The 55,595-nt window shown below is 70.6% G+C and carries 58 protein-coding genes and 1 tRNA gene (1 of these 59 running past the window's edge); 21 read left to right on the top strand and 38 right to left on the bottom strand.

Annotated elements, in window-relative coordinates:
- The 4 genes from DEI98_RS02815 to DEI98_RS02800 all read right to left on the bottom strand — a co-directional run.
- Nucleotides 1–479, bottom strand: partial view of an SDR family oxidoreductase gene (locus DEI98_RS02815; RefSeq protein ID WP_111099830.1) — the 5' portion only. 217 nt of this gene lie to the left of the window's left edge; only the first 479 of its 696 coding nucleotides appear in the window; its start codon is at nt 477–479; its stop codon lies off the left edge, out of view.
- 10 nt (nt 480–489) lie between these two features.
- The gene (locus DEI98_RS02810) at nt 490–981 is read right to left on the bottom strand and encodes a VTT domain-containing protein (RefSeq protein WP_111099829.1); all 492 of its coding nucleotides are present in this window, start codon (nt 979–981) and stop codon (nt 490–492) included.
- 61 nt (nt 982–1,042) lie between these two features.
- Nucleotides 1,043–2,074 carry a YihY/virulence factor BrkB family protein gene (locus tag DEI98_RS02805; protein WP_111099828.1) on the bottom strand — a complete coding sequence of 344 codons (1,032 nt, stop codon included), beginning with the start codon at nt 2,072–2,074 and terminating at the stop codon, nt 1,043–1,045.
- 4 nt (nt 2,075–2,078) lie between these two features.
- Nucleotides 2,079–2,594, bottom strand: a complete 516-nt coding sequence (locus DEI98_RS02800) for a hypothetical protein (protein ID WP_110864933.1) — start codon at nt 2,592–2,594, stop codon at nt 2,079–2,081.
- 63 nt (nt 2,595–2,657) lie between these two features.
- Here DEI98_RS02800 and DEI98_RS02795 point away from each other — a divergent pair, with 63 nt between their 5' ends.
- Nucleotides 2,658–3,398: an MBL fold metallo-hydrolase gene (locus DEI98_RS02795; RefSeq protein ID WP_110864934.1), complete on the top strand. Its 741-nt coding sequence runs from the start codon at nt 2,658–2,660 to the stop codon at nt 3,396–3,398.
- 170 nt (nt 3,399–3,568) lie between these two features.
- On the opposite strand, the gene DEI98_RS02790 is transcribed toward DEI98_RS02795, so the two are convergent.
- The 7 genes from DEI98_RS02790 to DEI98_RS02760 all read right to left on the bottom strand — a co-directional run bounded on the left by DEI98_RS02790 (nt 3,569) and on the right by DEI98_RS02760 (nt 9,966).
- Nucleotides 3,569–4,612, bottom strand: coding sequence for a Gfo/Idh/MocA family protein (locus DEI98_RS02790; RefSeq protein WP_027464923.1), 1,044 nt, complete (start codon nt 4,610–4,612; stop codon nt 3,569–3,571).
- 73 nt (nt 4,613–4,685) lie between these two features.
- A complete protein-coding gene (locus tag DEI98_RS02785) occupies nt 4,686–5,612 on the bottom strand; it encodes a prenyltransferase (protein WP_071404934.1) in 927 nt (308 codons plus the stop codon).
- Nucleotides 5,609–6,007 (bottom strand): lycopene cyclase domain-containing protein, encoded by a 399-nt coding sequence (locus tag DEI98_RS02780; RefSeq protein WP_181437904.1) that lies wholly within the window; start codon nt 6,005–6,007, stop codon nt 5,609–5,611. The genes DEI98_RS02785 and DEI98_RS02780 overlap by 4 nt, the downstream gene beginning before the upstream one ends.
- A complete protein-coding gene (locus tag DEI98_RS02775) occupies nt 6,004–6,336 on the bottom strand; it encodes a lycopene cyclase domain-containing protein (RefSeq protein ID WP_027464925.1) in 333 nt (110 codons plus the stop codon). The genes DEI98_RS02780 and DEI98_RS02775 overlap by 4 nt, the downstream gene beginning before the upstream one ends.
- Nucleotides 6,336–7,976 (bottom strand): phytoene desaturase family protein, encoded by a 1,641-nt coding sequence (crtI, locus tag DEI98_RS02770; protein ID WP_111099826.1) that lies wholly within the window; start codon nt 7,974–7,976, stop codon nt 6,336–6,338. Before crtI ends, DEI98_RS02775 begins: the two co-directional genes overlap by 1 nt.
- Nucleotides 7,973–8,911, bottom strand: coding sequence for a squalene/phytoene synthase family protein (locus DEI98_RS02765; RefSeq protein WP_111039393.1), 939 nt, complete (start codon nt 8,909–8,911; stop codon nt 7,973–7,975). Before DEI98_RS02765 ends, crtI begins: the two co-directional genes overlap by 4 nt.
- A complete protein-coding gene (locus DEI98_RS02760; protein WP_181437903.1) occupies nt 8,908–9,966 on the bottom strand; it encodes a polyprenyl synthetase family protein in 1,059 nt (352 codons plus the stop codon). The genes DEI98_RS02765 and DEI98_RS02760 overlap by 4 nt, the downstream gene beginning before the upstream one ends.
- A 21-nt stretch (nt 9,967–9,987) precedes the next feature.
- On the opposite strand from DEI98_RS02760, the gene idi reads away from it, so the two are divergent.
- The 6 genes from idi (at nt 9,988) to DEI98_RS02730 (ending at nt 17,939) form a co-directional block, all read left to right on the top strand.
- On the top strand, nt 9,988–10,530 hold the full coding sequence (idi, locus tag DEI98_RS02755) for an isopentenyl-diphosphate Delta-isomerase (RefSeq protein WP_111099825.1): 543 nt from the start codon (nt 9,988–9,990) through the stop codon (nt 10,528–10,530).
- Between the two features lie 247 nt (nt 10,531–10,777).
- Nucleotides 10,778–11,827: a magnesium and cobalt transport protein CorA gene (locus tag DEI98_RS02750; RefSeq protein WP_111099824.1), complete on the top strand. Its 1,050-nt coding sequence runs from the start codon at nt 10,778–10,780 to the stop codon at nt 11,825–11,827.
- 117 nt (nt 11,828–11,944) lie between these two features.
- Nucleotides 11,945–12,964: a LacI family DNA-binding transcriptional regulator gene (locus tag DEI98_RS02745; RefSeq protein ID WP_017886425.1), complete on the top strand. Its 1,020-nt coding sequence runs from the start codon at nt 11,945–11,947 to the stop codon at nt 12,962–12,964.
- 997 nt (nt 12,965–13,961) lie between these two features.
- Entirely contained in the window at nt 13,962–15,485 is a 1,524-nt protein-coding gene (gene mmsA / locus DEI98_RS02740) for a multiple monosaccharide ABC transporter ATP-binding protein (protein ID WP_111029829.1), read from the top strand.
- Nucleotides 15,482–16,774: a multiple monosaccharide ABC transporter permease gene (gene mmsB, locus DEI98_RS02735; protein WP_111099823.1), complete on the top strand. Its 1,293-nt coding sequence runs from the start codon at nt 15,482–15,484 to the stop codon at nt 16,772–16,774. The genes mmsA and mmsB overlap by 4 nt, the downstream gene beginning before the upstream one ends.
- 61 nt (nt 16,775–16,835) lie before the next feature.
- The gene (locus DEI98_RS02730) at nt 16,836–17,939 is read left to right on the top strand and encodes a sugar-binding protein (protein ID WP_110864942.1); all 1,104 of its coding nucleotides are present in this window, start codon (nt 16,836–16,838) and stop codon (nt 17,937–17,939) included.
- Nucleotides 17,940–18,116: 177 nt separating this feature from the next.
- On the opposite strand, the gene DEI98_RS02725 is transcribed toward DEI98_RS02730, so the two are convergent.
- From DEI98_RS02725 to dcd, 3 genes are read right to left on the bottom strand one after another with little or no spacing between them, the layout of a single operon-like run.
- A complete protein-coding gene (locus DEI98_RS02725; RefSeq protein WP_084740843.1) occupies nt 18,117–18,464 on the bottom strand; it encodes a DUF86 domain-containing protein in 348 nt (115 codons plus the stop codon).
- A complete protein-coding gene (locus DEI98_RS02720; RefSeq protein ID WP_110864943.1) occupies nt 18,461–18,976 on the bottom strand; it encodes a helix-turn-helix domain-containing protein in 516 nt (171 codons plus the stop codon). Before DEI98_RS02720 ends, DEI98_RS02725 begins: the two co-directional genes overlap by 4 nt.
- 54 nt (nt 18,977–19,030) lie before the next feature.
- Nucleotides 19,031–19,618, bottom strand: a complete 588-nt coding sequence (dcd, locus tag DEI98_RS02715) for a dCTP deaminase (RefSeq protein ID WP_071404926.1) — start codon at nt 19,616–19,618, stop codon at nt 19,031–19,033.
- 83 nt (nt 19,619–19,701) lie between these two features.
- Between dcd and DEI98_RS02710 the strand changes: the two genes are divergently transcribed.
- Nucleotides 19,702–20,793 (top strand): GNAT family N-acetyltransferase, encoded by a 1,092-nt coding sequence (locus DEI98_RS02710; RefSeq protein ID WP_181437902.1) that lies wholly within the window; start codon nt 19,702–19,704, stop codon nt 20,791–20,793.
- 52 nt (nt 20,794–20,845) lie between these two features.
- Nucleotides 20,846–22,891 carry a cytochrome c oxidase assembly protein gene (locus tag DEI98_RS02705; RefSeq protein WP_071404924.1) on the top strand — a complete coding sequence of 682 codons (2,046 nt, stop codon included), beginning with the start codon at nt 20,846–20,848 and terminating at the stop codon, nt 22,889–22,891.
- A 36-nt stretch (nt 22,892–22,927) separates the two neighbouring features.
- Here DEI98_RS02705 and DEI98_RS02700 read toward each other — a convergent pair whose 3' ends face one another.
- Nucleotides 22,928–23,239: a hypothetical protein gene (locus tag DEI98_RS02700; protein ID WP_146243392.1), complete on the bottom strand. Its 312-nt coding sequence runs from the start codon at nt 23,237–23,239 to the stop codon at nt 22,928–22,930.
- Nucleotides 23,240–23,264: 25 nt separating this feature from the next.
- Nucleotides 23,265–24,374 (bottom strand): DUF6177 family protein, encoded by a 1,110-nt coding sequence (locus DEI98_RS02695; RefSeq protein ID WP_071404923.1) that lies wholly within the window; start codon nt 24,372–24,374, stop codon nt 23,265–23,267.
- A 195-nt stretch (nt 24,375–24,569) separates the two neighbouring features.
- Here DEI98_RS02695 and DEI98_RS02690 point away from each other — a divergent pair.
- The 4 genes from DEI98_RS02690 (at nt 24,570) to DEI98_RS02675 (ending at nt 28,351) form a co-directional block, all read left to right on the top strand.
- Nucleotides 24,570–24,640, top strand: a tRNA-Gly gene (locus DEI98_RS02690).
- A gap of 22 nt (nt 24,641–24,662) precedes the next feature.
- Nucleotides 24,663–25,802, top strand: coding sequence for an FAD-dependent oxidoreductase (locus DEI98_RS02685; RefSeq protein WP_111099821.1), 1,140 nt, complete (start codon nt 24,663–24,665; stop codon nt 25,800–25,802).
- 175 nt (nt 25,803–25,977) lie between these two features.
- Nucleotides 25,978–27,057 (top strand): glycerate kinase, encoded by a 1,080-nt coding sequence (locus DEI98_RS02680; RefSeq protein WP_111099820.1) that lies wholly within the window; start codon nt 25,978–25,980, stop codon nt 27,055–27,057.
- Nucleotides 27,058–27,304: 247 nt separating this feature from the next.
- Nucleotides 27,305–28,351 carry an NAD(P)-dependent alcohol dehydrogenase gene (locus DEI98_RS02675; RefSeq protein WP_071246224.1) on the top strand — a complete coding sequence of 349 codons (1,047 nt, stop codon included), beginning with the start codon at nt 27,305–27,307 and terminating at the stop codon, nt 28,349–28,351.
- A 133-nt stretch (nt 28,352–28,484) separates the two neighbouring features.
- Here the strand turns inward: DEI98_RS02675 and DEI98_RS02670 are convergent, their stop codons facing one another.
- The 4 genes from DEI98_RS02670 to DEI98_RS02655 are packed head-to-tail and all read right to left on the bottom strand — an operon-like array spanning nt 28,485 to nt 32,354.
- Complete coding sequence (locus DEI98_RS02670; RefSeq protein ID WP_111099819.1) at nt 28,485–29,921, bottom strand: hypothetical protein; 1,437 nt, start codon at nt 29,919–29,921, stop codon at nt 28,485–28,487.
- Nucleotides 29,911–30,726, bottom strand: a complete 816-nt coding sequence (locus tag DEI98_RS02665; RefSeq protein WP_111099818.1) for a TIGR03943 family putative permease subunit — start codon at nt 30,724–30,726, stop codon at nt 29,911–29,913. Before DEI98_RS02665 ends, DEI98_RS02670 begins: the two co-directional genes overlap by 11 nt.
- Nucleotides 30,713–31,726, bottom strand: a complete 1,014-nt coding sequence (locus DEI98_RS02660) for a permease (protein ID WP_071246228.1) — start codon at nt 31,724–31,726, stop codon at nt 30,713–30,715. The genes DEI98_RS02665 and DEI98_RS02660 overlap by 14 nt, the downstream gene beginning before the upstream one ends.
- 49 nt (nt 31,727–31,775) lie before the next feature.
- Nucleotides 31,776–32,354, bottom strand: coding sequence for a TetR/AcrR family transcriptional regulator (locus DEI98_RS02655; RefSeq protein WP_164941264.1), 579 nt, complete (start codon nt 32,352–32,354; stop codon nt 31,776–31,778).
- 106 nt (nt 32,355–32,460) lie between these two features.
- Here DEI98_RS02655 and DEI98_RS02650 point away from each other — a divergent pair, with 106 nt between their 5' ends.
- Nucleotides 32,461–32,775 (top strand): multidrug efflux SMR transporter, encoded by a 315-nt coding sequence (locus DEI98_RS02650; RefSeq protein ID WP_027464946.1) that lies wholly within the window; start codon nt 32,461–32,463, stop codon nt 32,773–32,775.
- 1 nt (nt 32,776) lies between these two features.
- The gene (locus DEI98_RS02645; RefSeq protein WP_027464947.1) at nt 32,777–33,130 is read left to right on the top strand and encodes a multidrug efflux SMR transporter; all 354 of its coding nucleotides are present in this window, start codon (nt 32,777–32,779) and stop codon (nt 33,128–33,130) included.
- Between the two features lie 220 nt (nt 33,131–33,350).
- Here DEI98_RS02645 and DEI98_RS02640 read toward each other — a convergent pair whose 3' ends face one another.
- Nucleotides 33,351–34,490 (bottom strand): CE1758 family FMN-dependent luciferase-like monooxygenase, encoded by a 1,140-nt coding sequence (locus DEI98_RS02640; RefSeq protein ID WP_027464948.1) that lies wholly within the window; start codon nt 34,488–34,490, stop codon nt 33,351–33,353.
- 160 nt (nt 34,491–34,650) lie between these two features.
- Nucleotides 34,651–35,451, bottom strand: coding sequence for a phosphatase PAP2 family protein (locus tag DEI98_RS18475; RefSeq protein WP_181437901.1), 801 nt, complete (start codon nt 35,449–35,451; stop codon nt 34,651–34,653).
- Nucleotides 35,452–35,791: 340 nt separating this feature from the next.
- On the opposite strand from DEI98_RS18475, the gene DEI98_RS18470 reads away from it, so the two are divergent.
- Entirely contained in the window at nt 35,792–36,238 is a 447-nt protein-coding gene (locus DEI98_RS18470) for a DUF4383 domain-containing protein (protein ID WP_171907796.1), read from the top strand.
- A gap of 319 nt (nt 36,239–36,557) precedes the next feature.
- On the opposite strand, the gene DEI98_RS02625 is transcribed toward DEI98_RS18470, so the two are convergent.
- From DEI98_RS02625 to DEI98_RS02565, 13 genes are all read right to left on the bottom strand, one after another.
- On the bottom strand, nt 36,558–37,880 hold the full coding sequence (locus tag DEI98_RS02625) for an ATP-dependent RecD-like DNA helicase (RefSeq protein WP_111099816.1): 1,323 nt from the start codon (nt 37,878–37,880) through the stop codon (nt 36,558–36,560).
- Nucleotides 37,877–39,919: a cytochrome c oxidase assembly protein gene (locus DEI98_RS02620; RefSeq protein WP_111099815.1), complete on the bottom strand. Its 2,043-nt coding sequence runs from the start codon at nt 39,917–39,919 to the stop codon at nt 37,877–37,879. The genes DEI98_RS02625 and DEI98_RS02620 overlap by 4 nt, the downstream gene beginning before the upstream one ends.
- Before the next feature lie 163 nt (nt 39,920–40,082).
- Nucleotides 40,083–40,370, bottom strand: a complete 288-nt coding sequence (locus DEI98_RS02615; RefSeq protein WP_017886454.1) for an HU family DNA-binding protein — start codon at nt 40,368–40,370, stop codon at nt 40,083–40,085.
- Nucleotides 40,371–40,660: 290 nt separating this feature from the next.
- The gene (rpsN, locus tag DEI98_RS02610) at nt 40,661–40,966 is read right to left on the bottom strand and encodes a 30S ribosomal protein S14 (protein WP_017886455.1); all 306 of its coding nucleotides are present in this window, start codon (nt 40,964–40,966) and stop codon (nt 40,661–40,663) included.
- Nucleotides 40,967–40,968: 2 nt separating this feature from the next.
- On the bottom strand, nt 40,969–41,139 hold the full coding sequence (rpmG, locus tag DEI98_RS02605; protein WP_017886456.1) for a 50S ribosomal protein L33: 171 nt from the start codon (nt 41,137–41,139) through the stop codon (nt 40,969–40,971).
- Nucleotides 41,139–41,375, bottom strand: a complete 237-nt coding sequence (gene rpmB, locus DEI98_RS02600; protein WP_027464952.1) for a 50S ribosomal protein L28 — start codon at nt 41,373–41,375, stop codon at nt 41,139–41,141. The genes rpmG and rpmB overlap by 1 nt, the downstream gene beginning before the upstream one ends.
- A gap of 383 nt (nt 41,376–41,758) precedes the next feature.
- Nucleotides 41,759–43,240 carry a lipase maturation factor family protein gene (locus DEI98_RS02595; RefSeq protein WP_111099814.1) on the bottom strand — a complete coding sequence of 494 codons (1,482 nt, stop codon included), beginning with the start codon at nt 43,238–43,240 and terminating at the stop codon, nt 41,759–41,761.
- A gap of 124 nt (nt 43,241–43,364) precedes the next feature.
- A complete protein-coding gene (locus tag DEI98_RS02590) occupies nt 43,365–44,060 on the bottom strand; it encodes an alpha/beta fold hydrolase (protein WP_111099813.1) in 696 nt (231 codons plus the stop codon).
- A gap of 10 nt (nt 44,061–44,070) precedes the next feature.
- Nucleotides 44,071–44,496, bottom strand: coding sequence for a Fur family transcriptional regulator (locus tag DEI98_RS02585; RefSeq protein WP_111099812.1), 426 nt, complete (start codon nt 44,494–44,496; stop codon nt 44,071–44,073).
- Nucleotides 44,493–45,431, bottom strand: a complete 939-nt coding sequence (locus DEI98_RS02580; RefSeq protein WP_111099811.1) for a metal ABC transporter permease — start codon at nt 45,429–45,431, stop codon at nt 44,493–44,495. Before DEI98_RS02580 ends, DEI98_RS02585 begins: the two co-directional genes overlap by 4 nt.
- Nucleotides 45,431–46,276 (bottom strand): metal ABC transporter ATP-binding protein, encoded by an 846-nt coding sequence (locus DEI98_RS02575; RefSeq protein WP_111100054.1) that lies wholly within the window; start codon nt 46,274–46,276, stop codon nt 45,431–45,433. Before DEI98_RS02575 ends, DEI98_RS02580 begins: the two co-directional genes overlap by 1 nt.
- Before the next feature lie 47 nt (nt 46,277–46,323).
- Nucleotides 46,324–47,235 (bottom strand): metal ABC transporter solute-binding protein, Zn/Mn family, encoded by a 912-nt coding sequence (locus tag DEI98_RS02570; protein WP_111039737.1) that lies wholly within the window; start codon nt 47,233–47,235, stop codon nt 46,324–46,326.
- Between the two features lie 129 nt (nt 47,236–47,364).
- Nucleotides 47,365–48,633, bottom strand: a complete 1,269-nt coding sequence (locus tag DEI98_RS02565) for a PTS transporter subunit EIIC (RefSeq protein ID WP_110858671.1) — start codon at nt 48,631–48,633, stop codon at nt 47,365–47,367.
- A gap of 178 nt (nt 48,634–48,811) precedes the next feature.
- Here DEI98_RS02565 and DEI98_RS02560 point away from each other — a divergent pair, with 178 nt between their 5' ends.
- Together DEI98_RS02560 and DEI98_RS02555 are read left to right on the top strand one after the other, a co-directional pair.
- Entirely contained in the window at nt 48,812–49,048 is a 237-nt protein-coding gene (locus DEI98_RS02560) for a PTS transporter subunit EIIB (RefSeq protein ID WP_017886464.1), read from the top strand.
- Nucleotides 49,045–49,497: a glucose PTS transporter subunit IIA gene (locus DEI98_RS02555; RefSeq protein ID WP_111099810.1), complete on the top strand. Its 453-nt coding sequence runs from the start codon at nt 49,045–49,047 to the stop codon at nt 49,495–49,497. Before DEI98_RS02560 ends, DEI98_RS02555 begins: the two co-directional genes overlap by 4 nt.
- A gap of 78 nt (nt 49,498–49,575) precedes the next feature.
- Here DEI98_RS02555 and DEI98_RS02550 read toward each other — a convergent pair whose 3' ends face one another.
- Nucleotides 49,576–50,310, bottom strand: coding sequence for a GntR family transcriptional regulator (locus DEI98_RS02550; RefSeq protein WP_017886466.1), 735 nt, complete (start codon nt 50,308–50,310; stop codon nt 49,576–49,578).
- A gap of 206 nt (nt 50,311–50,516) precedes the next feature.
- Here DEI98_RS02550 and DEI98_RS02545 point away from each other — a divergent pair, with 206 nt between their 5' ends.
- The 3 genes from DEI98_RS02545 (at nt 50,517) to DEI98_RS02535 (ending at nt 53,634) form a co-directional block, all read left to right on the top strand.
- Nucleotides 50,517–50,909, top strand: coding sequence for a lactococcin 972 family bacteriocin (locus tag DEI98_RS02545; protein WP_111099809.1), 393 nt, complete (start codon nt 50,517–50,519; stop codon nt 50,907–50,909).
- A 62-nt stretch (nt 50,910–50,971) separates the two neighbouring features.
- Nucleotides 50,972–52,999, top strand: a complete 2,028-nt coding sequence (locus DEI98_RS02540) for a hypothetical protein (RefSeq protein WP_111099808.1) — start codon at nt 50,972–50,974, stop codon at nt 52,997–52,999.
- 53 nt (nt 53,000–53,052) lie between these two features.
- Nucleotides 53,053–53,634, top strand: coding sequence for an ABC transporter ATP-binding protein (locus tag DEI98_RS02535; protein ID WP_220037054.1), 582 nt, complete (start codon nt 53,053–53,055; stop codon nt 53,632–53,634).
- Between the two features lie 4 nt (nt 53,635–53,638).
- On the opposite strand, the gene DEI98_RS02530 is transcribed toward DEI98_RS02535, so the two are convergent.
- A complete protein-coding gene (locus DEI98_RS02530; RefSeq protein ID WP_181437900.1) occupies nt 53,639–54,220 on the bottom strand; it encodes a GNAT family N-acetyltransferase in 582 nt (193 codons plus the stop codon).
- Between the two features lie 140 nt (nt 54,221–54,360).
- Nucleotides 54,361–55,595, bottom strand: a 1,235-nt coding sequence (locus tag DEI98_RS02525) for a dihydrolipoamide acetyltransferase family protein (protein ID WP_258370718.1), incomplete at its 5' end; no start/stop codon positions are given.

Here is a 55,595-nt window from a genome sequence, read left to right as displayed (position 1 = left end):
TCGCGCAGGGCGTCGGCGAAGGCCCGCAGCGCGAACTTCGACGCCGCGTACACGCCACCACCGGGGCCCGAGTGGAACCCGGAGCCGCTGTTGATCGGCACGACGATGCCCCGCGCCGCCCGCAGTGCCGGGAGCGCCAGCCGGGTGAGCTCGGCGACCGCGAACACGTTCGTCGCGAAGACCTGCTCCCACACTGCGCGCGGGGTGTCGGCGACGGTGGTGCCCTGCTCGACACCAGCTGAGTGCACGAGCACGTCGAGCCGATCCGGCAGCGCCGGGACCTCGCCCGCGCCCAGGTCACCGACGAACGGCGCCCCGCTCGGCAGCTCCTGGACGAGGGCGTCCACGGCGTCGGCGGACCGGCCGCCCACGAGCACGTGGTGGGTGCGGCCGAGGTCGGCGGCGATCGCGCGGCCGATGCCGCGGGTGGCTCCGGTCACCAGGGCGACCGGACGGTTCTGGAGCTGGTCTGTCGTCACGTGGGCCAGCCTACGGAAGCCGGGCCGGGCCTCCTGTGCGGTCGCGACGACGACGCAGGACCGTCAGCGCGACGACGGCGACGACCACCAGGCCCACGAGCGCCGCGATGCCCCACGGCGAGCCGGCGAGCGCCGCGACGACCGCCCAGAACACGGCGAGCCCGACCGTCGCGTACAGGAACGCCCATGCCACGCACCCGGGCGCCATCGCGATCGTGTACCGCCACCAGGCGACCCGTGCCAGCCCGGCTGCGGCGTTCATCACCGTCTGCAGGCCGACCACGACGAAGCTCACCGTCACGACGGGCAGGCCCCAGCGGTCGAGCAGCGCCGAACCGCGACGGACCGCCGGCGAGCGCAGCCAGCCTCCCCACCGCGATCTGGACGCACCCGTCACCGCGAGCCGCGCGACCCAGTACGTGGCCTGCGCACGGCAGAACACGATCACGAAGAGCGCGAGGACGAGCCACCGGAACGGGAGCCCCTCGAGGAAGGACGGCACGCTCGCACCGTAGCGCCCCGACCCGGAGAGCGCCCGTCAGCGGTGGTCGGACGAGCCGCGGTCAGTCGTTGTCGACGCCCTGGCGGATGCGGATGCCCTCGAGCACGTCCTGCGCGCGCTGCTCGTCCTGCTTCTCGATCTGGCGGGTGTCGCGCTCGGGGAGCTGGATGTCCTCCTCCGCGCGGATGCCGGCCTGCAGCTCGCGGCCCCGCTCGATCTCGGCGTCGAACTCGGCACCGAAGAGCAGGGCGTTGTTCGTGATCCAGATCCACAGCAGGAACACGATGACCCCACCCAGGGAGCCGTACGTGGCGTTGTAGTTCGAGAAGTTCCCGACGTAGAACCCGAAGCCGACGCTCGCGATGATCCAGATGAGGAGCGCCAGGATCGAGCCGCCGCTGACCCAGGTGAACTTCGGCTGCTTGACGTTCGGCGACCAGTAGTAGAGCACCGCGACGACGATGATCGCGATGACGAGCAGGATCGGCCACTGCACGATCGACAGGACGGTGACGGCCACGTCGCCGAGGCCGATGACGTCGCCGAAGCTGCGGGCGAGCGGAGCGCTCACCAGCACCAGCAGACCGACCACGAGCAGGACGACGGTGGTGACGGTCACGCCGAGCATGGTCGGGCGGAGCTTCCAGATCGGGCGGCCCTCGCGGACGTTGTAGATCCGGTTCATGGCACGGCCGAACGCGCCGACGTAGCCGGAGGCCGACCAGAGGGCACCGAGGATACCGACGATGAACGTGATGGGGGCGGCGGGCGAGCGGACGAGCCCCTCGACCGGGTCGCGGATCAGTTCGACGACCTGCTGCGACCCGATGTTGCCGATGATCTCGAGGAGCGTGTCGATCGTCTTCTTCGGATCCGACACCAGGCCGAGGATCGACACGACCGCCAGCAGCCCGGGGAACAGCGCGAGCACGGAGTAGTACGTCAGGCTCGCCGCCAGGTCGGTGCACTGGTCGCTCGTGAACTCGCGCAGCGTCTTCTTCAGCGTGTAGACGAGCGTCGGCTTCTTGAGGTCGGTGGGGTTGTCGGGCTTCCGGGCGTCGTCCGGATCCGGCTTGTGCTCCTCGTGCGCCATGTGCCTACCCTCTCGCCTTCACGGCCTGCTTCGACCGCTTGACCGCCTGCTTGCGGTTCTTGTTCGCCCGTCGCTGCACCGCCGCGATGCCGACCTGCTGCTTCACGCGGGCGCGGTGCGCCGGGTCCTGCTCCAGGGCTTCCTCCGCCGCCTTGGCCCGCGCCTTCCGGCCCTTGCGACCTGCCTGCGCCTGCTCCTTCGCCGAGGGGGCGTCGCCACGCGCGCCGAACGGCAGCAACGCGGTGAAGGCCGAGTTCGCCGGCGGCTGGGCCAGGTGCCCGGCGGGGCGGTTCCGCAGTGCGATGCCGAGGACGATCGCCGCGACACCGGTCAGCCCGGTGATGCCCATCGCCACCAGCGGCGTGGGGTCGCGGTGCCACCGCTGCTTCGTCTTGGCGACCGCGAGCCGCGTGCGGGCGGGCAGGTCCGCGCGTCGCTTCAGCTCCGTCACGGTGTCCGTGATGCCCTCACGGGTGCGCACGTTGGCGAGTTCGAGCTCGGGCAGACTGTCCTTGGCCATTCCCCATTTCGTACACGTCCCACCCGGGATCGTGCCCAGCAGGCCGCGTCTACCGTGCCGCACATGCTCTTCCGGGACGCCGCCGAGGGGATCCACCGCCTCGAGATCGCACACACCAACACGTACCTCGTCGAGACCGGCGATCGGTTGCTCGTCGTCGACGCGGGGTTGCCCGCCGCGTGGCCGCACCTGCAGCTCGCCGTGCACGACCTGGGCTACACGCCCGACCAGGTCGAGGGGCTCCTACTCACGCACGGGCACTTCGACCACGTCGGCACCGCCGCACGGATGCACCGCGACTGGGGCACGCCCGTGTTCGTCCACCCGGGCGATCGGCACCTCGCCGCGCACCCATACTCGTACCGGCCGCAGACGAACCGCTTCGGGTTCGTGGCACTCCACCCGGGTGGTCTGCGCCCCCTGGGCCGGATGCTGCTGGCCGGTGCGGTCACGGTCGACGGCATCGCGGACACCGAACCGATGGAGAGCCGCGCCGACGTGCCGGGCAACCCGTGGATCATCGAGACCCCGGGGCACACCGACGGCCACGTGGCCCTGCACTTCGCCGACCGTGACGCCGTGATCGCCGGGGACGCGCTCGTCACCTTCGACCCGTACACGGGCGGGATCGGACCGCGGATCGTCGCACCCGCGGCGACCTCCGACGTCGACACGGCGGTCGCGTCGCTCGACCGGCTCGCGGACACCGAGGCGAAGCACGTGCTGCCCGGCCACGGGCCGGGCTGGTCGCTCGGCGTGCGGCGGGCCGTCGCGCAGGCGCGGCGGGCGGCCGGCACCGCCTGACGCGCGAGCGACAGATCAGGCGGACCGCACCGGGTCTGGTTCGCGAAAGCGACAGTATGCCGCGAACGTTCCGCAGCCCACTGTCGCTTTGACGCGGTGGGCGCGACCAGAGCCGGCCTGGAGGCTCGGTGCGGGCCCGCCCCGCGCCTCCAGGCCGTGGGTGGGTGCGGTCAGGACGGGACGACGACGTCCTCGGGCAGACCGGACGCCGCGGAGCGGCCGGCGGCCTCCATCAGCGCGAGGCTCCGCAGGTTGTCGCGACCGCTCGTCTCCGGGGCGGGGCCGCCCTGCACCGAGCGGGCGAACGCCTGCAGCCCGCCCTGGCGGTCGGTGTGCGCGAGCACGGGGAGCTCGACCGGCTCGGCGACGTCGTCCTGCGTGCGGCGGACGGTGACCCGGTCGCCGTCGACCGCGTTCGGCTCACCGTCACGGCTCGTGAACCAGAGCTCGCCGTCCTCGCCCTCGATGCTCCACTCGCCGGCCCAGGCGGTGCGCGGGCCGCGGCTCAGCCAGCTGCCGCGGTAGTTGACGACCGTGCCGCCGTCGAGCTCGATGATCATCGAGGCGACCGCTTCGTCCTGGTACTTGCTGTACGCGGGGTAGCTCGCCTTGGCGAAGACCCGGACGGCCTCTTGCCCGGTGATCATCCGGAGCAGGTCGAAGTGGTGGATCGCCATGTCGTTGATCATCGCGTGCGGGAACCGGTAGTGCGGGTACGTCTCGGCGGGCTGGTCGTTGTCCCACTGCCGGAAGTCGACGTTGATCGCGGAGACCTCGCCGACGACGTCCGCCTCGAGCATCTCCTGCACGACCCGCGGTGCCGGGTACCAGCGGTAGTTCTGGCTGACCTGCAGCACCAGGCCGAGCTCCTCGGCGCGACGGACCGCGGTGACGGCCTCGTCGGTGGTGTTGGCGAAGGGCTTCTCGACCAGGACGTGCTTGCCGGCATCGAGGGCCTCGAGCGCGAGCGGCACGTGCGTCACGGCCGGGGCGGTGATGACGACGGCGTCGGCCTCGACCGCGGCGAGCGCCTCGGTCAGGGACCCGAACGCCGCGGAGGCCGGGAGCCCGAGGTCGGTCCGCACGGCCTCGAGCGTCGGTGCCGACGGGTCGACGATCCCGACCACCTGCACTTCCGACACCTCTGGAATGGCGGTGCGGGCCCAGTTGCCGCCCCACCCTCCGAGACCGACGTGGATGATCCGGACGCTCATGCGCGCACTCCTTCGTGACTGCCGTCGTGACTGGTGACGCACCACGGACGCCGCGGTGCGTGCGTCCAGTCTGTCAGTGCGTGAAGGCGTACGCGATGAGTGCCATCGTGACGATGAAGCCCGCCAGGTAGTTGATCCAGAGGAAGCGCTTCCATCCGGCGTTCGCGGCCTCGGCGCCCTGGTCGGTGATGTTCCACCACGGCAGCACGTTGAGCGCGTACGGGATGACGACGATCGCGGCGATCGGCCCGGGGAACGCCGAGAACAGCAGCGCGACGCCGGCGACCAGGTAGGCGACGAAGGCCAGGCGGACGGTGGCCCGGGCGCCGATCACGGTCGCGACGGAGCCGATGCCGCCGGCACGGTCGGCCAGGACGTCCTGCACGGCACCGAACGCGTGCGAGGCCACACCCCACAGGAAGAACGCGATGCACACAGCGACGAGCTCACCGGTCCAGTGCGGGCCCGCCAGGGCGAGGCCGTAGATCGCCGGGGAGACGAAGTGGGTGCTCGACGTGAGCGAGTCGAGGAACGGCTTCTCCTTGAACCGCAGCCCCGGTGCCGAGTACGCGATGACCGCGAAGACGCTGATCGCCAGGACGAGCCACGACCACGGCCCGTTGCCGCTGACCGCGCCGAGCACCACGAGCGCGACGAGGAAGGGGACGTTCGTGACGACGACGGCCCACAGCGTGGTGCGGTGGACGCTCTTGTCGAGCAGTGCACCCTCGACGCCGCCCTTGCGCGGGTTGCGCAGGTCGGACTCGTAGTCGAAGACGTCGTTGATGCCGTACATCGCCAGGTTGTAGGGCACCAGGAAGTACACGACACCGACCAGGAACGCGACGAGCGAGAACCCGCCGCCGCCCTCGACGCCGACCCCGCTGCCGAGCAGGTACGCGGCGCCGAACGGGTAGGCGGTGTTCACCCAGCTGATCGGGCGCGACGACACGAACAGGGCGCGCAGGGTCGACGGCCTGGAGGCGGTGCTGGCGTTCACTTCATGTCCTCTGCTGGTGCTGTGGTCGGGCCGAGCGCGGGGCGCGCGCCGGTCCGGTCGAACAGGACCCACAGGCTGGGCAGCAGCACGATGGCGGACATCGCGTAGGCGAGGTCCTCGACCGGGATCGCACCGATCTTCGCACCGCTGATGAGCGAGGGGTCGTAGGCGACGATCCGCAGCGTGACGATGACGTTGTCGAACACCATCGTCATCACCAGCAACGCGACGCCGGCGATCACGGACGTGAGCACCGCGACCCGGCGCCCGACCGCGGGCCGTCGACCCGCCGCACGGGCCCGGCGGGCGGCGACGACGCCGGCGACCACGGCCACGACGGCCGTGACGCCGAAGAACGGCAGGGCCAGGAGCGCGTACGCCCCGGTGCCGTTCACGCGCGCCGCCGATCGGTCGCCCGCTGCACGAGGGGCCGGACGAAACCGACCAGGTCCATCGTCGAGTAGCAGAGCAGCAGCAGGAAGAAGAGTTCCTCGAGCGGGACCTCGGGCGCCAGGAGCACCCCGGTGAGCAGGTTCTGCGGCCCGATGAAGAAGATGCCGGCAGCGACACCGGCGACGTCCCACACCATGAAGAACGCGACACCGACGACCATCACGGCAGCCGCCCGCCACGGTGCCCGCCAGAAGAACAGCCGGAAGCGGGCGTCCAGCACGGTCATGCCGACCAGGGACACCACCAGGCCGGCGAGGTAGACCCCGGGCATCAGGCGGTCTCGGTCCGGTCCCACGGGGCCCCGAGGGGCGTCGGCAGCGGCTCGGTGCTCCGGTCGCCGTGGATGCGCTTGAGCAGGACCTCGGCGCTGATCAGGCACATCGGCAGACCGATGCCCGGGATCGTCGAGGCGCCGACGTAGTAGAGCCCCTCGACCTTCTTCGACGCGTTCTTCTCGCGGAAGAACGCACTCTGCTTCAGGGTGTGCGCCGGGCCGAGCATCGAGCCGTTCCAGGCGTTCAGGTCGTCGGCGAAGTCGCGCGGCCCGATCGTCCGGCGGACCCGGATGCGGTCGCGCAGGTCCGGCACCCCGGCGCGCTCGGCCAGCACGTCGATGGCACGGTCCGCGATCTGCTCGACCTGGTAGTCACCGGCACCGTCGATGCCGCCCTTGCCGATCGACAGGTCGGCGGGCAGCGGCACCAGGATGAACAGGTTGCTGGTGCCGGGCGGCGAGACGCTCGGGTCGGTCTCGGACGGGGCGCAGACGTAGATCGAGGCGGGGTCCGGCACGTGCCGGTCGTCCCCGAAGATCGCGCCGAAGTTCGCCTTCCAGTCCGCGGTGAACATCAGGGTGTGGTGCAGCAGGCCCGGCGTCGGACCGTCGATGCCGAGGTACACGAGCACAGCACTCGGGCCCGGGTCGCGCTTCTTCCAGTGGTCGGCGCCGTGGGTGCGGTGCTCACGCTCGAGCAGCTGCATCTCGGTGTGCTGCATGTCGGCAGCGCTGACCACGAGGTCGGCGGGCGCCGTGTGCTGCACACCGTCGCGGTCGCGGTGGACGACCCCGGTGGCGACACCGTCCTCGACGACGATCCGTTCGACCTTCGCGCCGGCGATGATCTTCGCGCCCTCGGCCCGGGCGACCCGCTCGACGGCGGAGATCACCTCGGTGATGCCGCCCTTCGGGTAGAGCACGCCGTCGGCCAGGTCGAGGTGGCTCATCAGGTGGTACATGCTCGGCGCCGCGTACGGGCTCGTGCCGAGGAACACCGCGGGGTAGCCGAGGATCTGCCACAGACGACGGTCGCGCACGGCGGTCTCGGCGAAGGTGGAGAGCGGCTCGAGCAGCAGGCGCGCGAGCTTGGGCAGGCGACGCAGGACGTCGGGTGCGGCGAGCTTCGTGAGGTCCTGGAAGCTCGTGTAGAGGAACCGGCGCACGGCCATCGTGTAGGTGTCCTCGGCCGACGCGAGGTACTTCCGCATCCGCTCGCCGGCACCGGGCTCGATGGACTCGAACAAGGCGATGTTGGCCTCGGCGTCGGCGCGCAGGTCGATCGGCTCGTCGTGGCCCTCGCTGTAGACGCGGTAGCCGGGGTCGAGCTTCACCAGGTCGAGTTCGGCCTCGGCCGACGTCCCGAGCAGCTGGAAGAAGTGGTCGAAGACCTCGGGCATGAGGTACCACGACGGCCCGGTGTCGAACCGGAACCCGTCCTGCTCCCACGAGCCGGCACGGCCGCCGAGCTGCGTGCGCTGCTCGAGCACCGTCACCGAGAAGCCGTCGCGTGCGAGCAGCGCGGCGGCCGCCAGGCCGCTGATGCCGCCGCCGATGACGACGGCTCGGCGTGCGGGCACCTTGCGCCGGGTGGTGGTGGCGACCGTCGTCGGTCGGGAGGCGCGGGGCGGGGTCATGAGGAGCCTCCCGGCCGGTGGGTGGTGACGCGCGACCGGAGCGGTGCGCGTCCGGCGAGGACCTGCGCCGCGAGGCGCACCTTCACCGGATTGGGGACGCGCACGCGCGTCGTGACGAGGCGGCTCGCCGGGGTGCGCGCGAGTCGGTCGTTGAGTTCCTGGAACAGCGCGTGTGCGAGTCCGACGGCGTTGCGGGCGTCGGCCGGCAGCAGCCGGATCGTGCGTGCTGCGTGGTCGAGGTCGGCCTGCACGTCGGCGACCAGGCGGTGCTTGGTGGCCTCGTCGAAGGAGCGGATGTCGACGCCCGGGAAGTACGAGCGACCGAGCACCTCGAAGTCGGCGTGCAGGTCACGCAGGAAGTTCACCTTCTGGAACGCGGCGCCGAGCGCACGTGCACCGGCGACGAGTTCGGCCTGGTCGAACGTCGGCCGACCGGCGCGGTACACGAACGCGCGCAGGCACATCAGGCCGACGACCTCGGCCGAGCCGTACACGTACGCGTCGAACGAGGCGTCGTCGTGCTCGGTGCGGTCGAGGTCCATGCGCATCGAGGCGAAGAACGGGGCGGTGAGCTCGGCGCCGAAGCCGGTGGCGCGGGCGGTGCGGGCGAACGCGTGGACGACCGGGTTCACCGAGAAGCCGAGTGCGATGGCCCGTTCGGTGTCGGCCTCGAGCTCGTCGAGCACCGTGCGGGCGAGCTCGCGGTCGAGCCCGGCCTCGGTCGCGGGGCCGTCGACGACCTCGTCCGCGACGCGGACCAACGCGTAGACGTTCCGGATGTGCTCGCGCGTGTCGCGGGCGAGCATGCGGCTCGCCAGGCCGAACGACGTCGAGTACCGGTCGATGACGACCCCCGACGCGGCTTCGGCCGTGGCGTCGTAGAGCTGGAGGCGAGCCGGACGGGATCCGGTCGCCGTGGTGGTGCTGTGGGTCACCGGGCGCGCTCCACGAGTTCGGTCACGAGGGCCTCCAGGCGGTCGGCGAGGTCGTACGGCAGCCGGGCGAGCTCGGCCCGGGCGAGTGCGGTGTGGTCGGCGACACGTGCTTCCGCGGCGCCGCGCGCACCGCAGGAGACCAGGGTCGCACGGACCTCGTCCGCGCGGGCCTCGGTCAGGTCCGGGTCGCCGAGGTACGGCTCGAGGTCGGGCCAGCAGTCGGTGGTCGCCGCGTACGCGATCAGCATGGTGCGCTTGCCCTCGCGCAGGTCGCCGAGCACGGTCTTGCCGGTCATGGTCTCGTCGCCGAAGACCCCGAGCAGGTCGTCGACGATCTGGTACGCGATGCCGATCTCGCGACCGAAGGCCCCGAGGGCGGTGACGACCTCCTCGTCGGCGCCGGCCAGCACGGCGCCGGACTGCAGCGGGGCCTCGAACGAGTACACGCTCGTCTTCGCCCGCTCCATCGCCAGGACCTCGTCCACCGTCGGCATCACGCCGAGTGCCAGATCGACGTCGGTCATCTCGCCTGCGGCACTGGCGAACACGGCTTCGTCGAGCAGTTCGAGCAGCCGCTCGCGGCGGATGCCATCGACGCCAGCCGCCTCGATGAAGCGGGGCGCGCCGGCGAGGGCCAGGTCACCGGCGATCACGGCCGCACTCATCCCCCGGTGCTCGGCGGTCGGCAGCGGGAGACCGCCCGTCGTCCCGTTGTCACGGAACGACCCGGCGACGTTCGGCTGCCCGCGGCGCGACCAGTCGCGGTCGATGACGTCGTCGTGCACCACGAGTGCGGTGTGCAGGAGTTCGTACGCTGCCGCGACGTTGGCGGCTGCGTGCATGTCGGTGCCGCCCATGCCGGCGTACGCGGTCATGACCATGCGGGGCCGGAAGCGCTTGCCGCCCATGCTCGCCTTGCGGAGCACGCGCCACAGTTCTTCGGACGGTCGGCCGTAGCGCTCGGCGCGTGCCGACGACACGGCGAAGAAGCGCTCGAGGCAGTCGTCGACGAGCGCGAGGTCGATGTGCGGCACGGTGGTCGCTTCCTCGCTCATTGGCCTAACCTATCGACACAGATGAACGCTTTCCCTGAATCCGTGGTGCTCCTGGCCGACGACCGTACCCCGATCGGCACGGCGGACAAGTTCACGGTGCACACAGCCCACACGCCCCTGCACCTGGCGTTCTCGTGCCACGTCCGGAACACCGACGGTGAAGTCCTGGTGACCCGACGAGCACTGTCGAAGAAGACCTGGCCGGGGGTGTGGACGAACACCTTCTGCGGCCACCCCGGTCCGGACGAGTCCTTCGAGGACGCCATCGGCCGTCGGGCCTCTCGCGAGCTCGGCATCACCGTGCGCGACGTCGAGGTCGTGCTGCCGGAGTTCCGGTACCGCGCGGTCGACGCCTCGGGCATCGTGGAGAACGAGGTCTGCCCCGTCTTCCGTGCCGTGACCGACGACACTCCGGCGCCCGCGGACGACGAGGTCGCCGAGTGGGCATGGGTGTCCGAGGACTCTCTCAGGCAGGCCGTCGCCGGCGCACCGTTCGCCTGGAGCCCGTGGCTCGGGTGGCAGCTCGCCGAGCTCGAGACCGCCGGGCTGCACGTCACGCGCTGACGCTCCTGCGCCTGTCGGGCCGGGTTGTCCCGCCCGCGCCGCAGGCGTACGCTCGACGGTCGGCAGCGCTCTGGGCGCCGCCACGACGAGACGAGAAGGGCAGGTGAGGCGCGATGTCGGGTGACCATCCTCGATCGGGCCGGCCGCCCGTGTCGGTCGTCGCGCCCGCTCGCTGACCCTGCCTGCGTCCCGGATCACCTCCGGGGCGCCATCGCGCCCGTCTGCTCCGCACCGAAGGAGCACGCACATGGCACTGATCGACAACGCGATCTACGTCCGGGGACGCCGCGTGGAGTCTCCGTCGACCCTGTCGCGACCGGCTCGTGGCGACCTGACGTGGATCGGGCTGCTCCGGCCCGACCCGCACGAACTCGAGGCCGTCGCCACCGAGTTCGACCTGCACGAGAACGCCGTCGAGGACGCCCGCAAGGGACACCAGCGCGCCAAGCTCGAGCGCTACGGCGACACCCTGTTCCTGGTGCTCCGGCCGGCCTGGTTCGACCAGGCCTCGGGCACCGTCGAGTTCGGCGAGGTGCACCTGTTCGTCGGCGACCACTTCGTCGTGAGTGTCCGGCACGCCGCCCGACCCGACCTGGCGGTGCTGCGCGCACAGGTCGAGGCGGACCCGGAGTTCCTGGCGAAGGGGTCCGATGCCGTGACCGCGGCCGTGCTCGACGAGGTCGTCGACGGCTACGGCCCCGTCGTCCAGGTCCTGCAGGAGCAGATCGACGCCATCGAGGACCAGCTGTTCGCCGGGCAGGTCGACCCGGGGGTCTCGAAGCGCATCTACCAGCTGCTCAGCGAGGTCCTCGCGTTCCAGCGGGCCACCACCCCGGTGCCGGCGATGGTCACGGGGCTGCTCCGCGGTGCCGACAAGTACGGCGTCGACGACGACGTGCAGCACCGACTCCGCAACGTGCACGACCACGCACTCCGCGTCACCGAGCGCGTCGACTCGTTCCGCGCCCTGCTCGAGAACGCCCTGACCCTGCACGCCACCCTGGTGTCGCAGGAGCAGAACGAGGCGATGCGCCGGATGACCAGCGCGAGCCTGGCCCAGGGCGAGGAGAGCCGGCAACTCGCCCGGGCAGCACACCGCCAGGGCGAGGAGGTCAAGAAGATCTCGTCGTGGGCGGCGATCCTGTTCGCGCCCGGCCTGATCGCCGGTGTCTACGGGATGAACTTCGACCACATGCCCGAGCTGCACTGGCACTACGGCTACCCGGTCGCGATCCTCGGCATGCTCCTGCTGATGGGCGTGCTCTGGGCGATCTTCCGCAAGCGCAACTGGCTCTGAGCGGACGGCGGATCGGCGCACAGGTGGCGTCGATCCGCCGGACGTGCATAATGATCTGGCCCGGAATGTGAACGTGCACATCGATGTGCCACGACGCCCGGGCGGAAACGAGCAGCAATGGCGTCATCGCGGACACAGCAACCGCGTTCGCCCAGCATCCGTGACGTCGCACGGATCGCGGGCGTCTCGCACCAGACCGTCTCGCGGGTGCTGAACAACTCGGATGCGATCCGGGCCGAGACACGCGACAAGGTCCTGGCGGCCATGGAGCAGCTGCAGTACCGGCCGAACCGGGCCGCACGCGCCCTGGTCACGAGCCGGACCCACACGATCGGCGTCCTGACGGCCCGCCGCGCCCACTACGGTCCCGCCGTCGCGCTGCAGGCGATCGAGGACGCCGCGATGCTCCGGGGCTACTCGGTCACGACGGCGAACATCGCCGAGGCGACCGACGCCGCCGTGCGTGAAGGACTCGGACACCTGCTCGACCTCGACGTCGAGGGCATCGTCGTCATCGCACCCCAGCAGCGGGTCTTCGACCTGATCGCGGAACTCGGCATCCGCACCCCCTACGTCACCATGCGCGCCAGTGTCGGCGAGGACCCGACGGCCCTGTGGGTGGACCAGATGGAGGGCGCCCGGCTCGCGACCGCGCACCTGCTCGACCTCGGCCACGAGTACGTGCGGCACATCGCCGGACCACAGGACTGGATCGAGGCCGACGCCCGCATGCAGGGGTTCCTGCGCGAGATGTCCGACCGTGACATGGCCGTCGCGCCGCCGATCCTGGGCGACTGGACCGCCGACTTCGGCTACCACGCCGGCCGCGAGCTGCTGCGGTGGCGGGACTGCACCGCGATCTTCTGCTCGAACGACCAGATGGCGCTCGGCGTCATGCACGCGGCACGCTCGTACGGGCTCGACGTCCCAGGTGACCTGTCCGTGGTCGGCTACGACGACATCCCCGAGGCGAAGCACTTCTGGCCGCCGCTCACCACGGTGCAGGTCGACTTCGCCGAGCTCGGGCGGCGCTGCGTGGACCTGCTGCTGCCGAGTGAGGGCGAACTGCTCCGCCCCATCGACATCGTCCCGCAGCTGGTCGTGCGCGCCTCCACGAGCGCACCCCGCACGCGCTGACGCACCTCGGGCTGGTCCGGCGCCCCGGAGTACCTGCCCCGAACGTCCAACCAGGGACGTCCGGAGACACCCGCACGCCCGAAACGACCAGGTACGCCCGAGAGGTCTCGGTACGCCCGGAACCACCCGGCCACCCCGCAGTACCTGCCAGGAACGGGCATACCGGCCACGAAGTACTGCCCAGGCACGCCCGAAACGACCAGGCACGCCCGAAACGTCTCGGTACGCCCGGAACCAACCGGCCACCCCGGAGTACCTGCCACAAACGGGCATGCCTGCCACGAAGTTCTGGCCAGGGACGTTCGAAACGAGCCGGAACACCCGGAACGACCAGGTACGCCCGGAACGACTGGGTACGCCCGGAACCAACCGGCCACCCCGGAGTACCTGCCAGGAACGGGCATACCTGCCACGAACTTCCGACCAGGTACGCCCGAAACGTCCCGGTACGCCCGGAACCAACCGGCCGCCCCGGAGTACCTGCCACAAACGGGCGTACCTGCCACGAACTTCCGACCAGGGACGCCCGGAAGCACCAGCCAAGCCCGCTCCGACAAGGCGAGCGCGGCTCCGGACGCGACCACGAGGCGGACGGGAGGCCCGTGGCGGGCCCGCCACGGGCCTCCCGTCCGCGCATGCGGATTCGCGCAACGAAACGCGCGCTCCCGAGCCCCCTGGCCCCAACCCGGGGGGCGTTCTCGCCGGATCACGCACGCCGTTACGAAAACGCGACCAATCCGAATTGACAGCCGCACCGAGGCTGTGCGTAAATTGCCTCCGTCCAGCCGATGTGACCGTTCACATGAGCGTCACACCGAGCCGGATCCGGACGCGACAACGAAGTCCACACAGGCCCCCTGTGCTTTCGCTGCCGCAGCAGAACCACCCGAACACACTGCCGCACCGAAGCGGCAGAAGGAGATGCACTGTGGCGTCAACCCCGATCGACACCGGCCTCGAGACCCGGTCGATCACCGCACCCGAGACGATCCTCGAGATGCGCTCTATCACCAAGGAGTTCCCTGGTGTGAAGGCGCTGGCCGACGTCTCCCTCAGCGTCCGCGCCGGCGAGATCCACGCGATCTGCGGCGAGAACGGCGCCGGCAAGTCGACCCTGATGAAGGTCCTGTCGGGCGTCTACCCGTACGGCACCTACAGCGGCGAGATCGTCTACGAGGGCGAGGAAGTCCGCTTCTCGAACATCAAGCAGTCCGAGCAGGCCGGCATCGTCATCATCCACCAGGAGCTGGCGCTCGTCCCGGAGCTCTCGATCACCGAGAACCTGTTCCTGGGCAACGAGCCGAGCCGCGGTGGCGTCATCAACTGGACCGCCGCACAGCTCCGTGCGCAGGACCTGCTTGCCCGCGTCGGCCTGGCCGACGACCCGGACACGCAGATCAAGAACATCGGTGTCGGCAAGCAGCAGCTCGTCGAGATCGCGAAGGCCCTGCACAAGGACGTCAAGCTCCTGATCCTCGACGAGCCGACCGCCGCGCTCAACGAGAACGACTCGCAGCACCTGCTCGACCTGATCGTCGGGCTGAAGGCCAAGGGCATCGCGAGCATCATCATCAGCCACAAGCTCAACGAGATCGAGCAGATCGCGGACGAGATCACGATCATCCGTGACGGCAAGGCCATCGAGACGCTCAACGTCAAGGCGGACGGCGTCAACGAGGACCGCATCATCCGCGGCATGGTGGGCCGCTCGCTCGAGTCGCGCTTCCCCGACCGCACCCCGAAGATCGGCGAGACCTTCTTCGAGGTCCGCAACTGGACCGTGCAGCACCCGATCGACCCGTCGCGCCTGGTCTGCAAGGCGTCGAACTTCCACGTCCGCAAGGGCGAGATCGTCGGCTTCGCCGGCCTGATGGGTGCCGGACGCACCGAGCTGGCGATGAGCCTGTTCGGTCGCTCCTACGGCACCTGGCTCGACGGCCAGATCATCAAGGACGGCCGCGAGATCAAGGTCACGAACGTCCAGCAGGCGATCGAGAACGGCATCGGCTACGTCTCCGAGGACCGCAAGGCGCTCGGCCTGAACCTGCTCGACACCGTGAAGCGCTCGACGGTCGCCGCCGACCTGAAGAAGATCTCGAAGGCCGGTGTCGTCGACTCGCTCGAGGAGTACTCGGTCGCCGAGAAGTACCGCAAGATGCTCCGTACCAAGGTGCCGAGCGTCGAGGACAACGTCGGCAAGCTCTCTGGTGGCAACCAGCAGAAGGTCGTCCTGTCCAAGTGGATGTTCACCGACCCGGACATCCTGATCCTCGACGAGCCCACCCGCGGCATCGACGTGGGTGCCAAGTTCGAGATCTACGGGATCATCCAGCAGCTCGCGGCCGAGGGGAAGGGCATCATCCTCATCTCGTCCGAGCTCCCCGAACTCCTCGGTCTCTCCGACCGGATCTACACCATCTTCGAGGGCCAGATCACCGCTGACCTCCCGGCCGACCAGGCCGATCCCGAATCGCTCATGCGCAGCATGACCTCCGCGCGGAAGGGCGCCACCGCCTCATGAACAACCTGAAACTGCTCTTCGGCAAGGGCAACAGCATCGGCCAGTACGGCATGATCATCGCCCTCATCGTGCTGCTGATCTTCTTCTCGATCACGACGAACGGGCTCATCCTCGAGCCGACCAACGTCATCAACCTGTTCCTGCAGTACTCCTACATCCTGATCCTGGCGCTCGGCATGGTCATGGTCATCATCGCGGGGCACATCGACCTGTCGGTGGGTTCGGTCGCAGCGGTCGTCGGCATCGTCGTGGCGCAGTCCATGGCCGTGTGGGACTTCCCGGTGTGGGCCGCCATCATCCTGGGTCTCGCGTGCGGCGCCCTGATCGGTGCGTGGCAGGGCTTCTGGGTCGCGTTCGTGAAGGTCCCGGCCTTCATCGTGACGCTGGCCGGTCAGCTCATCTTCCGTGGCGTGAACCAGATCATCGGCAACTCGACGTCCGTCCCCGTCCCGAACGGCTTCACCCCGATCGGCGCCGGCTTCCTCGGTGACTTCGGCCCCGACTTCGGCTTCAGCAACGGCACGCTGCTCATCGGGCTCGTCACGATCCTCGCGCTCATCATCATCGAGGCCCGCGGCCGCGCCCGCCGCCGGAAGATGCAGGCAGAGGTCCCGCCGCTGTGGGTCTCGATCGTCCGCACCGGCATCCTGGTCGCCGTCACGCTCGTCGCCACCTACCTGTTCGGTGCCGGCCCGGTCGGCACCTCGGTCCCGATCGTCGCGATCATCCTCGGTGTCCTGACCATCGTCTACGGCTTCGTCACGAAGAACACGATCTTCGGTCGCCAGGTCTACGCCGTCGGTGGCAACGCGAACGCCGCCGTCCTGTCCGGTGTCTCCGCGAAGAAGGTCAACTTCTTCGTCATGATGAACATGTCGGTCCTCGCCGCGATCGCCGGCATGGTGTTCGTCGCCTACTCCGGTGCCTCGGGCCCCGCGGACGGCACCGGCTGGGAGCTCGACGCGATCGCCGCCGTGTTCGTCGGTGGTGCAGCGGTCGCCGGTGGTGTCGGCACGATCTCCGGCTCGATCATCGGTGGTCTCGTGATGGCGCTGCTGTCGAACGGCCTGCAGCTGATGGGCCTCGAGTCCAACCAGGTGCAGATCATCCGCGGTCTCGTCCTGCTCGTCGCCGTCGCCTTCGACGTCTACTCGAAGTCGCAGGGACGCCCGTCGCTGATCGGCGGCATGATGCGGCAGTTCCAGCGGAAGGACACCGAGCAGAACACGGTGGCCGCCCAGCAGCCGCGGTCCATCGAGGACCAGCCGGACAAGATCACCCTCCCCTAGTCCCAACTCCCCACACCGGGGCCTCGGCCCCACACCTCCTCAACGAAGAGAAAGCAATCACATGCGCAAGAAGATCGTCGCCGGCCTCAGCCTGGCGCTCATCGCGGGCCTCGCCCTCAGCGGTTGCTCGGCACGCGGCTCGTCCGACGACGCCGGCAGCACCAGCACCATCAAGAAGGGCGACCTCATCGGCGTCGCCCTGCCGGCCAAGACCTCGCAGAACTGGGTCCTCGCGGGCGCCGCGTTCAAGAAGTCGATCGAGGACGCCGGCTTCAAGGCCGACATCCAGTACGCCAACGCCGGCAACCCGGTCCCCGACCAGCAGTCGCAGATCTCGGGCATGATCACCAAGGGCGCCAAGGCCGTCATCATCGGTGCCGCCGACGGTTCGCAGCTGACCGCGCAGGTCAAGTCCGCCAAGGACCGCGGCGCCGTCGTCATCGCCTGGGACCGCAACATCCTGAACACGAAGAACGTCGACTACTACGTGGCGTTCAACAACTTCAAGGTCGGCCAGCTCCAGGCCGAGGCGCTGCTCAAGGGCCTCGAGGAGAAGAAGGGCGACAAGCCGTACAACGTCGAGCTCTTCGCCGGTTCGCCGGACGACGCCAACGCGACCGTGTTCTTCAACGGTGCGATGGACGTCCTCCAGCCGAAGATCGACGACGGCACCATCAAGGTCGTCTCCGGTCAGACCACGTTCCAGAAGGTCGTCACGCAGGGCTGGCTCGCGCAGAAGGCCCAGTCGCGCATGACCGACCTGCTCTCGCAGTACTACACGGGTGACACCGAGCTCGACGGCGTCCTGTCGCCGAACGACACCCTCGCCCGTGCGATCCTCACCGCGACCAAGGCCGCCGGCAAGGACAACCCCGTCGTGACGGGCCAGGACTCGGAGACCGCGTCCATCCCGCTCATCATGCAGGGCACGCAGTACTCGACGATCTTCAAGGACACGTCGAAGGAGGCCCAGGCGGCCGTCGACCTCGTCTCCACGCTGTCGAAGGGCGACAAGCCCGACACGAAGATGGACAAGACGAACAACTACAACGGCAAGAAGACGGTCCCCGCGATCGAGCTCACGCCGGTCCTGGTCACCAAGGACAACGCCGTCGAGGCCTACAAGGGCAACGACACCCTCGAGGAGCTCGCCAAGAAGGGCTGATCTCCCCAGCACCACGGACGGCCCCGTCTCGCCTCGGCGAGACGGGGCCGTCCTGCGTCGTCCGGGGGCCGGCCACACGGCGGACGGGAGGCTCGGTGCACGTCGTGATCCGTGCCTCCAGTCCGCCGTGTGGTCCGCCCAGGGCACGTGGCCGCGCCCGGTCCGTGCCCGCGTCCGTCAGGGGTGGGCAGCGCGCAACCGGCGCGCGGCGTCGGCGAGGTGCGGGACGTCGGTGCGGGCGGTGCCGAACACCAGCGCACGCGTCGTGTCGAAGTACCGCCGGGTCAGCCGCTCCCCCAGGTCGGACACGCGCGACCACGGGATGCCGGGCTCGCTCGCGGTGACCCCGGCGGGGAGCACCCGGACCGCCTCACCGATCTCGACCAGGCGCATCCGGACCGCGTCGTGCACCAGGTCCTCGGGCACCCGCTCGTCGTCGATGTAGCGCCGGATCGCCTCGCACGCCCGGATGACGTCGTCGAGGCGGTCGGCCACGGCACGGCGGATGCCGGGCTGCCCACTCACAGCGGCACCGCGGTCCGGACGACCCCGGGGCGCATGCCCGCGGCGTCGACGACGTCGACGCGGACTCCGAGCAACCGTTCGGCGGCGTCCTGGATGCGCATCAGCGCGAAGATGCCGAGCCCCGCGTCGACGTCGACCATCAGGTCGACGTCACTGTCCGGACCGTCCTCACCCCGCGCGACGCTGCCGAAGATCCGGGGGTTCCGCCCGCCGAACCGCTGCACGATCTCGATGAGGTCCTGCCGGGCCGCGACCACACGCTCGAGGAGCGGCGGGGGTTCCTCGACCGGCTGCAGGTCGATCGTCGTCGTGAAGCCCGCCGCGCGGAGCATCCGCTGCAGGGCTGCGAGCGACGGTTCGCGACGACCGTTCTCGTAGGTGCTGATGACGCTCTGCGTGACGCCGGCGCGCTGGGCGAGCTGGACCTGGGTCAGTTCGGCGCGTTCACGGGCGTCGCGGATGAGCACCGCGGCCGACAGCGGCGGGGCGGACCGTGGGGGAACAGCGGACATGCTGCAACGATACACAGCATCCAACATTTCGTCCGCCGCCGGAGCGGCACGTGCTCAGCGGGGGTCGGAGACGTCCGCCCGGTGGAAGTTCTGCGCCGAGCGGGACGCGGTCGGGCCACGCTGGCCCTGGTAGCGGGACTGGTACTCGGCGGAACCGTAGGGCTTCTCGGCCGGGCTCGACAGCTGGAAGAAGCACAGCTGTCCGATCTTCATCCCCGGCCACAGCTTGATGGGCAGCGTCGCGACGTTCGACAGCTCGAGCGTCACGTGCCCGGAGAACCCGGGGTCGATGAAGCCCGCGGTCGAGTGGGTCAGGAGGCCGAGACGGCCGAGCGAGCTCTTGCCCTCGAGCCGAGCGGCGATGTCGTCGGGCAGCGTCACGACCTCGAACGTGGAGCCGAGGACGAACTCGCCCGGGTGCAGCACGAACGCCTCGTCCGGGTCGGTCTCGACCAGGCGGGTCAGGTCGGGCTGGTCCACCGCGGGGTCGATGTGCGGGTACTTGTGGTTGTCGAACAGCCGGAAGAACTTGTCGAGCCGGACGTCGATGCTCGACGGCTGCACGAGCGAGGCGTCGTACGGGTCGAGGCCGATCCGGCCTGCAGCGAGCTGGGCGGTGATGTCGCGGTCGGAGAGCAGCACGGACGAAGCCTAGCGGCAGCGGGCGTCGCGCCGGTATGCTGCCAGGCTGCCCACCGCCCGGGCGGGCGGCGTTCGGAGCAGTGATGACCACCTACACCGTCGACGAGATCACGGTGCCCGCCACCATGGACGACGACCCGGCGACCGTCGCGACCTTCGCCGAGTGGCTCGCGGTGTCCGACGGCGCCGAAGCCGCCGTGCACGGGCTGCACGAGTTGGCCTGGACACCGGAGGAGTACCTGCCGCTGTGCCGCGAGCCGGGCGCCCCGAGCCGGCTCGTCGTCGCCCGAGACGACCGTGGCACCGTGGTCGGTGCGGGCTCGTACGACACGAAGCAGGAGCCCGGCACCACCAACTGCTGGCTGTCGGTCGGCGTCGACCTCGAGCACCAGCGCCGCGGTGTCGGGACGCTGCTCGCCGACCACCTGGAGTCGATGGCCCGCGCCGACGGCCGGACGCAGTGGAAGACGTACGCCGTCTCGCGGCAGGTCGGGCCCGCATCCGGGCCCGGGTACGTGCAGGCCCTGACGGGGTTCGGCGCCGTCCCGGAGGACGAGGCGGGGGTGCGGTTCCTGACCGCCCGCGGCTGGCACTTCGGCCAGGTGAACCGGATCAGCCGGCTCCCGCTGCCCGCCGACGCATCCGTGGTGCGCGGACTGCACGAGCGGGCGTCTGCTGCCGCCGGGCCGGAGTACCGCGTGCACGCCTGGACCGGTCGCACGCCGGAGCAGTGGCTCGACGGCATCGCCCTGCTCGAGACCCGGATGAGCACCGACGCGCCCGCCGGGGACATGGAGGAGCCCGAGGACGTCTGGACCGCCGAACGGCTCCGGGAGCACGAGGACGAGCTCGCCCGGGCACCGCGCACCCTGCTCACCGTGGCCGTCGAGCACCTGCCGACGACCACCCTGGCCGGTTTCACGCAGCTGTCCGTCCCGGACGACCCCGCACGGCCGGCACAGCAGTGGGACACCCTGGTGCTCCGCGAACACCGCGGCCACCGGCTCGGCTGGCTGCTCAAGGTCGTCGGGATCCGAGAGCTCGAGCGGCGGTTCCCGGGGCGCCCCTCGGTCATCACGTTCAACGCGGAGGAGAACCGCCACATGCTCGACGTGAACGAGGCCGTCGGGTTCGTCGGCGTCGGCTGCGAGGGCATCTGGGAACGGCGGGTCTGAGCGCGCATCCGAGGGGCCGCCGTCCAGCCGACACGCCTACGATTGGACGGTCATGACCGTCACGTCACCCGAAACCCAGCCCACGGGGTCAGCGCCGGACGCCGCCCCCACCACCGGGCGCTCGTCCACCGTCGCGACGGTCCTCGTCATCGCGATCCCGCTGGCCGTCGCGTGCTCGATCCTCGGGCTGACGATCACCGGTGCCTTCAGCGCGAGTCAGCAGCTGGTGTCCGCCGGCGAGGTCGTCGAGTACGGCCTGCCGATCGCCCGCGTCGTGCACGACACGATGGCAGCGCTGACCATCGGGCTCCTCATCGTCGCCGCCTTCGCGCTGCCCGCGCAGAAGAAGGACCACGGCGCCCTGTCCAGCGTGCAGCACCGTGCGACCCGGTGGGCTGCAGCGACCGGCGCCGTCTGGTTCCTGGCCGCCGCGGTGAGCATCGTCCTGACCGGCGCGAACACCCTCGGTGTCCCGCTCACCAGCCCGGTGTTCGCCCGCAACTTCATGCTCTTCGCGTTCCAGGTCGAGATCGGCCAGGCGCTCGTGGTGTCGGCAGCCGCGATCCTCGTCGCCACGGTGGTCGCCGCCTTCGCCACCCGGGTGACGACCCTGGCGTTCGCCACCGTGATCGGCCTGTTCGCCCTGCTCCCCCTGGCCCTGTCCGGGCACGCCGCCGGCTCGCTCGAGCACGCGAACGCGGTGAACTCGCTCGCGATCCACCTGGTCGGGGTGTGCGTGTGGGCCGGTGGCCTGGTCGCCGTGGTCCTGCTCCGCACCCGCACGAAGGGCGCGACCGGACGCGTGATCGCCCGGTACTCGACGCTCGCCGGCTGGTCGTTCGGGGCCGTGGCGTTCTCCGGCATCGTCAACGCGTCGCTCCGCCTGACCGGCCCGCTCGACCTGTTCACGACGACGTACGGCTGGCTGATCACCGTCAAGGCGCTCATCCTCGTGCTGCTCGGCATCGCGGGGATCGTGCAGCGCCGGAAGCTCGTGCCCGGGCTCCTCCGCGCGCCGCTCGACCGCCGCCTGTTCACCCGGTTCGCGCTGGCCGAGATCGTGTTCATGGCCGTGGCCATCGGCGTCTCGGTCGCCGTGTCCCGCTCGCAGCCGCCGATCCCGCAGACCCCCGCGACGGGCGAGGACACCCGCTCCGGCCTGATCGGGTTCCCGTTCCCGCCGGCACAGACCACGCAGACCTACCTGACCCAGTGGCACATCGACTGGGTGTGGCTCGGCCTGGCCGTCGTCGGGGCCGTCTGGTACCTGCTGGCGGTGCGCAAGCTCCGGAAGCGCGGCGACGCCTGGCCCGTCGGGCGCACCATCGCCTGGCTGATCGGCTGCGCCCTGTTCATCTGGACCACGTCGGCCGGCCCCGCCGTGTACGGCATGATCCACTTCTCGTCGCACATGCTCCAGCACATGCTGCTGATGATGTTCGTCCCGCTGCCGCTCGTGCTCGGCGGCCCGGTGCTGCTCGCGCTCCGCACCCTGCCGGTCCGGAACGACGGCTCACGCGGCGCCCGCGAGTGGCTCATGCTCTTCGTGCACTCCCGCTGGATGCAGTTCCTCGGCAAGCCCGCCGTCGCGGGCATCATCTTCGCCGGCTCCCTCGTGGTGTTCTACTTCACGCCGGCGTACCAGGCCGCGATGCAGTCGCACGAGTGGCACGTCGCGATGATCATCCACTTCGTCCTGAGCGGCTACCTGTTCTTCTGGGTCTTCGTCGGCGTCGACCCGGGCCCCCAGCGCCCGCCGTACCCGATGCTCATCATCACCCTGCTGGCCACCCTGGCATTCCACGCGTTCTTCGGCGTCGCGGTCATGACGTCGCAGTCGGTGTTCGCGATCGACTGGTTCCACGCACTGGGCCAGACGAACGACGCCGCACTGCTCGACGACCAGCACACCGGCGGCGGCATCGCCTGGGGCGCTTCGGAGCTCCCGATGGTGTTCGTGGCCCTGCTCGTCGTCCGGAACTGGATGCGCTCGGACAAGCGCGACGCGAAGCGCCTCGACCGCAAGGCCGACCGCGACGGTGACGCCGACCTGAAGGCGTACAACGAGCGCCTGGCGGCGATGAGCAAGCGGGACTGACCCACAGCACCGGCCACACGGCGGGCGCGGCCCCGGTCAGTCCCCGTGGACGATGCAGACCGCGTCCAGGTCCATCGCGGCCTCGAGCGCGGCCGAGATCCCCGATTCGCCGTCGGGGCCGGCGGGCGTCACGGTGTCGACCCACCAGAGCGGCGTCGCCAGGGTCGGGGCATCCGGCAGGATCCGCTCGACCTCGTCGAAGGAGTCCACCCGGCGCACGCCGAGCACGGTGATCACCGGGTGGGTGGCGTCACGGCAGACCTGCATCATCGGGCCGTCGTCGAGCGCCCGGACACCCCAGGTCTCGTCGTGCAGCAGGAGCGCCTCCGCCACCTCGCGCGTCTCCACCGGCTGGCGGCAGAGGATGGTGACGTCACGCGGCACCCTGACCGCCCACCATCCGGTCGTCGCGGACGTGTCCGTCGAGCGTGCCCTCGTCGTGCGCGGGGTCGAGCGGTGCGCCGCCGACCAGCTGCAGGAAGCGATCCTCGTCGATGCGGTCGAGGAACGACTCGAGCGCTTCCCAGCCGTCCTCGAAGCGGACGATCATGCCGCCGTCGTCAGCCGCGTCGGCATCCGGACGGGCGGCCGAGCCTGAGCCGGCCGCGAAGGTCGCGGTCGTGGTGCGCGGTGGCGGCCAGACGCCGTCGCGGTCCAGGAAGCCGGCGGCCTCGGGGCCCACGACGACGGCGAGCGGCGACGGCTCCCCGTGCGAGACGGCCCGGACCAGGTGGTCCGCGTCGCCGCGGCGCTGCATGACGACGCCGAACACGGGGACGACCTGGTCGGCGACCCGCTGCACGGCGTCGAACATCCGGTTCGCCAGCCCCGGGTCGGTGTTCTCCTCGGGCACGGTGAGCACGGCGGACATCGTCTCGACGACGACCCCGCCGACCAGGTGCGCGGTCATCGTCGCGGAGAACCCCTCGCCGACGGCGTACGAGGTCGAGATGCCGGGTGCCTCGTGCTTCGCGTACTGCGTGACGACCCAGCGGTCCCACGGCACGGTGAGCGGTTCGGCGGTGCCCCACCGGGTCGGGCAGGTGCCGACGGTGTGGCACAGCGCCTCGATCGCGGAGCCCATGTCGACCGCACGGCCTGGGTGGTGGCGGAGGGTCAGGTCGATGCTGATCTGTCGCACCGAGTCGGCCGAGACGGGGTGCTCGGGCGACGGGGTGCCCACGAGTTCGGGGCCGCGGTGCACGAAGTCCTCGATGTCGGAGGCGGCGACGCCGGTCCGGCCGTCACGCAGCGTGCCGTCGAAGTCGGACACCGCCCACGCGGCGCCGTACGCGCCGAGCGCGTGACGGAGAGCCGGGGTGATCGCCGCGGCCCGGCCGGTGCGGAGCACGACCGTCCGTCCGGCGTCCGCCGACCGACGGAGCAGCGAGGCGAGCGCGTCCGTCAGCCACACGACGGGCGAGGCGGACTCGACCACGATCGCCGAGCCGACCACGTCGTCGATGAGGGGATGCCTGACCATCCGGGTCCTCCTCGGTTCGGGGCTGGAACTCCCTGGACGGTACACACGGGGGCGACACCTGTCCGTCAGGCTCGCACCCTCACAGCGGAGACTCGGGAGGCGCGACACGCGCCCGCGAGACGGCGTACGGTGCGCGGTCGGCTGGCTTCCAGGCGAGAATCCGCTAGGCTTGCCGAGTCCCGTTCTGCGGGGCGCGCGAGTGTAGTTCAATGGTAGAACTCCAGCTTCCCAAGCTGGTAGCGCGGGTTCGATTCCCGTCACTCGCTCCGTCGGACGTACGCTCGCCGCATGTCCTCCTCCTCCTCCGGTTCCCCCGAACGCACCGCACCCGTGGTCGTCATCGGTGCCGGGGTCGTCGGCGCCGCGACCGCGTACGCCCTCACCGCCCGCGGCGAGCGCGTCCTGCTCGTGGAACAGCACGCTCGCGGCCACCACCTCGGTTCCTCGCACGGTGCGACCCGGATCTTCCGGCAGGGCTACGCCGACCCGGAGTACGTCGCGCTGACCACCCGCGCACTGGCGCTGTGGGAAGCGCTCGAGGCCGCTGCCGGCGAAGAGCTCATCGTCCGCACGGGTGCCGTCGACCACGGTCGGCCCGAGGTCGTCGACGCGATCGCCGCGGCCCTCGCCGACGCGGACATCCCGCACGAGTCGCTCACGCCGGACCAGGCGGCGGCGCGCTGGCCCGGCATCGCGTTCGAGGGGAACGTGCTGGCCCACCCCTCGGCCGGGCGCATCCGCTCCGACCGGACGATCGAGGTGTTCCTCACGCTGGCCGAAGCGACCGGTCTCGCCGACCTGCGGTTCGACACGCGGGTCACCGGGCTCGAGGACCACGGTGACGACGTCACCGTGACGCTGTCCGACGGCGGCGCGGTCCGTACCGCGTCCGTGGTGGCCGCGGTGGGCTCGTGGGCCCCCACGCTGGTCGGCGAGCTGCTCGCCGGACGCGGGGCGGGCCTCCCGGCCATCCGCGTCACCCAGGAGCAGCCGGCCCACTTCCCCAGCCACCTGCCGGACGCGGCCTGGCCGAGCTTCGTGCACTGGGCCGACGGCGACGACGTGTACGGGCTGCTGACGCCGGGCGAGGGCGTCAAGGTCGGGTTCCACGGCACCGGGCCAGTCGTCGACCCGGACCACCGGGACTTCACTCCCGTGCCGGCCGAGGCCGAGCGACTGCAGGCGTACGTCGCGCGGTACGTGCCGGGGGTCGACGCGACGAAGCCGACGTTCATCAGCTGCCTGTACGACAACTCCCCCGACGAGGACTTCGTGCTCGACCGGGTCGGGCCGCTGACCGTGGCGACGGGGTTCTCCGGGCACGGCTTCAAGTTCGCGCCGCTGCTCGGCGAGATGCTCGCGGACCTCGCGACGGGCGGCGTGCCGCACCCGCGCTTCGCCCTGCCGGAGCTGGTGCCCACGCCCTGACGCCAGCGCGCGGTCGTTCGCGAGACGCCGGCGTGTTCGTTCGACGCCGTCATGTCGTCGAGACGCCGCCGAATCTGGAGGCGTCTCGAGGAAAACGAGGCGTCCTGCGCACACACCGGCGTCTCACACCCGCGCACACGCCGGCGTCTCGCAACCGGCCACTACGGTGGGAACCGTGCGCATCATCGTGGCTCCGGACTCGTTCAAGGGCACCGCGACGGCGGCGTCGATCGCTGCGGCGGTCCGTGCCGGCTGGCTGACCGAACGCCCCGACGACGACGTGGTGCTCGTCCCGATGGCCGACGGCGGCGAGGGCACGCTCGACGCCTTCGAGACCGCCGTCCCCGGGGCCGTCCGGGTCCCCGTCACCGTCACCGGGCCGGCCGGGACACCGGTCGACACCCACTGGCTGCGGCTGCCCGACGGCCGCGCGGTGGTGGAGCTCGCGGCGACGAGCGGCCTCCCCCTGCTCGACGCACCGATGCCGGACACGGCGACGAGCCGCGGGTTCGGCGAGGCGATCGCCGCCGCGCTCGATGCCGGTGCCACGGGGCTCGTGCTCGGCATCGGGGGCAGCGCGTCCACCGACGGCGGGCGTCCGGTGCTCGAGGCGCTCGGACTCGACAGCGACGGAGCCGGCACCGACGGCCTCCGGGCACTCCCCCCGCTCGGCGTCACCGTGCTCACCGACGTGACCTCTCCGCTGCTCGGTCCGACCGGTGCCGCAGCCGTCTTCGGCCCGCAGAAGGGCATCACGCCCGACCGTGTGGCGTCCTTCGACGACCGGCTCGCCACCTGGGCCGCGCGGTTCCCCGACGTCGACCCGGACACCCCAGGCGCCGGAGCCGCCGGCGGTGTCGGGTTCGGCCTGCTGGTGTGGGGCGCCACGCTCGCCGGTGGGGCCGCGGCCGTCGCCGAGGTCCTCGGGTTGCCGGCGCTGCTCGAGGGGTCCGACATGAACGGGGCCGGTGGAGCGAACGGGGCCGACGTCGTGATCAGCGGCGAAGGGTGCTTCGACGAGCAGAGCGCCGTCGGCAAGGTGCCCTCGGTGGTCCGCGGCCTGACCGCGGCGCACGCTCCCGGAGCCCGCTCGATGCTCGTCGCCGGCGCGATCGAGGCCCCGCTCGACGACTACGTGGCCGCCGCGTCGCTCACCGTGCTCGCGACGCAGACCAACGGCGAGCCCGACGACGCTCTCGCCGACCCGCTGCGCTTCGCCACGATCGCCGGGCAGCGGCTGGCCCGGCTCGCCTGAGCGAGCAGAACGACGCGAGCAACGACGCGAGCACCGACGCGAGCACCGCGGCGGCGCAGTACCGTGGCGGCGCAGTGCCCGCGCCGACGCGCCGCGCAGCCGCCGCGACGCGCCGCGCAGCCGCCGCGACGCGCCCGTCCGCGGGCACAGGGGTGTCCTGGTTGTACCTCCCACCCGGCCGCGGCTGCGCGCACACTGGTTCCGGGCCGGAACCGGCCCGCAACGCACCACCCCCACGAGGAGATCATTGCGCACCGTCAACGCGTACGCGGCACCGTCAGCGACCGAGCCGCTCGTCAAGACCACCATCACCCGTCGGGACGTCGGCCCGGACGACGTCGCGATCGACATCGCCTACGCCGGCATCTGCCACTCGGACATCCACACCGTCCGCGGTGAGTGGGGCCCCATCCAGTACCCGCAGGTCGTCGGCCACGAGATCGTCGGCCACGTCACCGAGGTCGGCGCGAACGTCACCAAGCACAAGGTCGGCGACCGCGTCGGCGTCGGCTGCATGGTGAACTCGTGCGGCGAGTGCGAGAACTGCGTCGCCGGCCAGGAGCAGTACTGCCTCAAGGGCAACATCGGCACCTACGCCAGCGTCGACCCGGCCGACGGCTCGATCACCCAGGGCGGCTACTCGCAGGCCGTCGTGGTGAACGAGGACTTCGTCCTCCGTGTCCCCGAGTCGCTCGACATCGAGAAGGTCGCGCCGCTGCTCTGCGCCGGCATCACCACCTACTCGCCCCTGCACCACTGGAACGCCGGCCCCGGCACCAAGGTCGCTGTCGTCGGCATGGGCGGGCTCGGCCACATGGCCGTCAAGATCGCCGTCGCGCTCGGCGCCGAGGTCACCGTCCTGTCGCAGACCACCTCGAAGCAGGAGGACTCGCTCCGCTACGGCGCGAAGGCCCACTACGCGACGAAGGACCCGGAGACGTTCGAGAAGCTCGCGAACTCCTTCGAGCTGATCATCAACACCGTCTCGGCGAAGATCCCGATGGGCGCCTACCTCGGCCTGCTCAAGGTCGACGGCACGCTCGTCAACGTGGGCGCTCCGTCCGAGCCGCTCGAGGTGCCGGCCTTCGCGCTCATCCCGCGTCGGCTCAGCTGGGCGGGTTCCGCCATCGGCGGCATCCAGGAGACCCAGGAGATGCTCGACTTCTGCGCCGAGCACGGGATCCTCCCGGAGACCGAGCTCATCAGCGCCGACCAGATCAACGAGGCCTACGAGCGCGTGCTGTCCTCGGACGTCCGCTACCGCTTCGTGATCGACGCGGCCACGCTGGCGTAGTCGTCACCACCTGACAGACGGAAGGCCCGTTGCCGGCTGGCACCGCCCTCCCTCGCAGGCTCGGTCGGCGCGCCCCGCGCAACGCTTCGCGTTGCCACGGAGCGGGGCGCGCACGTCTGTCGTCTCGGTTCCGTCAGCCGACCTCGTCACCGGACGGCAGCGCGCCGCACCAGTCGACGGAGCCCGCGTCGATGCTCGCCTCGAGCGCACCAGAGGCCGCGTCGACGATGCTCACGAGCTCGCCGGTCGCCGACTTCGTCGCGACCGCGACGAACTGACTGTTCGGGGACGGGCAGACCGCGGTGACGCTCGCGTCGTCCGGGATCGTCACGGGCAGCCGGGAGGCCCGTCCCCCGTCCACGCGCACGATCCGTGCCGCGATGGTGCCGTCCGACCGCACGTCCCCCAGCACCCGCAGGTACGTGTCGTCGGACAGCTGGGCGATGCGGCCGAGGACGGCCGCATCGGTGCTCGCGGCGGGCGCCTGCAGCGCCGACTTCGACCCGTCGGTCAGGTCCAGCCGCTCGATGCCGGTGCCCGTCTCGACGACGGCGGTGGTGCCGGTGCCGACGAAGCCGTGCAGGTAGGTGGCGCTGCCGAGCCGGACCGGGTCGGCACGCCCGCTCATGTCGACGAGCACCAGGTCGTCGCTGCCCGTCCGGACCAGCGCGCTCTCGGTCCGCGGCACGTAGGCCCACTGCCCGACCGTCATCGGCACGGCGCCCGTCTTCGGCTTGCCGTTCGCCGCGATCGCCGTGGGCATGTGGGTGCCCGTCATGTCGACCACGTACAGGCCGGTGTTCCGGGACTGCCCGGTCGAGGTGTCGGCGTACTCGAACCCGAACGAGGCCCCGTCGTCGGCGACGTGGAGCGCCGTGACGCGGCCCTCGGCGGTCGGCAGGGTGAGGTGTTCGACGGGGGCATCGGCGTCCTGCACGCCACCGCTCAGCGCCACGATGTCCACGGACGAGCTGGCGTCCGTGCCGCTCACGACGACCAGGGAACGGCCGAGCCGGGCGTACTCGGAGATCGCGGTGCCCTCGTAGACCGTGGTGGCGCCGCCCGCATCGAGGGAGCGTCGGACGATGCGGTCCTTCGCCCCGGCCTGCCCGGGCACGAGTGCGAGCACGTCGGTGCTGCCGGTGCGGATCGCCGCGGTCAGGTCGGACGTGGCGCGCTGCCCGGGTGCCCGGACGTCCGCGACCGTCACGGTGTACTCGCGGTCGTAGGCCAGGGGTCCGGCGAACTCGACGGCGATGGTGTTGCCGCTCGAGGTCACGGTGTGCGCCGCAGCCGGGCTGACCCGGACGTCGGCGGCGGCGACCTTCTGCAGCGCCTGGTTCGCCGTGAGGATCACCCGCTGGGCCGGCCGGGTGACGAGACCGGTCGCGTCGTAGGACACGTCGCGGAGCCGCGGGCCCTGCTGCGAGCCGACGACCGCGGCGAGCGCGGCGACCACGGCGAGGACCACCACGACGGCGACGTACCGGCGGTGGAAGCGGTGTGCGACGGGGCGGCGCTCGCGGCGCTGGTCTCCGTGGTGCTGGTCTCCGCGGCGCTCAGAACTCATACGGGTCCTCGGGCTGGGCGATGTCGGTGATCTTCGCGGCCTTGACGACGATGCGGGCGTCGGCGGACTGGTCCGGGTTGGCGGCCAGGGCTCCGCGGACGGTGACCCACTGGCCCTCGTCGGGGACGGTCCCGGTGCCGTCGCCGGTCACGACACCGAGGCCGACCGGTTGCGCGTCCACGGCGCAGCAGCTGATCACGAAGCGGGTGAGGGTGAAGGACCCGTCGTCGCCCGGCACCACGAAGCCCGTCAGTTCGACCTGCTTGCCGACCAGGGCCGTGGTGTCCGTGGTCTGTCGGATCAGCGCGGCCCAGTCCTTGACGCCGTACTCCAAGGTGTCGACACCCTCGCTGCCGAGCAGCTGCACCGCGGACTCCGAGCCGGTGGCGTTGGACAGGGTCGCCGAGTCCACGCTCCGCTGCTGGGCGGTGCGGGCGGACAAGGTCGTCGGGGGCAGGACGAGCATCGCGACGGTGACGCCGATCGTGACGACGGCGGCGGCTCCGCCGAGGGCGAGGCGGACGGCGCGACGGCGGCCTCCCGTCCGCTGCTGCTGGTGCAGATCGAGGTCGTCCTCGTCGTCGCCGTGGGTGTGGCCGTGACCCCGGGCGATGACGACGAGTGCGGCGACCGACGCGGGCACCCCGACGGCGGCGAGTACCACCGTGAACACCGAGTACCGCGGGTTGATGTACAGGTCGAGGTGCCCGACCAGCGCGAGCCACAGCGTGCAGAGGGCCGCGGCCAGCACCGACCCGAGACCCAGGTACGCGGCCGCGTTGCTGCGTGCATCAGACGAGGACATTCATCACCAACCCGACGGCTCCGGCGAACAGGACGCACACGACGGACAGCAGCACCAGGAAGCGGACCCGGAACGTCGTGCGCAGCAGGGCGATCATCTTGACGTCGATGATCGGCCCGATGATCAGGAAGGCCGTGATCGACCCGGGCAGGAACGTCGACGCGAAGGACAGCGCGAAGAAGGCGTCGACGTTCGAGCAGAGCGACACCGTCATCGCCAGGAGCATCATCGCCGCGACGGACAGCACCGGGTTCGAGCCGACGGCCACCAGGGTCGATCGGGGCACGGCAACCTGGATCGCCGCGGCGAGGCCGGCACCGACGAACAGCGCCGGCATCATCGTCGCCGTCTCGCCGCCGAACTGCGCGGCGCTCTGCCGCCAGCGGTGCAGGCCGCGGGGCGCTCCGACGGCCGCACGGCACCGGGCCTCGAAGGCGGGGAGCAGCAGGTCGGCCGGACGGCGGTGCGCGGCGACGATCCAGCCGACGAGGTTCGCGATGACGAACCCGCCGACGATGCGCACCGGCAGGATCCACCCGGACCAGCCGAACGCCTGCGCGGTGCTGATGATGACGAGCGGGTTGAGGATCGGGGCCGCGACGAGGAACGTGACGGCCTCGGCCGGCGTGAACCCGCGCATCATCAGGCCGCGGGCGAGGGGCACGTTGCCGCACTCGCACACCGGGAAGAGCATGCCGATCAGGGAGATCACGGCGCGACGGCCGAAGGCGTTCTGCGGCAGGACCTTCTCGAGCGCGCCGACCGGCACCCAGACCTCGACGACGATCGACAGCACGATGCCGAGCACCACGAACGGCAGGGACTCGACGACGACGCTGATCGCCAGTGTGAGGAAGTCCTGCACGACGTCCGGCAGCCCGGTCGACCCGATGCTCGGGGAGAACAGCCGGATGCCCAGCAGGACGACGACGGCGAGCAGCACCAGGCCGGGGCCGGTGAGGCTCCGGGTGCGCTGCGGCGGCCGCGTGGTCGTCGTCACCGGGACAGGATAGGTGACGCCTCCTGCCCGGGGCTGCGCACGGGGCGGCTCAACCCGCGGTGACGCCGTCGAGGTGCCGGTCGAGCACGTCGATCGCCCAGTCGCCGGACTCCCCCGGAGCCAGTCGGACGACCTGCATCGCGAGTCCGTCCAGGAGCGCGTGGAGGCGGCAGGCCTCGTACTCCCGGTCGTCCGCCGGTACCCCGAGCAGCCCGAGGACCTCCTCGCACCACGTCCGCATCGCCGCGACGGTCCGGTCGAGCGTCGGCCGGAGCCCGACGTCGGTGAGCGCGGCGTTGCCGAGCGCCAGGTAGACCTCGAGCTCGACGACCCGCTCCTCGTCGAGGGGCAGCAGCTCGAGCACGATCCGGCGTGCGCGTCGGGCGGGCGTGAGGTCGTCGGGGATGGCGTCGATGCGCTCGCGGATCCGGTCGAACACGAGCGTGATGGTGTGCTCGCGGACGCTCGCCTGGGTCGGGAACGTGTAGCGGACCGTGCTCGGCGGCAGTCCGGCCTCGGCGGCGACGTTCCGCACGCTCAACGCTCCGAGCCCGTCGCGCACGAGGACCCGGCACGCCGCCTCGGACACGGTGCGGCGCCGTTCGTCGACGTCCATGCTCCTGGCCACGGCGCCATACTCGCACAGTCGTACCAACTCGTGCTACCGTCAAGGTCGTTGTCGCACAGTCGTACGACAACGAGAACGAATGACTCCCGCAGGAAAGGACATCGTCATGGCATGGGCAATCCTCGTGCTCAGCGGCGTGCTCGAGGCCGTCTGGGCCACCGCCCTCAGCGCCTCGAACGGCTTCAAGAAGGTCGTCCCCACGATCGTGTTCGTCGCAGGGATGGCGCTGAGCATGGTGGGGCTGGCGTTCGCGATGAAGAGCATCCCCGTCGGCACCGCGTACGCCGTCTGGGTCGGCATCGGGGCATCCCTGACCGTGGTCGTCGCGATCCTCCGCCGACAGGAGGCCGCGTCCTTCGCCCGACTCGCCCTGGTCTTCGGCCTGGTGGCGTGCGTCATCGGCCTCAAGGTGGTGAGCTGACGTGGCCTGGATCGTCCTGTTCGTCAGCGCCGCGCTCGAGACCGTCTGGGCGACCGCCCTCGGCGAGAGCGACGGCTTCACCGAGCTCCGACCGACGATCGTGTTCGCCGTCACGATCGTGATCAGCCTCGTCGCCTTCGGCTACGTCCTCAAGCACATCCCGATCAGCACGGCGTACGCGGTGTGGACCGGGACCGGCGCCGCGCTCACGGTGCTGTGGGGCATGGCCACCGGCGCCGAACCGGTCACGGTGCTGCGCCTGCTCTTCATCGCCGGCATCGTCGGGTGCGTCGTCGGCCTCAAGCTCGTGCCGGCCCGCCCCGTCGCGGAGCCCGCTGCCGAGCTCACGCGCTGAGCGACAGCTCACGCACCAGCGACCCCGTGAGGTGTCGCTGACCCCGTGAGGCGAGTGCGGTCCGAGCACGCGCGCCGAGACGGACGGGAGGCCCGGTGCCAGCTGGCACCGGGCCTCCCGTCCGATCTGGGGTCGCGCCCACCGCGCATGGTGAGCAGCAATGGTCGGGTCACCTCGCGGGACCCGACCGTTCCTGCTCACGAAGCGAGCGCTGGGAGCGTCAGACGGACGCGCCCGTCCACTCGTCCTCGGCGGCGACGTGGTCGCTGCCGACCGTGCCGGCCGCCATCGCAGCAGCGGCCCGTGCCGCGTGCGACGGCGGGTCCGACGGCACGTCGGCCGGACGACCCTCGTCGTTCAGCTTGCGCAGCTCCGGCACGATGTCCGTGGCCAGGATGTCGATCTGCTCGAGCACCGTCTTGAGCGGCAGACCGGCGTGGTCGATGAGGAACAGCTGGCGCTGGTAGTGGCCGACGTGGTCCTTCATCGCCGCGTACCGGTCGATGACCTGCTGCGGCGAACCGACGGTGAGCGGGGTCTGGGCGGTGAAGTCCTCCATCGAGGGGCCGTGGCCGTAGACCGGGGCGTTGTCGAAGTAGGGCCGGAACTCGTTGATCGCGTCCTGCGAGTTCTTCCGCGCGAAGAACTGCCCACCGAGCCCGACGATCGCCTGGTCGGCGCGGCCGTGCCCGTAGTGCTCGAAGCGCTGGCGGTACAGGCCGACCATCTGCTCGGTGTGCTGGATCGGCCAGAAGATGTTGTTGTGGAAGAAGCCGTCGCCGTAGTAAGCGGCCTGCTCGGCGATCTCCGGCGTGCGGATCGAGCCATGCCAGACGAACGGCGGGACACCGTCGAGCGGACGCGGGGTCGAGGTGAAGCCCTGCAGCGGCGTGCGGAACTTGCCCTGCCAGTTGACGACGTCGTTCTCCCAGAGCTGGCGGACGAGCGCGTAGTTCTCGATCGCCAGGTTGACGCCCTGGCGGATGTCCTGCCCGAACCACGGGTAGACGGGGCCGGTGTTGCCGCGACCCATCATCAGGTCCATGCGGCCGTCGGACACGACCTGGAGCATCGCGTACTCCTCCGCGATGCGCACCGGGTCGTTCGTGGTGATCAGGGTCGTCGACGTGGACAGCGTGATGTCCTTCGTCTTCGCCGCCAGGTAAGCGAGCAGCGTGGTCGGCGACGAGGCCACGAACGGCGGGTTGTGGTGCTCACCGGTCGCGAAGACGTCGAGCCCGGCCTGGTCGGCATGCTCGGCGATCGTCAGGATGTCGCGGACGCGCTGGGTGTCGTCCGGCGTGGTGCCGGTCGTGGGGTCGGTCGTGACGTCACTGACCGTGAAGATGCCGAACTGCATGATGCGCCGCCTTTCGCGATTTCGATGCGTTTGCATCGACTTGCTCGGTACAACGTAGCGCACGGCGTGGCATTCCCGCCAGGCTCACGCCCGTCGGACGGGCGGCCTGGAGGCCCGGCTCGGCTCCCCGGGTCAGCCGACGGCTTGCAGCGTGGCTGGGTCAGCGGGCGGTCGGCAGCGTGGCCGGGTCGGTGCGCGCGGCGTGGTGCATCCCGTCGAGGAACCACACGATGGTCACGACCGCCAGGACGCTCGCGCTGGACGCCAACCGCCCCGCCACCAGGATCGCGGCATGGTCGTACGCGCCATCACCGGTCAGGCCGACCACGAGCGCCGCAACACCGATCACCAGCGTGAGCCCGGTCGCGACGAGGAGCACGACGCTCACCACCCGCCGAGGCCCCCGCCGACCGTCACGGTCGCCCCGGAGCCCCCGGTCGACCCGGGGTCCGACCGCGCGGACGATCCCGAGCCAGAACATCGCGATCGCGCAGGCGCCGATGATGTCGCTGACCCGGTGCCAGCCGTAGACCACGGTCTGGTTCGCCACGAAGACCGCGTACCCGACGCCGACGATGGTCACCAGCGGGCGGAACCGACGAGGCGTGACCATCAGGACCGCGAACAGCGCCGCCAGTGCAATCGTCGCGTGCCCGGACGGGAACGAGTTCGGCGTCGTCGACTGAGCGATCTCAGGGCGCACGGCGATACGCTTGACGAGCGTCGAGGTGGCCGCCGACGCGAGCACCACGACCCCCGCGCCGAGTCCCACCGAGAGCCGCCGTCTGGCGAACGCCACGGCGACGATCACGACGACGAGCAACAGGATCACCGGCACCGAGATGACGTTGAGCGCAGTGTCCGAGCTGAACAGGTCGGACTCCCGGACCCCGCCGAGCGCGGCGTCCTCCGCTTTCTGACCGACCGGGGTCAGCACCGCGACCCCGTAGACGAGAGGCACGATCACGAACCCCAGAGCCGCCAGCGCAGCCCACCGCCCCCGCCGCGAGACCCACGGTCCGCGCGACTCGGATGCACTGCGCTCGGGTGTCAAGGTCACCGGGCTGGTCCTCCTCGGAGTGGTCGTCGTCGGGCTCGTCGCACGACTGGCGGCGGCGCTGCGATTGGGTCGGTCGGGGTCCGACACGATACCGTTGGAGCACCGGCCGGAGGCTGGGAACCGCACCCCCGTCGGCCGTGCACTGCGCGCTGACACGAGGGGATCGGTGATCCCCGCCGGGCCGTCGCACCACGCGGGACCGACGCACGTCGCGTCGGCAGTGTACGAGGAGGAAACCGAAGTGGCCATCAAGGAACCGGGCATCATCGCCTCGCCGAACCGGGGTCTCGCACTCACGGCCGGCGGCGTCCTCGCACTCTGGGGCGTCCTGGGCTTCTTCTTCGCCGCCGACGGCGACCCGGGCTTCTTCAACCGCCAGGGCGGCATGCTGTGGAACGCGTTCGGCGTGAACCCGGCGCTCTGCCTGGTGTGGGTGCTGCTCGCCGCAGTGCTGCTCATCACCGGCCTCGGCAACACCGTCGGATCACGCAACGGCAACCTGCTCGTCGGCGTCCTGCTCGTCCTCTTCGCGGTGTACGGCTTCGTCTTCGTCGACACCTCCGCCAACGTCTTCGCGCTGAACACCACGGACAACGTGTTCCACGCGATCGTCGGTGTGCTCCTGCTGCTCACCGCGCTCGGTGCCGACAAGGAGAACCTCCGCGCCCTGCGAGCGGCGCGCGCCTGACGCACCCGCTCGACTGCACTCCCGACGCCCGTCTGCCGCTCCGGCAGGCGGGCGTCGTCGTGTGTGCGGGGGCGGGGCGGTCCGGCGGGGTGGTCCGGCGGGTGTGGTCCGGCGGGGGTGTCGTCCGGTCACGACTCCCCGCTCAGGTGCGTCGGCCGGTCACGAACTGTCGGATGCGGAGTGTCCAGGCGACGACGAGTGACCACTCGGCGCAGGACCGACGGGGAGCCGTGACCGCTCGGCAGTGTGCGTCCGGGCATGCAGGCGCGCGTGCCGGCGGCGTGCGGCCGAAGCGGACCCAACGGGTCAGTCGGACGCGTCAGTCGGCGTCGGAGTCGGCGTCGGGCTGCTGCTTCGGGGCCTCGAGCTCGGTGGCGACGATGCGGGGCGCCTCGGACATGAAGCGTCGGACGTCCAGGTCGACGATGATGTCCTGCGGCCGGAGCGGCCGGGTGAGGAACAGCCCCTCGAGGGAGGTCAGCCGCGACAGCGCCACGTACGTCTGGCCCGCGCTGAACACCCGGTTGCCGAGGTCGACCACGGCCCGGTCGTAGGTGCTGCCCTGCGACTTGTGGATGGTCACGGCCCAGGCGAGCCGGAGCGGGAACTGCTGGAACTCCCCGACGGTGTCCTTCTTGAGTTCCTTCTTGTCCGCGTCGTACGAGTACTTGAACTTCTCCCACACCGACGGCTGGACCTCGAACGACTCACCGTCGACGTCGACCCACACCGTGTCGCGGATGGCCGTCACGATGCCCAGGGTGCCGTTCACCCAACGCTGGTCGGCGTCGTTGCGCAGGAACATCACGTGCGCGCCGGGCTTCAACTCGAGGGCTTCGTCGGCCGGGAAGTTCCGTCCGCCGAAGTCGCCGTTCACGTCGGCCTTGGCGGTCTTCACCTTGCCGGGCAGCCGTTCGAGGGCCGCCTTGTTGATCCGGGCGACCGTGTCGTTGCGGGTCGCCAGGGTGATGGCGTCGTCCGGGGCCGGACGTGCCCCGGCGGTGTTGAGCTGCTCGGCGATGTCCGCGGTGACCCGGCCGTGCCGGACGGCGGTGAGCATCGCGGCGAAGGCGTCGTCGCGCTGCCGGTGCACCGTGGCGAGCTCGATGATGTTGAGCTCGGCCTCGAGCCACACCTTGGCGTCGAAGAACCACATCGACCGGTAGTGGTCGGTGAAGTAGGCGCGCTCGTCGGCGTCGCCGGGCACCGGGGGCAGCTGGTACGGGTCGCCGAACATCACGACCTGCACACCGCCGAACGGCTCGAACTGCCGACCGCGGGCCTTGCGGAGCGACCGGTCCATGCCGTCGAGCAGGTCGGCGTTGACCATCGAGACCTCGTCGATGACCAGGGTGTCGATCGTGTTGAGGAGCTTGCGGGTGTCCGGGCCCTGCCGCAGCTCGGCGTCCGCGATGAGTCCGATCGGCAGCCGGAACAGGGAGTGGATCGTCTGGCCGCCGACGTTGAGCGCGGCGACCCCCGTCGGGGCGCAGATGACGACCTGCTTCTCGGTGTTCCACGACAGGTGGTTGAGGAGCGTGGACTTGCCCGTGCCGGCCCGGCCGGTGATGAACACGTGGTCTCGGGTGTGCTCGATGTACTCGAAGACGGCGCGCTGTTCGTCGCTCAGCTCGATGCTCATCGGGCGTCCGCTCCGGGCGAGGGTTCGAGGTCGTCGCTGCCGTCGTCGAAGTCCAGGTCGTCCTGGTCAACCTGGGAAGCGGGCTCGGCGGCGGCGGTCGGGCCGGCCACAGCTGCGTCGCCGGCAGCAACTGCGTCAACGGCGTGGGCCGGGTCTCCCCCGTCACGCCGCAGCCGCACGAGCACCACCACGACCACGGTCACCAGGAGCAGCACCCCGGCGACGATCAGCACGAGCCCGGCCCGGGCCTGGTCGACGAGCGGATCCGGCCCCCACGTCCGGCCCATCGCACCGAACCACGATGCCTGCAGCAGCCCGAGCGGCCCGCGCATCGCGATCCCGAGCGAGACGGTGCCCGCCGCGATCACCATCGCCCCGACGATCCGGACGGCGGCGGCAGCCGTGGTCGGGCGACGGTGCCCGGCAGGGATCGGTGTGCAGAGCGTCGGGACGGCCAGCAGCCCGACCAGCAGGAACACGGCGTCGCTGACGGTACGACCGGTGGGGTCGCTCACCGACCACCGGACGGCATCGGTGGCGAAGAAGGCCCACCACAGGGCCGCCGCGAGCAGGAACGCGGGGAACGGCTGGGCCAGGTACCGCACGGAGGGGTGCTCGACGATGACGTCGGTCCACTCACGCACCCCCGTGCTGTCGTCGTTCCGGGGGTGCACGGCGGCGCGGATCAACGCGACGGGTGCCGCCGCCCACACCAGGGCGGGGACCACCAGGCCGAGCAGCACGTGGGCACCGACGTTCGCCGAGACGAGGAACCGGTCGTACTGATGCAGCGAGCCCGAGGTCGCGACCACCAGGGACACGACCGCCAGGGCCGCGGCGATCGAGCGACGCGCCGGCCACCGCACGCCGCTCCGCCGCAGTCGCACGACGCCGGCCACGTAGGTCGCGGCGAGCAGCACGGCGGCCATCAGCCAGAACAGGTCGATGTTCCACTGGGTCAGCCAGCCCCACGCACCGGGCGCGTGCGGCAGCAGGTCGTCGGTCAGGAGCTCCGCCGGGCTCGGGTCGGTGGTCTTGCTCAGGGCGATCTGGTCGACCGGGGTGGCGGTTCGTCCGAGTGCCGCGGCGAACCCCGACGCCACACCCATCACCGCGAGTTCGACGACGATGAGGGTCCAGAAGGGCCGCTGCCGACCGGGCGAGGTGGTCAGCGCACGGATGGCCCGACGGCGCTGCACCGCGCCGAGGACCCCGATGGCGACGATCGCACCGATCTTCACCAGGACGAGCGTGCCGTACGGGGTGAACAGGTTCGACAGCGCCCCGACGCGGATCTGCGCCGACGCGGTACCCGAGACGGCGACGAGCACGAAGCAGCCGAGGGCGATGCTCGAGTACCGCGCCACGACCACGGCCAGCCGGTCTCCGGGCAGCACCCCGCGCAGCAGCACGAGCATGACGAGCCCACCGACCCACAGCGCCGCACCGACCAGGTGCAGCCCCAGTGCGGTCACGGCGGCGTCGTGGCTCGCGGTACCGGCGGCGTGGCCCTGCTGTGCGAGCGGGATGAGACCGATCATCGAGACCGCGGCGGTCAGGGCGACCATGCCCCTCGAACGGACGGCGAAGCAGAGCACCGTGACGGCCGCGGCGACGAGGACGGTCACGAGCCAGGCGAGCCCGAGCTCGGTGCCGGTGAGGAAGACCCCCATCGACTGCCCGAACTGCTCGTCGATGCTGATGCGCGAACCGGCCACGCTGAGGAACGTGCAGAACGTGGCGACGGCCGACGCGACCGTCCAGACACCACTGGCCCCGGCAGCGACGTCGATCGCGCGGTTCCACTCGGGGCCGGAGCGCGACAGGCCGATGGTCGCCAGCGCGAGCCCGCCGATCGTGGTGGCCGCGGACAGGTCGACGACGAGCCGGGCGATCGGCAGCCCGAAGCGGACGCCGGGCCCCGGATCGGCGATGAGTGCGGGGTTCGCGCCCCCACCGATGACGAGTGCCGTGAGCAGCGCCACGAACCCGACGAGCAGGAGCACGGCGGGACCGGCGATGCGCGCGATCCGATTCACCCGTCAAGCCTAGGCGGTGCCCACCCGGCCGACGGACGGGGCGGGCCGATCTGTGCAAACCGGCACGGGCCTCCAGGCCAGGACCCGCGCACCACGCGCCCGCGCGCCCCGGGAACGACGAAAGGGACGGCCGAAGCCGTCCCTCCCGATGCGCGGAACAGTCTTACTTGACCGCAGCCTTGAGCTTCGAGCCGGCGCTGACCTTGACCGAGTCGCTCGCGGCGATCTCGATGGCGTCACCCGTCTGCGGGTTGCGGCCGGTGCGGGCGGCGCGGTGCGTCTTCTCGAAGGCGATCCAACCGGGGATCGTGACCTTCGTGCCGTCGGCGACGGACGACGAGACGACGCTGAAGAGCGCGTCGACGACGCCGTTGACGGTGGCCTGGCTCTGGCCGGACTCAGCGGCGACGGCAGCGACGAGCTCGGTGCGGTTCAGTGACTTGTCAGCCATGGATGTCCTCCTCGGACTTCTTGCAGTATCGGTCGGACGCACGTGTCGTCCGGCGCCCGGAGCGGGTGCCCCGTGCCACGGTGCCAGTGGGCCGAGGGCCCGGCGGAACCGGAGTTGAACCTACCAGCCGCCGGGGGTGAAAACCGCCGACTCGCCCGGATTTCCGGGGTTGTCGGGGCTCCGAGGGGGTGCTGGAGGGGCAGATGTGACGAATGACGGCTCGCATGTACCCCGTACACAGCGAACGCCCCGCCACCAGGAGGTGACGGGGCGTCGTGTACTGCGAGTGCTTACCAGGAGCTCTTCGTGATGCCGGGGAGCTCGCCGCGGTGGGCCATGTCACGGAAACGGACACGGCTGATGCCGAACTCACCGAGGTGGCCACGGGGGCGGCCGTCGATGGCGTCGCGGTTGCGGTAGCGGATGGGCGATGCGTCGCGGGGCAGCTTCTGCAGGCCCACGCGGGCGGCCTCACGCGACTCATCGGTGCCGTTCGGGTCCACGAGGGCCTTCTTCAGCTCGAGACGACGCTCGGCGTAGCGCGCGATGATGACGGCACGCTGGTTGTTCTTCGCGATCTTGCTCTTCTTCGCCATGCTTAGCGCTCCTCACGGAAGTCGACGTGCTTGCGGATCACCGGGTCGTACTTCTTGAGCACGAGTCGGTCGGGGTTGTTCCGACGGTTCTTCTTGGTCACGTAGGTGAACCCGGTGCCCGCCGTCGAGCGGAGCTTGATGATCGGACGGATGTCCTGACCCTTTTTCGCCATCAGATCTTCTCCCCACGGGCGAGGAGATCCTTGACGACGGACTCGATGCCACGTGCGTCGATCACCTTGATGCCCTTCGCGCTGAGCGTGAGCGTGACGTTACGACGAAGCGAGGGCACGTAGTACGTCTTCTTCTGCACGTTCGGGTCGAAGCGACGCTTCGTCCGGCGGTGCGAGTGCGAGATGTTGTGACCGAAGCCGGGAACGGCGCCGGTCACCTGGCACACTGCTGCCATGGTTTCCTCCTGAGTACCGTGCGACCGGACGGCCGCACCCAAGTTCACTTGCCTGGTGCACACGCGCACTGCCACCGGGGTGGCCGTGCGAGGGGGTTGTGTGCACCGCCCAGGTCCGCATCCCCTGTCGAAGGAGAGCCGGACACCGCGCGACCGCGGCGTTCGCGACGGTCGGAGGGCTTGGAACAACGGGTCCGCCGCGCGGACGCGGAGAACCAGGGGTCCACGTTACGCGAGGACCGGGCGTGTCGCAAGCCGCGCCTCCAGTCTGGAGGCCCGTGGCGGCCGACCGTCCCGCTCACGTGGCGCCGTTGGTCACCCCCACCGCCCGCGATCGTGAGCAGGAACGGTCGGGTCGGGCACCTCGACCCGACCGTTCCTGCTCACGAAGTGGACGAACCGCCCTCCGCGGCACGACCGCGCGGGAGCCCGACCGGTGCCATGAGCAGGTACCGCTCCCGCCGGATCCAGTACAGGCCCGTCTCCCGCCGCTCCGCCCGGGTGGCGAACCGGTAGTGGAACATCCGTGCGCGGACCCAGCGCGGCGGTTCCCCGTCGAACGGGTCGTCGGCGAGCAGCCGCAGCGTGGGCCGGTCGGCCTCGAGCAGCCGCACGACGAACACCCGGAACCACCGGTCGTCGGCACCGAGGGCCAGGAACCACATCAGCCAGTCGAGCCGCAGGTGGTACGGCGCGAACTGCCCGGGCCGACGCCTCGGGTCGCCCGGCTTGCCGCGGAACTCGTACGGTTGCCAGTCCTCGTCGGACGGGTCCTCGGCCAGGGTTCCCTCGACGATGACCTCGTCGCGCTGCTGCGTCACGCTGCCGAAGGCACCGTAGGCGTTCGCCAGGTGCCACCGGTTGAACGAGGCGTTCATGAGCTGCCGCCGCGACACCAGGTTCTTCGCGGCCGGCCAGGACAACCAGGCGAGCAGCAGCCCGACGGCGACCGTCACCGCGACGAAGGAGACCGGCGTCGCGGTCGGCCCGGCCTCGACGCTGTCGTGCAGCCAGGGCAGCACCGCCGCCACCGACCGGTCGTCGATCGCGGCGAAGGCCAGGACGAGGGTGATCCAGTTCAGCCAGGCGAAGTTGCCGGAGACCACCAACCAGAGCTGGGTGAGCAGGACGAGGGCGGCGGCGGTCGACGCCACGGGCTGCGGCGCGAAGAGGAAGAACGGTACGACCAGCTGCACGAAGTGGCTGCCGAGCGTCTCGAACCGGTGCACGGGGCGGGGCAGCAGGTGGGCCGTCCGCGACACCGGGTTCGGCATCGGCTGCGTCTCGTGGTGGTAGTACAGCGCCGTCAGGTCACGCCAGGAGCGGTCTCCGCGCATCTTGATCATGCCGGCACCGAACTCGAGCCGGAACACCAGCCAGCGCAGCGCGACGAGCACGACGATCGGCGGCGCGACGTCGTCGGAGCCGAGGAACGCGACGGTGAACAGCGCCTCGACCAGCAGGGACTCCCACCCGAAGGCCCAGAAGGTCTGTCCGACGTCGGAGATCGACAGGTATGCCAGCCAGAGCAGCAGGAAGCACAGCATCGGCACCCACCAGGGGGCCCGTTGCGGGACACCGGCGACCAGGGCGAAGGACACCACCGCTCCCCCGCCGGCGAGCAGCCGCAACCGTCGGTCGGTGTAGCGCCACCACCGCCAGACCACCGGCAGTCGGCGGGCGTACGGGCGCTCCATGAACCGGGGCACCGGGAGCAGGCCGTGTTCCCCGACGAGCACCGGGAACTGGGCGAGGGCGGACAGGAAGGCGAGGCAGGCGATCGCCGCGACGCCGCGCTGCAGCACGAACCGGGCGACGTCGTAGTCGGACGCGCCGGCCCACTGCGTCCAGGCTGCGAGGTCCACGGGCGGGACGCTACGCGGGGCGGGCTGCGGTCCGTCTCGGCGTCATGCCCGACGCGTCGCCGACGGCGTGCGTCGCCGACGGCGTGCGTCGCCGACGGCGTGCGTCGCCGACGGCGTGTGTGGCCTACGGCGCCTGCGTCGGCTTGGGCGCGAGCGCCTGCACCATCAGCTCCCCGAGCTGCTGCGGCGCCGTGAACATCGGCCAGTGGCCGGTCTCGAGCCCGACGATGGAGAGTTCCTCGGTCGCGACGAGCTCCGCCGCCCAGGCCTGGTGGTCCGCCACCATCGCCAGCAGCTCTGCGGCGGGGATCTCGCAGGTGATGATCGTCGCCGGGATCGTGTGCCGTGCCGGGTCGGCGTAGTGGAACCGGTCCGACGGCACCGAGGCGGGCTCGGGGATCGCCCGGTGCTCGACGTCCTGCCGGACCTCGGGCGTCATGCCCCGGACGGTGGCGGGTTCCCAGATGTCCCATGACGGCAGCGGTACGACCCCGTCGACCACGGGCAGCTCGTCGTTGACGCACCCGCCCTCGGGCCCCGGGAACGTGTCGACGTAGAGCAGGTGCGCGACGAGCGACGGGCGCTGGTCGGCGGCCATGTACGCGATCGGCCCGGCACCCGAGTGTCCGGCGAGCACGACGGGTTCGTCGGCCGACGCGACGTCGTCCAGGATCGCGACCAACGCGGCGACCTGCTCGTCGAGCGTGTCGCCGTCGCGCGTGACCGCCTGCACCGCGTGCCCGGCCGCGCGGAGCACCGGGGCGACGTCGTCCCACGCGCTCGCGTCGAGCCAGAACCCGGGGACCAGGATGACGTGCATGCGGGGCAGGCTACTCGTCGGTGGCGGCGGTCGCGCGGGGTGCCGTGCAGACGGCGCACTCGCCGAAGATGTCGACGACGTGGCTGGCGTTGGTGAACCCGTTGGCGGCGGCGACGTCCTGCGCCCACTGCTCCACCGGGTCCGCCTCGATCTCGACGGTCCTGCCGCAGTTCCGGCAGATCAGGTGGTGGTGGTGCGCGTCCGTCGTGCACGCCCGGTACAGCGATTCGCCGTCCTGCTGCAGCGAGTCGGCATTACCCTCGGTGGCCAGGTCGGCGAGCGCCCGGTAGACGGTGGCCAGACCGATGGTCGATCCCTCGTCCCGCAGGTGCTGGTGCAGCGCCTGCGCACTGACGAACCCCTCGGTCGAGTCGAGGGCTCCGCGCACCGCTTCGCGCTGCCACGTGTTCCGCTTGGTCTTCTGCACGGCGTTCATGCTGACACCTCTTCCTTCCGACCGGCTGTCGACGTCGTCCCTGCCTGGAGGCCCGGCTCGCCCCAGCCACGCTGGCTCCGGCCGGCGACGCGGTTGCGTCCTCGCTTGTCGCGTCGCGACCCGATGATCCGGCAGACCACCCAGATCGCGAACGAGATCGTCGTCACGTACGGGCTGATCGGCAGGCCACCGCCCAGTGCGAGCAGGATGCCACCGACGACCGACGCCACCGCGAACACCGTCGACAGCACCGGCACGACGACCGGGTGCGAGCTGAGGCGCAGGGCCGCGGCCGCCGGGGTGACGAGCAGGGACAGCACGAGCAACGCACCGACGATCTGCACCGACACGGCGGTGGCCAGCCCGAGCACGAGCATGAACACGATCGCGAGGGTCCGCACCGGGATCCCCGCGGCCGCAGCCACGTCGGGGTCGACCGAGGCGAACATCAGCGGTCGCCAGATGACGAGCAGCGTCGCCACGACGATCGCGGCGACCACGATCAGGAACGTCAGCTGCGGGTTGTCGACCGAGACGATCTGCCCGGTGAGCAACCCGAACTTGTTGGCGGCCCGGCCCTTGTAGAGCGCCAGGCAGAGGATGCCGAGCCCGAGCCCGAATGGCATGAGGACGGCGATGATCGAGTTGCGTTCCCGGGCCCTGGAGCCCAGCAGGCCGATGAGCAGGGCGGCGATGACCGACCCGACGAGCGAGCCGGACACGACGTTCACCCCGAGCAGCAGCGAGGCACTGGCCCCGGCGAACGAGAGCTCCGAGATGCCGTGCACGGCGAACGGCATGTTCCGGGCGACGACGAACGGGCCGATGAGCCCACCGACGATGCCGAGCACCGCGCCGGCCCAGATCGAGTTCTGCACGAGCACGAGGAGCTGGCCGTAGTCCTGGAACGAGAATACGGTCGACAGCACGTCCATCAGATCCGCCCGTCGTCGGGCTGGTCGACGTGCGGGTCGACCTCGCCCGGGTGGTGCTCGTGGGCCTCGTTCGCCCCGACGATGACGATGCGCCCCATGGTGCGGACGACGTCGACGGGCGTGCCGTACAGGTCGCTCAGGACGTCGGCGCGCAGGACTTCGTCCGGGGAACCGATCCGGAACCGACCCCCGGCGATGTAGAGAACCCGGTCGACCACGTCGAGGATCGGGTTCACGTCGTGCGTCACGAAGAGCACGGCGGCCTCGCGCTGTCGGCGCTCACGGTCGATGAGCTCGGTGATCCCGCGCTGGTGCCGCAGGTCGAGCGAGATGAGGGGTTCGTCGCACAGCAGCAGTGCGGGGTCGGCGGCGATGGCCTGCCCGACGCGGGTGCGCTGCTGCTCGCCGCCGGAGAGCTCGGCGACGGGGGCGTCCGCGAAGGCGGTGGCGCCGACCTCGTCGAGGACCCGGTCGATGCGCATCCGGTCGGCCTTCGACGCCCGTCGGATCCCCCACCGGTGCCCGGTCACGCCCTGGGCGATCATGTCCCGCGCGCGCAGGGGCGTCCCCGCCTCCATCAGGCGCTGCTGCGGGATGTAGCCGATCTTCCGGTGGCCGCGGTGCACCGGCTGCCCGAGGAACGACATCGTGCCGCTCGTGAGCCGCTGCTGCCCGAGGACGGTTCGGAGCAGTGAGGTCTTGCCGGCGCCGTTCGGGCCGAGGACCGCGACGAACTCCCCCGGCGCGAGGTCGAGGTCGAGGCCTGCCCAGAGCTTCCGGGCGCCGTAGGACAACCCGGCGTCGCGGAGCGCGAGGACCGGACGACCTGCAGCCCGGTCGTCCACCGTGGTGGTCGCCGGGCTGGGGGTCGCCGCTGCTGCGGTCGAGGTCGTCACTTCTGGAGCGCTGCCTTCACCGCGTCGATGTTCGCCTGCTGCCACGAGACGTAATCCTGCCCCTTGGGGAGCGTCTCCGTGACACCGACGACGGGGATGTCGTTCTGCTCGGCCGCCTTCTGGACCTGCTCGGTCTCGGGGCTGGACGCCTGGTTGTTGTAGGCGAGGAGCTGCACGCGCTTGCCGGTGAACAGCGCGAGGGTGTCGCGGAGGGCCGCCGGCGGGACGTCGTCGCCTTCCTCGATGGCCTCGGAGAAGTCCGGCGGGGTCTCGTTCTCGAGTCCCATCGCGTCGAACAGGTACCCGGGCACCGGCTCCGTGTACGCAACCTTGTCGCCGGAGTCCTGCTTCTTGACGGCGTCGGTCTGGGACTCGAGGTCCTCGAGCTTGGTGGTGAGCGTTGCGGCGTTCTTCTCGAAGGCGTCCTTGCCGCTCTCGTCGAGCGCGCTGAGGTCCTTCGTGACCGCCTCGACCAGCTTCACCATCGTCGGGTAGCTGTAGAAGACGTGCTCGTTGAACTCGGCGCTGCCGCCCTTGTCGAGGCCGGAGAGCTTCACGACGTTGATCGTGTCCGCCTTGGTGTCCGAGGCGTTCGCGAGCGTCGTCATGAAGTCGTCGTACCCGCCACCGTTCTCGATGAGCAGGTCGGCCTTCGACACGGAGAGCTGCGTGCGGGCGCTCGACTCGAACGAGTGCGGGTCCTGCGACGGGTCGCTCAGGATGCTCGTCACGGTGACGGCGTCGCCACCGATGGTCTTGACGATCGAGCCGTAGACGTTGGTGGAGGCGACGACGTTGACCGTGCCGTCACCGCTGGCCTCCCCCGAGGCGGACGAGGTGGCGCACCCGGTCAGGGCGAGCGCGGCGGCGCCGGCGACGAGCGGGAGGGCGAGGAGGCGGTTGTGCATGGCACGACGCTAACGCCTACTGATAACGATTGTCAAAACCGCTATGAGGGCTCTCAGCGCGACCCGGAGACGGACGGGAGGCCCGGTGCCAGCTGGCACCGGGCCTCCCGTCCGTGGAGACGCTCGCGTCTACGGCTTGGTGGCCGCGTCGATCGTGTTCTCGGCGATCGTGTCCTCTTCACGCCCGGGCGTGCGGAGGTTCCACTTCTTGATCACGAAACTGAACAGGAAGTAGTAGACGACCGCGTAGCCGAGGCCGATCGGGATGAGCCAGATCGCCCCGTCCGCCTTGCCGAAGTTCAGCACGTAGTCGATCGCACCGGCCGAGAACGAGAACCCGTCATGGATCCCGAGGGCGTTCACCAGGGCCAGCGAGGTACCGGTGAGCACCGCGTGGATGACGTACAGCGGGAACGCCACGAACATGAACGAGTACTCGAGCGGCTCGGTGATGCCGGTCACGAACGAGGTCAGTGCGGCGGAGAGCATGATGCCGCCGACGAGCTTGCGGTTCTGCGGCTTCGCGTTGCGCCAGATCGCGAGGGCACCGGCGGGCAGCGCGAACATCATGATCGGGAAGAAGCCGGTCATGAACGTGCCGGCCGTCGGGTCGCCAGCGAGGAACCGGTTCACGTCGCCGTGCACGGCGAGGCCGTCCGCGCCGGTGAAGCTGCCGAGCTGGAACCACGGGAAGAAGTTGAGCAGCTGGTGCAGGCCGACGGGGATGAGCATGCGGTTCGCGAACCCGAAGATGCCACCACCGATGACGGCGTTGTCCGCGACGGCCTGACCGGCTGCGGTGAGCGCGATGTCGAAGTAGCGGTACACGAAGGACATCAGGACCGCGATCACGAGACCGGCGGCTGCGGTCATGATCGGCACCAGACGGCGACCCGAGAAGAACCCGAGGAAGTCGGGCATCTTCGTGCGGTGGAACTTCTCCCACAGCACGGCGGAGACGAGACCCATCACGATGCCGCCGAGGACACCGAAGTTGATGGTGGCAGGGTTGCCGGCGGCGTCCTTCACCCCGTCGAGCACGATCGGCGACATGGCGGCGAACACCTGGTACATGACCATGTAGCCGACGACGGCCGCGAGCGCGGTCGTGCCGTCGGACTTCTTGGCCCAGCCGATCGCGATGCCGACCGCGAAGAGCAGCGGAAGCCATGTGAACACGGCCTGTCCGGCGGCCGCGATGATGGTCGCGCCCTGCTCGAAGCCGGGGATCGCACCGAGCATGTCGGACTGGCCGAGGCGGAGCAGGATGCCCGCGGCAGGCATGACCGCGATCGGCAGGAGCAGGCTCCGTCCGAGTCGCTGGGCGTTCGCGAAGAACCTGGACTGCTTCTTCTTCGGCTTCTTCTCCGGCACATCCGTGGCAGTGGTGGCGCTCATCGGAGGTCCTCTCGTCATTGGGTGGAGCTGTCGGGGTGAGTTGAGTCGTGCAGCCAGCGCAGGTAACCTCGGCGGTGTCGCCAGGTCCGGTCCTGTCCGGTCATGACCAGTTCCGTAGTCTGATCCGCGAGCGGTCCGGTGTCAACCTGCGACGCAAACCCTTAACGAGGAGGAAACGATGGCCGACATCAAGGCAGCCGACATCATCGCCGCACTCGGCGGTGCCGAGAACATCGAAGAGGTCGAGGGCTGCATCACGCGCCTCCGCGTCGAGGTCGAGGACGGGGACCTGGTCGACAAGGCCGCCCTGCAGGCCGCCGGGGCCCAGGCCGTCGTCGGTGGTGGCACCGGCTGGCAGGTCATCGTCGGCACGGTCGCCGACAACCTCGCCCAGGACATCCAGGACGAACTGTGACCGTCGTCCGCACCCCGTTCGGCGGCCCGGTCGTCGCCCTCGCCGACGTGCCCGACCCGGTGTTCGCCGGGCAGCTGGTCGGCGCGGGCGTCGCGGTCGATCCCACGGGCGTCGAGGGTGCGATCACCGCGGTGGCCCCGGTCGACGGCATCATCGTCAAGCTGCACCCGCACGCGTTCGCCCTGCAGGGCGCCGCTGGCACCGACGTCCTGGTGCACGTCGGCATCGACACCGTGAAGCTCTCCGGCGAGGGCTTCGAGCTCCTCGCGACCGAGGGCGACACCGTCACCGCCGGTGACCCCGTCGTCCGGTTCACCCCCTCGGTCATCTCAGCAGCCGGCTACTCGCCGATCTGCCCGGTCGTGGTGCTCGGTTCAACGCCGGACAGCGTCGACCAGGGGACGGTCGGCACCACGGTGCTCGACGGCGACACCCTCTTCGAGGTCTAGGGCCACTTCCCCCTTCGAGAGCGACTGTGTACTGCGGAACACCCGCGGCGCACGGTCGCTTTCGCGTTGCTGGCCGGACTACGCGACCGCGGGGGTCGCGGTGACCTCCATCTGCACGCGGTAGCGATCCGATCGGTACCAGCTGCGGGTGTGCTCCACGGGTCGTTCCCCCGCGTACGACACCCGGTCGAACTCGAGGACCGGCGCTCCGGTCTTCGTCCCGAGCAACGTCGCGACGTCGTCGGCCGCCGGGTTCGCCGCGACGGTCTGCTGCGCGCGGTCGATCGGGGTGCCGTACTCCGTGGCAATGATCGAGTACACCGACCCCGACAGGTCGTGGTCGAGCAGACCCGGGAACGCGTCGGCCACGAGCCAGGCGTCGTCGATCGACACCGGGGCACCATCGGCCATCCGCAGGCGCTTCACGTGGAAGGCGGGCACGTCCGGGTCGATCCGCAGGGCTGCGGCGGTGTCGGCCGGCGGTACCCGCTCTTCGCGCACGAGCACCACGGTGGTCGGCTCGTGCCCCATCGCCCGCATCTCCTCGGTGAACGAGGCGAGGTGCAGCGTCGACTGCACGGGCCGGTGCGCGACGAAGGTGCCCTTGCCGCGGACGCGCTCCAGGTAGCCCTCGTTGACCAGCTGCCCGAGTGCTTCACGCACGGTGATCCGCGAGACGCCGTACTCGGCGATGAGCTGACGTTCGGACGGGATCGCAGCGCCGGGAGCCAGTCGCGTGGTGACGAGGTCGAGCAGGATGCGCCGCAGCTGCTGGTGCTTCGGTTCGGCACCCTCGGTGATGCGGCTCGTCATGCGTCCCTCGTGCTCCGTTGCTGGTCCTGGGCGGTGGTCATGCGCGGACATGACCAGTTCCCATCACAGTAGCGAGTCAGGCCGGGAAGACCAACGTCGGGCGTCTCGGACTCGGTGATACATGCATTCCACATTCTTGACATCAGTGCTGCGCCGCTGCCACGATCGGTCGAGCCTCATCGGGGGGCACATGGGAGGAAACAGTCATGCACAAGTCCAGAACGAAGATGCTCGTCGGCCTCAGTCTCACCGTCGGCCTGATCACGGGCACTGCGACGGCGGCATCAGCTGCGCAGTTCGAGGTCATGGGATCAGGGTCGGAAGCCGGCGGAGTGACCGTCGCTGCTTCCGGTGCAAGTGCGAGCGGTGAGACCAGCGGCATCGGCACCAACAACGACGGCGGGGGTGGGAGCTTCTGGCAATGGGGCGTCGGCAAGGACGACACCTGGTCGAACTACTTCCGCGAGAAGCGGTGCCACGGCGCGACTGCGGTCGGCAAGAAGTCGAAGCGCGTCACGAACGTGCCAGGCGGCCGGTACGCGATGGCGATGACACCGAAGGCGCGCAGCGGCAACAAGGCGTACTACCACAACTGCTGAGACCGGGAGCGGGCGGTGCGAGCGACCGTCCGCTCCGGCTCACGCTCGCCGCAAGGGGGACCATGAACATCCGATCGGTGGCGCTCGCCTACCTCGTCCCGCCGCTCCTGGCTGCCGTCCTGGGTTTCGTCGGCCTGGTGCAGGTCAGCGAAGCCGGCATCGTGGGCGCCTCGTCCGTGGTGACCGCTACCGCCGGTGCTGAGACCGGATCGAACCAGCGGGTCGCGATCGCACTGGAGCAGGTCGCCGAGGCCGAGCACGCGACGATCGCGCGGGTGGTGGCGGACCGCGCAGCTCCGACGACGCGCCGCGTCGCGCTCGTCACCGACGCGCCCTCGAGCCGCGGTGCCGGCTGGCTCCTCGACGGGTACGAGGACTTCACGAGGTCGATGGTCACCACCGTCCGTCCGATGTCGGAACTCGACCAGTTCGACCCGACCGGCTCGTACTCGGTCTTCGGGGACGACGAGGCTCGGCGAGCCGTCGTGGGCGCACTGGCAGACGCCGGGTACGAGGTCAGCGTGGAGCGCGTGCCGCTCCTGCAACGCATCGGCGTCACCGACGGCTTGGATCAGACCCTGGCCCTGGTCGGAGCACTCGTCTCGGGATGCGTGGCGCTCTGCCTGATGACGACCGTCGGGGCCCCTCGCCGCAGCGCAGTCCGCCGACTGCACGGAGACACCACAACCGCCATCGTCATCCAGGAGCTGGCTGAGCTCCGGACCGCCGTGCTCGTCACCGCCATCGGAGCACCCGTCGCCGCCATCGGGCTCTGGTTCTACAACGGGCTCGCTTCGGCAGCGACCCTCGCCGCCGCGATCTCGGTGTTCTGCGTGGGGCTGCTCGTACCGGTCGTCGTCGCGCACACGATCGGCACGGTGGTCGCGTGCCGGCAGCCGTTGGCCGGCGCACTGCGGGGCGCTCGACCAGCGGGCGCGCTCCTGCTCGTCGCACAGATCGCACGGGTGCCCGCGCTGCTGTTGCTCGTCGCGGCCGTCTTCGAACTGACCGGGGCGGTGACCACCGCGCGACAGGGAACGGCAGAACGGGATCTTCGGGCGGCCGGCGAAATCGTCCAGCTCTGGGTCACCCCTGATCCCCGCCCGGTCGAGGAGCAGGCCTACTGGGACCGCATCGGCGATTTCGCCGGTGGGGCGCTCGAGCGGCATGATGCGTTCCTCTCCGCCGCGGTCGAGGTGTCGAGTGGCCGAGGAAAATCGACGGTTCCTGCGCTCGTCGTCGACCAGGGCTACCTCGACCTGCAGGACGTCCGTTCCGCGGACGGGGCCCGCATCACCACCGACGGCGCGGGGATCGCCGTGTGGATGCCTGCCGACAGTGAGCTCTCCCGCGATCGGCTCGTCGAGGGTCTGACCGACTGGCAGTTGCGGGGTGCACCCGACGCCCTCCTCGAGCACGTCACCGGCGGCACGCTGGCCCGCCAGCAGGTCTACTCGTACCCGGACGACACGTCGTCGCGCGCGTGGCTCGACGACGCCGTGATCGTGGTCGTCTCCACGCCGGTCGACGTCTTCTCGGCCGATGAACTCGGATCGTGGTTGTCGACCGGAGACGTCGTCTTCACGTCCCGTGCTGCCGCTGAGCGGTCGATCGGCGCGTCGGGCCTCCGCGACGAGTTCAGCGCGGTCGTCGCGGTGGGTCAGTCTGCGGCGGAACAGGCACGGCACGCAGCGACGACCGTGGCGATCGGGACGGGCACCCTGGTCAGCACCCTCGCCGTCAGCGTCATGCTCGGGATGGTCGCCACGATCGCGCACCGACGCCGTCACGGCCGTGCGCTGTTCGCGAAGTTCACCAGTGGCGTCTCGCCCGTCCGCACCGATGCTGGCCTGCTGACGATCGAAGCCGGTCTGGTCTCGATCGCCGTCATCGCCGTCGTCAACACCTGGTGGTCGCAACGCCCGGACGGAAGCGGGCTCAGATCGGCACTCGACCCGGTCGCGCAGTCGGCCGGAGTCGCCGGGGCGCTCGCGCTCGTGACGCTCGCGGCGGTGAGCGCCACCAGCCTCGTCGTCATGGCCGTCACGGCACGGAGCACTGCACGCAACCGAGGGAACGGATCACGATGATCGAGGTACGGAACGCATCGAAGCGTCGCGGAGGCCGTGCACTGTGGCACGACTTGACGTTCGAGGTGGCAGGCGGAGAGATCGTCGGCTTGGTCGGGCCGAGCGGCTGCGGGAAGTCGACGCTGCTCGACTGTGTCGGGCACGTCGATGCGCTCGACGGCGGCACGATCCGGATCAACGGAGAGTCGGCGGGCTCGAACGGGCGGCGGGCACGACTGATCCGGCGGCGCCACCTCGGGTACCTGTTCCAGGACTTCGGGTTGGTACCCGACATGACGGTCCAGTCGAACGTCGACGTGGTTCGCCTGCCGGACGGACGGCGGAGACACCAAGGCATCCGGACGGGCGAGGCCCTCGACCGTGTCGGTCTGGCTGGACGCGGAACGGACCGCGTCCACGAACTCAGCGGCGGCGAGCAGCAACGGGTCGCGATGGCGCGGCTCCTGGTGAAGCGTCCGTCGGTCATCCTCGCCGATGAACCGACGAGTGCCCTCGACGACGACAACGCGGCGATGGTGCTCGACCTGCTGGGCGAGCTGGCGGCTGGCGGAGCGGCCGTCCTGATCGCGACACACTCGTCATCGGTCGAAGCGCGCGCCGCACGGAGCATCACGCTCAGCGGACCCGCTGGCTGACGGGTCAGGCGTTGGCGACGAGCCAGGCGAACTGCTCGTCGGAGAGCAGCCGATCGGTCCAGACCTGCCCCTCGACGCCGGCGGCCGCACGGTTCTGCGCTGAGGGAGCCCCCTGCCACACCAGCGACAGCCCCGCACGACGCAGCACGGCTGCAGAAGCAGGGTTGTTCGTGAGCACCCGGCCGGTCACCGGGACGTCCGGAGCGGTGTCGGCGGCGGCACGCACGGCAGCGAGGGCGATCTCGGACGCGAAGCCCTGCCCCCATGCCGCGGGCGCCAGACGGTAGCCGAGGTTCCAGACCCCACCGGCGGTCATGTCGACCCCGCCCACACCGACGAAGGCGTGGTCGGAGGCGCTCCGGACCGCCCAGGACCCGAGGCCGTGGCGTGCACGACCGCCGATCTTGCGCTGCACCATGTCCACGCTCGAGCTCCGCGCCACGTGCCGACCCGTGGGCAGGTGCTGCCACGTGCGGGCGTCCGAGAAGAGCGCGTGCACGTCGTCGATGTCGGCCGGGGTCAGCGGGGTGAGCAGGAGGCGATCCGTTCGGATCTCCTGCGAGGGGGTCAGGAGCTGGTGGACCATGCACCGATCATGCCGCCGACCCCCGACATCCGTGTGAACACCACGCGACGTTTGCGGAAGCCCGCAGATGGTGAGCAGGAATGGTCGAGTGGCTCGAAGCAACCCGACCATTTCTGCTCACGAAGCGGAACGACCGGCGCTCAGTCGAGCAGGAGCGCGGGCTCCTCGAGCACCGAGGCGACGTCGTGCACGAAGCGGGACGCCACGTCACCGTCGACGACGCGGTGGTCGAACGACGCACCGATGGTGGTCACCATGCGCGAGCGGACCTCGCCGTCGACGACCCACGGCTTCGGCTTGATCGTGCCCATGGCGACGATCGCGACCTCTCCCGGGTTGAGGATCGGGGTCCCGGTGTCCATGCCGAACACACCGATGTTCGTGATCGACACCGTGCCGTTCGCCATCTGCTTCGGCGTGGTCTTGCCGTCGCGGGCGGTCAGGGTGAGCTCCTCGAGCGCCTGTGCCAGCTCGAGCAGCGACATGTCCTGCGCGTCCTTGATGTTCGGCACGATGAGCCCGCGCGGGGTCGCCGCGGCGATGCCGAGGTTCACGAAGTGGTGGACGATGATCTCGCGGTCGGTCCAGGTCGAGTTCACCGAACGGTTCCGGCGGACGGCCCAGATGACGGCCTTTGCGACGATGAGCAGCGGTGAGACCTTGACGCCGGCGAACGTCGGCGAGGCCTTGAGCCGCTTGACGAACTCCATCGTGTGGGTCGCGTCGACGTCGACGAACAGCGACACGTGCGGTGCCGTGAACGCGGACGTGGTCATCGCGGTCGCGATGGCCTTGCGGACGCCCTTGACCGGGATCGTCTCGCTGCGGACCTCGCCCCACTCGGGCGTCTCGATGTTCCGGAAGACGCTCGCCTGCTTCGCGTGCCGGATGACGTCGTCGCGGGTGACCTCGCCGGCCAGACCGGTCGCGACGATCTCGGTCAGTTCGACGCCGAGGTCCTTCGCGAGCTTCCGGATCGGCGGCTTCGCCAGCACGTTGGTCGCGGTGCTCTGCTTGTGCGCGGAGCCCGTGCCGAGCGCGCTGATCGCCTCGGCGGTGCTCTCCTCGCCCGGGTCGACGGAGGCTTCGGCAGCCGCGGCGGTGTCCACACTGGAGGCGCGGCTCGCCTCCGCCGCGAGCGCTGCCGCCCGGCGGGCGCCCGGCTTGCGACGGGAGGGCGACGAGGTCGCCGAGCCGTAGCCGACGAGGACGGCACCGGAGGACTCGTCCGTGCCCTGGACGGTGGCGTCGACCGCGACCGGCTGGACCGGCGCCGCCGGTGCGGGGGCAGCAGCGGGGGCCGGCGCCGCTGCGACCGGAGCGGGGGCAGCAGCGCGCGCCGGAGCGGGCGGGGTCTGCGCGACCGGGGCCGACG

Source organism: Curtobacterium sp. MCLR17_034, assembly GCF_003234485.1.
In the GTDB taxonomy this organism is placed as follows: Bacteria; Actinomycetota; Actinomycetes; order Actinomycetales; family Microbacteriaceae; genus Curtobacterium; species Curtobacterium flaccumfaciens.
This window is presented reverse-complemented; position numbering and strand designations above follow the sequence as displayed.

Excerpts from the sequence above, each read along its gene's own strand:
- DEI98_RS02805 (WP_111099828.1), bottom strand. The coding sequence starts at position 2,074 with ATGGCGCACGAGGAGCACAAGCCGGATCCGGACGACGCCCGGAAGCCC.
- DEI98_RS02800 (WP_110864933.1), bottom strand. The coding sequence starts at position 2,594 with ATGGCCAAGGACAGTCTGCCCGAGCTCGAACTCGCCAACGTGCGCACC.
- DEI98_RS02795 (WP_110864934.1), top strand. The coding sequence starts at position 2,658 with ATGCTCTTCCGGGACGCCGCCGAGGGGATCCACCGCCTCGAGATCGCA.
- DEI98_RS02790 (WP_027464923.1), bottom strand. The coding sequence starts at position 4,612 with ATGAGCGTCCGGATCATCCACGTCGGTCTCGGAGGGTGGGGCGGCAAC.
- DEI98_RS02775 (WP_027464925.1), bottom strand. The coding sequence starts at position 6,336 with ATGCCCGGGGTCTACCTCGCCGGCCTGGTGGTGTCCCTGGTCGGCATG.
- crtI (WP_111099826.1), bottom strand. The coding sequence starts at position 7,976 with ATGACCCCGCCCCGCGCCTCCCGACCGACGACGGTCGCCACCACCACC.
- DEI98_RS02760 (WP_181437903.1), bottom strand. The coding sequence starts at position 9,966 with ATGAGCGAGGAAGCGACCACCGTGCCGCACATCGACCTCGCGCTCGTC.
- idi (WP_111099825.1), top strand. The coding sequence starts at position 9,988 with ATGAACGCTTTCCCTGAATCCGTGGTGCTCCTGGCCGACGACCGTACC.
- DEI98_RS02750 (WP_111099824.1), top strand. The coding sequence starts at position 10,778 with ATGGCACTGATCGACAACGCGATCTACGTCCGGGGACGCCGCGTGGAG.
- DEI98_RS02745 (WP_017886425.1), top strand. The coding sequence starts at position 11,945 with ATGGCGTCATCGCGGACACAGCAACCGCGTTCGCCCAGCATCCGTGAC.
- mmsA (WP_111029829.1), top strand. The coding sequence starts at position 13,962 with ATGCGCTCTATCACCAAGGAGTTCCCTGGTGTGAAGGCGCTGGCCGAC.
- mmsB (WP_111099823.1), top strand. The coding sequence starts at position 15,482 with ATGAACAACCTGAAACTGCTCTTCGGCAAGGGCAACAGCATCGGCCAG.
- DEI98_RS02730 (WP_110864942.1), top strand. The coding sequence starts at position 16,836 with ATGCGCAAGAAGATCGTCGCCGGCCTCAGCCTGGCGCTCATCGCGGGC.
- DEI98_RS02720 (WP_110864943.1), bottom strand. The coding sequence starts at position 18,976 with ATGTCCGCTGTTCCCCCACGGTCCGCCCCGCCGCTGTCGGCCGCGGTG.
- DEI98_RS02710 (WP_181437902.1), top strand. The coding sequence starts at position 19,702 with ATGACCACCTACACCGTCGACGAGATCACGGTGCCCGCCACCATGGAC.
- DEI98_RS02705 (WP_071404924.1), top strand. The coding sequence starts at position 20,846 with ATGACCGTCACGTCACCCGAAACCCAGCCCACGGGGTCAGCGCCGGAC.
- DEI98_RS02695 (WP_071404923.1), bottom strand. The coding sequence starts at position 24,374 with ATGGTCAGGCATCCCCTCATCGACGACGTGGTCGGCTCGGCGATCGTG.
- DEI98_RS02685 (WP_111099821.1), top strand. The coding sequence starts at position 24,663 with ATGTCCTCCTCCTCCTCCGGTTCCCCCGAACGCACCGCACCCGTGGTC.
- DEI98_RS02670 (WP_111099819.1), bottom strand. The coding sequence starts at position 29,921 with ATGAGTTCTGAGCGCCGCGGAGACCAGCACCACGGAGACCAGCGCCGC.
- DEI98_RS02665 (WP_111099818.1), bottom strand. The coding sequence starts at position 30,726 with ATGTCCTCGTCTGATGCACGCAGCAACGCGGCCGCGTACCTGGGTCTC.
- DEI98_RS02650 (WP_027464946.1), top strand. The coding sequence starts at position 32,461 with ATGGCATGGGCAATCCTCGTGCTCAGCGGCGTGCTCGAGGCCGTCTGG.
- DEI98_RS02640 (WP_027464948.1), bottom strand. The coding sequence starts at position 34,490 with ATGCAGTTCGGCATCTTCACGGTCAGTGACGTCACGACCGACCCCACG.
- DEI98_RS02625 (WP_111099816.1), bottom strand. The coding sequence starts at position 37,880 with ATGAGCATCGAGCTGAGCGACGAACAGCGCGCCGTCTTCGAGTACATC.
- DEI98_RS02615 (WP_017886454.1), bottom strand. The coding sequence starts at position 40,370 with ATGGCTGACAAGTCACTGAACCGCACCGAGCTCGTCGCTGCCGTCGCC.
- rpsN (WP_017886455.1), bottom strand. The coding sequence starts at position 40,966 with ATGGCGAAGAAGAGCAAGATCGCGAAGAACAACCAGCGTGCCGTCATC.
- rpmG (WP_017886456.1), bottom strand. The coding sequence starts at position 41,139 with ATGGCGAAAAAGGGTCAGGACATCCGTCCGATCATCAAGCTCCGCTCG.
- rpmB (WP_027464952.1), bottom strand. The coding sequence starts at position 41,375 with ATGGCAGCAGTGTGCCAGGTGACCGGCGCCGTTCCCGGCTTCGGTCAC.
- DEI98_RS02590 (WP_111099813.1), bottom strand. The coding sequence starts at position 44,060 with ATGCACGTCATCCTGGTCCCCGGGTTCTGGCTCGACGCGAGCGCGTGG.
- DEI98_RS02585 (WP_111099812.1), bottom strand. The coding sequence starts at position 44,496 with ATGAACGCCGTGCAGAAGACCAAGCGGAACACGTGGCAGCGCGAAGCG.
- DEI98_RS02580 (WP_111099811.1), bottom strand. The coding sequence starts at position 45,431 with ATGGACGTGCTGTCGACCGTATTCTCGTTCCAGGACTACGGCCAGCTC.
- DEI98_RS02570 (WP_111039737.1), bottom strand. The coding sequence starts at position 47,235 with ATGCACAACCGCCTCCTCGCCCTCCCGCTCGTCGCCGGCGCCGCCGCG.
- DEI98_RS02565 (WP_110858671.1), bottom strand. The coding sequence starts at position 48,633 with ATGAGCGCCACCACTGCCACGGATGTGCCGGAGAAGAAGCCGAAGAAG.
- DEI98_RS02560 (WP_017886464.1), top strand. The coding sequence starts at position 48,812 with ATGGCCGACATCAAGGCAGCCGACATCATCGCCGCACTCGGCGGTGCC.
- DEI98_RS02550 (WP_017886466.1), bottom strand. The coding sequence starts at position 50,310 with ATGACGAGCCGCATCACCGAGGGTGCCGAACCGAAGCACCAGCAGCTG.
- DEI98_RS02545 (WP_111099809.1), top strand. The coding sequence starts at position 50,517 with ATGCACAAGTCCAGAACGAAGATGCTCGTCGGCCTCAGTCTCACCGTC.
- DEI98_RS02540 (WP_111099808.1), top strand. The coding sequence starts at position 50,972 with ATGAACATCCGATCGGTGGCGCTCGCCTACCTCGTCCCGCCGCTCCTG.
- DEI98_RS02530 (WP_181437900.1), bottom strand. The coding sequence starts at position 54,220 with ATGGTCCACCAGCTCCTGACCCCCTCGCAGGAGATCCGAACGGATCGC.